We start from the raw sequence: 57671 nt of genomic DNA, 5'->3' as shown, positions 1-57671 counted from the left end.
ACGTCCAATTCAATGCTGGAAAGTTTGGCAGTTTTGTTCGGTTATCCGCTGGCCCCGAGGTAAAAAACGGATTGCAAGCGAAAGATTCCTTCTATAAATTATCGACAGGATTTTCATTTTAATCGACAGTAATAGATACTGCTCACTAAATTTAACTAAAGAAGGTGTCCAAAAAGGATACCTTCTTGTTTTTTCGATAGGCCCGTGTTGTTTGCTGGTGTTGTATTGGGGGTTGTAAACTGCACGCGGTCGTAGATGATGTATTGACAACTGTCAATGAATTGCCCATTACCGAAAATGGTTTACAGACAATCACTTCTTATACTTTTCGTAATCAAGTCACGAAACTTAACTAGGACTTCTTCATCAAAATAGGACATCTTATGTATATTTCCCTTCGCAAAAGCTTCTTCATAAGACACAAAATCGCAGCCATCGTTGATTTTAGTTTGAAGCAGATGCGGAATCACGTCACTTACGATCGGACAACGTTTATCAGCAAGTTTTCCAGTTATTAGTTCCTGGTACAATATCTGGAAGCAAAAATAATCCACCAATTTATCCTGTGTTTGCCAATAATACAACATCAAATCCAGCAATACAGCGATCATTTGACTATTTTTTTGGGCAAACATAATACTACTGAGCATGTTGACCTTGAAATCCGGATGCCAGCCCCAATAATAAGCATAGGTGCTTTCCCAATATTGTTTGTGCTGTTCATTGGAATCACGCTGATACAGAAAATATTCGTATCGTTCTAAATAAGCGGGTAAAGATCCGGTGAGTAAAACAGTAGCATCCAGCCAAACACCGCCGTAAGCATTCAATAACGCCACACGTAACAAATCAGAAAAAAAAGTTCTGTTAAAGCCCTCGATGTTATCAAACTTCTCCCACACAAAGGTGGGTATATCCAAATATTCTTTAATAGAAGAATCGTCCAAGCGAATAACTTTGTAATCAGCTTTATGTCGGTCTACAGACGCCGCACAAATGGATACGACCTCCGGAAGGTTCTCGTCTTGAAATCCCTGTCCCCAATATTGCCATATAATTTTATGTGTATTTAGTGTTTTCTTTGGCAAAACTTCATACTTCGGCAATTTTTCGTTATCGTAATCATCAATAATAATCTGCCAAAATGCAGCCACTTCTTTATGTTTAGCCAGGATTTTACGTTTGCGCAGATAACTCCACATAGCTTTTACCAAAGGTATTTGAGATACACCCATTACTTCTGCCCTTTCATCGCTTCTTTTTCTGCTACGATTTTTCGTAATCCCGAGCTGGAAAAACGATGATCTCTTGAATTATAATACAGCTCAATGTCTTTTTCTTCACAATACTTCTTACCCGTGAAGCTCTTGTGTCTGTATTCCTCCCCGACTACCCGTACATCCAGTTTAAAAGAGCGCAAAATATCCTCAAGATCTTGTTCGGTAGAATAGGGAACAATTTCATCTACATACATGCATCCACGCAACTGTATGTAGCGTTCCACGACGGTTTGCGTTGGTCTATTTTTTTCCGGTCTATCCAACGATGGATCCATTTGCAATCCACAAATCAAATAATCGCATTGTCTTTTTGCCTCCGCCAACATCATGATATGCCCGGCGTGCAACAAATCAAAGGTAGAAAATGTAATGCCAATCCGCTTTCCAGGATTATAATCGTTTCGCGTATTTATTTTATCTTCTGCTTCCATTTTATTGAATGTTTAATTTTTCTTAAACAAACCACGTAATCCCTTCTTTTCTTCTCCATAGCCATAACCGTAGCCATACCCACCATAGCCGTAGCTTCCGTATCCGCTTCCTCCCGGTTTGATCCCGTTTAATACAACGGCCAGATTGTTAACTTTTTTCTCGGTGTATATACGTTCGATATCCGGCAGCTGTCTGCGATCCATTTTACCTGTACGAATAATAAACAAGGTGAGGTCAGAAATTCTGTCCATAATAGCGGCATCGGCAACGACGCCCATCGGCACACCGTCAACGATGATATAATCATATTGGCTCCGCAGTTCGTGCATCAGCGTATCCAATCTTTGGCCCATTAGCAGGACCACCGGATTGGGTGCAATGGCACCGAAGGAGAAGAAATCCAAGTTTTCCATACCATCGATTGTCTGACGGATATCTTCCATTTGTATATCTGACTTGGACAAATAGTGGCTCAATCCCTTTCCTTCGTTCAGCCCTACTCTTGAGCTCAGCGTACCTTTTCGCAAATCTAAATCCAGCACGGCAACTTTTTTTCCCATATTGGCCAATGTCGCGGCTAAGTTCAAGGAAGAAAACGTTTTCCCTGCTCCAATAGTAAAGGAGGTCAACAGAATCACCTGCGCCTCTTTTCCATCTCTAGACATAAAACTGATATTCGTACGCAAAATACGGAAAGCTTCGGTCAGCGGGTCACGCCCCGTATCCGTTACTAAGATACTGTGATCCTTTGTCTTCCTGCGAGAAAGTGGTATTTCTCCTAAAAACGGCACCGACAAAGCGCCTTCAATATCCTGACGGCTACGAACCTTCGTATCCAACATCAGCATGATCAGTAAAATAGCAGCCGGAAGCACAATACCGATTGCTACCCCTGTTGTTAGTTTCCCGTACTTACTGGGGGCAATAGGTGCATTTGAACGAGTTGCAGCATCCACAATCCGGATACTCTCGTCCGTCATCGCCCGGTTAATTGCGTTTTCTTCTCGTTTGTTCAAAAGGTACAGGTACAATTCCTCCTTCACTTTTTGCTGCCGCTCTACAGAAAGCATCATCCGCTGTTTCCTTGGTGCCTGTGTCGCTTTTCCCCGTGCGGTCTGTTCCTCCCGTATCACATTGTTCAGCTTGATATCCAGACCACGCATCGCATTGTCCATCGCTTCATATATGTTATCACGTATCGAGGCCAGATTTCTATCCAAATCTGCCACTACCGGATTTGCAGTGCTACTCCCTTCTACCAGACGGTTTCGGCGCAAAAGCATAGCGTTGTACTCATTAAGCTGATTTTCCACATTTGCATCCACCAGTCCGGTATTATTTGGCATCAGTTCATATTGTCCATCTTTCTCGGTAAGGTATTCCCGCATCATATTCGCGAGGTTAATATCCGTTTCTATCTTCGTTCGCTCCGACTGGAACTGGCGGCTATCGGATAAGTACATTTGCCCTTCAGTCTTCGCGTCCATACCCTGATTGGCTGTCTGGAGGCGTTCAAGATCCGATTCTACAGATCCCAATTCGGCTTCGATAATCGCCAGGCGGTCGCGTATAAATTCTTCCGTATTGACCGCTATTTGATTTTTATCGCGCAACGCCACTTCATTGTACACCGCTATCAGCTCGGTAATCACGGCCGCCGCCCGCTGCGGATTAACGTCTTCCAGAGAGATCTGCAATAAGCCTGCTTCGCCATCGAGCTGTCTGATATCCAGTTTTGACAAGAAATACACTGCCGCTGCACCGACCGATCGTTTGTTTATCCAAATAGTTCTCCCGTAAGATTTTTCATTATAAAAAGGCGTAGGTTTTACCGTAAGGGTACCGAATACGGTTTTTGTCGCTTTATTGAGCTCCACCTTCACCTTCTCTCCTTCCCCTAGCTTATCTGTTACCTCCACATGGGTTTTATCCAACGGAGTCACCGACAGCTCATAATTACTGTTCGCTGACTCCCTTTCCATAATGACCTCCACAGGAGTCGTTGTATACAATTCGTTGTAACGTAAGCCGGAACGTTCTAAATAATTTGTTCCCGCTCCAATGCGTTCTACCGTCGTCTGCATGAGCTCTTTGGAACGTAACTGCAGGATTTCGCTTTTTACATTGACCGTGTTGGCGACATTTGTCCGTGTAAGACGTGCCGTAGTCGGTGTGTTTTGGGGTGTTTTAATCATGACCGTTTGGGTGCTTTGATAAATATAAGGCGATTTACTATACTGATAATAGTAAACTGCACCAAATATCAGAACAGAGAGGAAAAACCATATCCATTTGGAGAACAAATATTTCACGATATCGACCACGTTGATAGATTGTTCTTTTTTTTCGTTGACGGTCATACCGCCATATTGACTAACACGCATTTCTTTTTTTGTTATTATTTTAAAGTTAGCTATAAGCTTTACACCATTCTTTATTTGAACAAAGCAAACATGGATATCGCCAAAGACAACATACCTATACCAAATGAAATATATTGTCGGTTTATCTGCTCGCGAGGTGTCATGACAGCCGTCCGAGGCTCTACATATACGATGTCGTTCTGCTGCAGATAATAGGTCGGCGAATCGAAGATCGATTTGGATTCTATGTCGTTCACATATTTCTTTCGGATACCATTTTCTTCCCGGATGACGAGCACAGCCTGCGGATCCGCAACCACATCCAATCCCCCTGATCGGGCGATTGCATCCAGCAAGGTTATCTGTCCCTCCGGAACTTGCAATACCTGATTTCCAACAGCGCCCATCATGGTGACTTTCAAGTTCAACAGCTCTACTTTCACGGTCGGGTTGGTAATATATTCTTTAGCAATCAGCGAACTGCGAACCAAATCCTTTACCTCATCTACAGTCAACCCTTCTACGTGCAGTGTACCCAGTATCGGGAAATCAATATTTCCATTGTAATCGATCATATAGCCGCCATTCGTGCGGTCAACTACCGTTGATACACTTCCATCATCCTGCACTTTATAGCTACCTACACCGCCATTAAATGGAGCTGCAAGTTCAGGCGCACTGGCGCTGACCACAATCTGGATCCGGTCGTTCTTTTGTAAACGCAACGGCAGTGCTTCCATCGCCATATATGCCGTATCGGGCATCATATCTTTTACATATACCACTTTTTTTGGCACGATGCAACCGTTTAGCAGTACCAGGCCTAATACCCACGTTAATAAAGTAATCTTATTCATATTCATAGTTTTCTATTTTTCGTAATCTATCATACACTTCTAAACTCTTCTCCACCATTTTATGTCTTGTAAAATATGCCTCGTACCGTTTCCGGCTACCTTCCGATAATTGTCGTTTTAACACTGGATCAGCTGTTATTTTGTTTATCGCATGAGCCAAAACTTCCGGATTCTCCCGTTCCACCACCAAACCAGATACCCCATCTTTATTCACCCAACTCACACCAGAACCAGGTATGTGAGTAGAGATAATCGGCTTCCCAAAAGACATCGCTTCGATCTGCACAATGGCAAAAGCTTCCGTCTTCCGTATCGAGCTTAAGCAGAATATGTCCGTAGCATCGTAATAGTTGGCAATTTCCTCATCCGGTATAAACCCCAGTAGCGTCACTCTATCTTTAACACCTAATTTCTGTATCAAAGCCTCCAAAGATGTTTTTAATGGACCTTTACCTCCAATAAGCAGATGAAAGCCATCCTCCAAGTCCGCTACTGCCCGAATTAAGTATTCATACCCCTTATATTCGACCAAACGTCCTAATGAAAAAATTAAATGTTTATGTCCATACCGCTCCCGAATATGGGCTACTTCCTCCTTGTCACTCTTCAATGGCGAAACACCAATCGGAATATAACTTATCTTGTGTTTTACATTTTGTAAAAAAGGGGATTCCGCCACATATACCGGTGTGGTGCCCACAATGCTATCTGCTCGTCTAATCAGCCACGTTTGCAGCGGTGCATAAAGTTTCAATAGGGTCTTTTGTTTCAGAATATCCGAGTGCCAATGCAGTACAACCTTCCCCTTGTATCCGGAAAGAAACAGTGCCAAACAAGCCATGGGATCCGGATGGTGGATGTGGATGATATCGTAATATTTTGCGATCCTCCGCAATTTCAAAATCATTTTAGGTGCTAACATCGTAGCGGCAAGCTTCAATCGCGTTGGCAACACCATCACCTCCCCATAGGCATTTAGCTTGATCGTTTCCGCAGGATAATCTTCCGTGGAAGCGCACAGCATATCACAGTGTACTTTTCGCTCGGACAAACCTAACGTCAGGTCGTACATGACTTTCTCCACACCTCCCCTTATGGGATAAAATTTTCCTAGCTGTAGTATATTCATTTGGTTAAAATAGAAAATAGTTCATCCCATGAATTGGTTACCTGTTCATCATACGCCTGTTGTCGCACTGTATGAAGAAAAGAACCATCGCCTTGTATTAATTTTTGCATCTGCTCCGCTAGTGCCAAGGGATTATCAGCATCAAAAAATGCTACCTGCTTATTTCCGGCAGCCGTTTCTTTTGCGTAGGGCATATCCGCTAATAACATAGGCTTATTCCATGCTGAAAATTCTGAAATCGGCAACCCCCACGTTTCGGCTTTTGACGGAAAAACCAAGCAATGGCTTTCTGTATAATAGCGAAACAGCGTTTCTCTAGATTGGAAGCCTATCCACTGTATTGCAGGAGTAGATTTTCCCCATTTTCTATATAACCAACGTGCATATTTATTCTCGGTTCCCTTTACGGTAATAAAAACCTTAAATCCTCGTATCCCTTTTCTTTTGAGTATATCTGCCGCTTGGCATAGGCATTCAAAATTTTTATGCGTATTAGGCGATGCGGCATATACGAAGTGGTATTCATCATTTAGCTGTTCTCCTCCGGCAAATTCCTTTTGTTCCGGAACGTTGGGAAGACTAACAACCAACTTATCTTTCGATAAACCAAAAAGCCGGTAGAATTCATTTTTCAGCCATTGCTGTTGCACAATAACTTTATAGTTCTTGTCAATATTCTTTTGATAGTAGTACTTTGAAAACAGTGCGAACATAACAAATTGCGGTGCTAAGCATACGTCCCGCCACCCCCAATTATAAAAAGGGAAGGGGTTATGGCAGTACACCGCTCTTCGCTCCGCCATAACATTGGGCGTGGTATCATGTAAAGAAAACCAAAGATATACAGGTCCAATATCTTTCGATATCTTTTTCATACTTACATATTCATACCATAAGCGGTTTAGCCAATTCTTTTTCGGCCATTGGGTTTCGATATACTCAATATTCGGATAGAAAGCCAGTTCTTTTTTATACACCAATGCCACAACACGATAATCTCCTTGCCCGGCGTATTCGGAAAGATAGGCTAAACAATCCCGTAAAATGGTCAACGTACCTCCCACGTTTAGATTGACTGCCGATACAACAATCGTCTTCATCCGACCAACTGATTAAAAAGGTCCAACCATTGCTTCATGACTTTTTCTTCCGAAAATTTAGCAGACATTTCTTTTGCTCTTGTCCCCATTGCACGGCGCATGTCCTCATCTTCGATGAGCCGCACTATCTGGTTTACCATGTACTCTTTGTTTCCTTCTGCCACGATAAATCCATTTTGACCATCCACTATAATATCCCGGGGTCCGCATTTGCAGGCATAAGTTACCATGGGCAGACCACAAGCCTGTGCCTCTAAAAGCGTCATCGGAAATCCCTCATAACGGGAAGTCATCACCAATAACCCACTTTGGCAATATTCTTTTTCAATATTCCTGACAGGTGGACGCAAGCGTATACTACTTTCCAGTTTCAATTTTTGAATTTGTGCCTGTAGCTGGTCTTTCAGGGGTCCGTGTCCAAAAATGTCCAGCCTCCACTCCGGGCATCGTTCGTGCACCATTTCCCAAATGCCGATCAATTCATCAAAACCTTTCTGATAGTCATATCGACCCACAGCGATAACCCGCTTACAGGTCACATCCGCTTTTGTCTCCGGAACAAAACTATTCGCATTCGGAATCAAAACAATATTTGAGAGATATCCCCAATACCCACAATCCTCTTCTGTCAGGACGACAAAACGATCGTATTGACTTGCCAATTGCAAATCCTGCCTGCTACGCCACACATCAGCAAGCCTCCATAGCCCCTTCCGTCCATATTGTCGACGCTTATAACGGGAAAAATGAATCTCCAATATCTTTTTGCTTCCGTCTTTTATTTTATAGAGGAAAGGCGTATCATGGTCAAACATCGAAATAACGATATCTGCCTTTAGCTTTTTTAAAAGTTCGCGTAATCTTCTTCTGTGCAGTCTTTGCTTCTGGAAATATTGTCTTGTTTTTACGAACAACCCCCGTGATGCATTGGCAGTATAGTTAATATCCAGATCGTACAAGCGGATGTTGTCGTTTAACGGAAAGTAAGGCAATCTACCCTGTTGGTCGGTCGTAATAATAGACACGTTGTGCCCCTTCGCTACAAGGTAGTTCGCCTTATTGGCTACAACGCGCTCCATACCGCCGGAGTTATATGTTCCTTTTATACAATAGATGATGTTCACAACTTCTAATTCTTGCTTGTTAATTCTACAAATAGATCAGTCCATTTTTTCATGATGGTTTTTTCGGAAAACTTCGCCGAATACCTTTTGGCTTTCTTACCCATTTCCTTGCGCAACTGCTCATCTTTTGCCAGCCGAACGATAGCATCCGCTAGCGCCTCCTCATCTCCTGCTTTCACCAAAAAGCCGTTTTCACCATCCTCAATAATATCGCGTGGTCCACACTTGCAGTCGTAAGACACTAACGGAACGCCAAAAGCCTGTGCTTCCAGTAGTACCATTCCTAAGCCCTCATACCTAGAGCTGAGGATATACATAGATGAATCCAGATATTCCCGAAAAATATCACGTGTAGATTCGTTCAAGATTACCACATCGGTTAGCCCCATCTCATCGACTAGGTTTTGAAGTGCAGCCGAGGTTACACCTCCACCGAAGATACGCAACGTCCAATCCGGACAAACCGGATATATATACTTCCAGGCCCGTATCAAGCTTTCAAAATTCTTTTGATAACCAAACCTTCCGGCGGAAATGGCGACTTTATTATCAAGCGCCGCCATCTCCTTCAGTTCAATGGTGTTCGCATTCGGAATCACCATGATATTGGAAAGTTTCCCCCAGTCTGGTTTATCTTCTTCTGTCAATACAATAAACTTATCAAACCGGCGTATCATACGCGCATCCAGCCAGGTATGAAACTTGCCAAAAAGCCCTTTATGCTTCCTCGAATCGATCCAGATAAAATGGGAAGAATGGGTTTCCAATATTTTTTTGCTTCCGTCCTTTATAAAGGGTAAAACAAAGGTTTCTCTGCCAAAAGTAGAGACTACAATATCCGGTCGGTATTCTTTTAAGAACTTGCGCAATCTTTTATAGTGCCACACCACACGCTTTGGCACCTCGCGCAATTTGTCCAAAGTAGATTTATCGTCAAATCCTACGTAATTAATCCGCAGGTCGACAAAATTGATCTTGTCCGACATTTCGTAAAAATGTCCTTTCCCTAATTGATCGGTTGTCACGACAGTTACCTCATACCCTACCTCTGCCAAATAATTCGCTTTATTGGCAATGACCCGCGTCAATCCTCCGGAATACCAGGTATTAAGAATACAATAGACGATCTTCATGCGGCAAAAGTTTTGTAAGTCAAGGGCTCGGGAGCTTTTTCGTTTATAAACTCGTCCAAGCAATAGAAAAGGGCGTAAATAAAAAAGATATCGGTGGCTACTTTAATCCAAAATACAAATGTCATCACGATGAATACCAAAAACACCATCGCATATTTTGGCCATCGATGCATAAAAAACAGACCGTTATACACGAAAAATGCTGCAAAAACAGAAAAGCCGATAAGCCCACAATAGAGGATGAAGCGGCAATAACCAATATCTGTTCCATATATAAAGCTGTCAAAAAGACCGGATCCGATAATCCATGTTTTTGTGTCTTGGGGCCAAATCCACATTTCACGGTTTAATTTATCCGTGGAGCCCGTAGACCACTCCCCTTTCTCTACGAGATTGAAAAATCCTTCAAAGGCAAAACGCATATGGTTATGAAATTCATCATTCGTATAGTACAGAAATGTCGAAAGCCCAACAGCGACAAATAAGGTTATGCCAAACCAGATACCCAATCTTAAAGCACTAAAGCGGATATTCAAACGGAACAGCCCGGAGAAAAAGATAAAATACAACATCGCCGACACCACACCAATAATAGTCGTTCGAGAGATTGCATTTCCCACAATAGCAATCGTAAAGAATGCCAATAACAAAAGCACGATGCTGCCCGTGCTTTTACGCACTGATTGTTCGTGGCATATAAGTGCAACAATCAACAACAGGACAACAGCAAAACGTATACCGGCAGAATCCAATGCGGCGCCTATACCATACAGCCGGTCTACTTCGTTATAAAATTCCTGCCCTTGATTGACATAGCTATCCACCAGGATTTTAAAACTCTCGATATTGTCGATCAACAATGCCAGCACACACTGTGTAAAACAAACTCCTGCCAGATACAGAACCAATAGTCGGAAGGAGGTTTCACCATGCATGACCTTTATCAGCACACATATAGCATAAGCACTGGCCAGCCAAGTAAAAAAACTACCGACATAACCGACATAAGCATAATCCGAGGTGTGATTGATATCCGTGGCAACAAAGCATATCAAGGAAAAAAAGACGGCAAAACCAATCGCTCCCAATATTCCCCTTGAGACGGAAAAATTCCTTCTTTGGATCGTATTATATCCAAAAATAGCTCCTCCCAGAAGGGCCAATAACATCTTTGTATTGATGGATGAGGGCAAAAACGTAAAACCAACCGGGAACAGGTAAAAACTAACCATAATTCCTATCAAAAAATAGAACAATATCCGCATTATACTTATCTGTTATCTATAAATTACACCGTACAAAAGACGTATAACGCCATGATAGTGGAGTTTAACTATCCAAAACTGTCTTTTCCATGCAGCCCATTGTATCAAACGGATCCGTAGCGATTGTACCCGATTCTTCCAAGCGTATCTATTGGATTCGGGAAACCAATATCTCCACTTCTGATATCGATCTCTTTCATCGGAAATCAATAACGGCAGCTTGATATTCAGTTTTAGCAAATCCAACTTCGTCCGTACCAGATCGGCATATCTGCCAACTGTCAGAAAACGTTCTACTTCGTTCATATTCTGGGTTACCTCTTGTATATGCTTGTCTGCGTATACTTTTGTTAGCGATTCTTCATTCGATTGCCCATAATGATACAAAGCCTGTGGAAGGTGACTGACTTTCTCTGCTAAAGAAAATAATTTAAACATCACCATCATGTCCTCGCCCATATTCATCTGTGGTGTAAACCGGATAATATGCGCTTCATACAATGATCTTCTAACCAAGAAAATCCAAAGGTTCCAGCGCATTCTGCCTTCCAGCATTTTCACGATTGCTTCTTTAGGAGATGAAAAACCAGGCTGTTGCATCAGGCGTTCTTTTTTTGCAAACGACAAATACCAATCAAACCCTACAATATCTGCTGCTGTACGTTCCGCCTCTGCCACAGCTATCTGGATGGCATTTTCATCAATCCAGTCATCCGCATCTATATAGTAGATATATTCACCAGCTGCGTGCTCCAATCCTGTATTCCGAGCAACGGCCACGCCTTGATTAACATCATGACTGATGACCTTAACAACTACCGTCTCGCTTTCTTTTAAGGAAGCTGCAAAGTCTATAAGTGCCATTAAACTACCGTCCTCACTATTATCGTTGATAAAAATCAACTCCAGATAAGGGTAGGTCTGCTTGCCTAACGATTCCAAGCAACCGTGCAAGGTGTCTACCGCGTTGTACACGGGAATAATGACGGAAACATATATATCTTTTAACATCTCTCTCATCGCTTTACCGTTCTAAGCACTTTGTGATACGCTCTTTTTATAAAATTATCGAGCTTATAAAGCCTGGTCTTATACATCAATAAGCTTTTCTTCGGAAAAGCAAAGTTCTTTTTCTTTGCCAGCATAGCGATATCCATCATCAGCACATCATCACTGGTTAGAACCTTTACGAAATAAGCATTCCGATGTTTCTTATAGACGTCCAGGTTAAAAATACCGGCATACAGATGAAGTTTACCGGCAATCTCCAATGTGGCCAATGTCCGCAAACACTTCCAACAAGAAGAACAATTGATCTCTCCTGTCCGATTATCCGAATTGATACACACGTCCAAGGAAGTATATGATTCGGGAATAGTAGCTACGCGAATCGTTTTACCCGATCTAGTATACGCACTGCCTACCGACCTCGCTTCCAAATTTCTTGTTGATAACATCGGCAGTATAACCAAGTCAGCATAGGCAATATCTTCTGTAGGTCCTATAAAAACATCAGCAAAACTGTATGCGGATGCGTATAGATATGTTCCGATTCCCTTTTGCAACAATAAGGCAACAGATGTATTTCTTAGCGTGTGTGTGGGCTGGAACCAGGTTCTATGACTATAAAATGAATCCACATTGGAATCCACCTGAACAAAAGGAAGCTTTAAATCCCTGGTAGTAGAAGTCAATCGGCTATACCGCTTATTGAACAACTCACTCCCCTTATCACCATGAGATCCCACATTATTAAACAAAAGATGGGTAAGCTTATAACTCTCCGGAACTTTGGGATCAAAATAATGATCAGCAAGCACACAATAAGAGTCGATCCCGCCCGAAAATCCTGTCAACACCCCTCTTTTTGTGGTATAAACTTCGTCCGTCAAATTTGTGACAGAAACAGTTATATTTTTTAAAAAAGGAAACATCAACCGTAACAAATCCTGCAAAGGTCCACTTACACTATAAAATAAGCTTTCCGAGATTTGTCCTTCAATGTACATGTCCTCTCCTTTTTCCATCGCCGGGATTAAAAGCGCAACCAGGGCCGCGTCACTTCGATCTGACACCATGTCTTTATGAGTGCTATTCAGGCTATACCATAGCGATTGGACAGTATTGTCCAGTTCTATATCTACCTGATATATAAGCTGGTCTCCTTTTTCAAAAAATTTCGGCGCACCTATTTTCATGAAAATTATTTTAAGCCATTTATTATTTTGTGCACCACTTCAATATGTTTGCTGTTAAACTTTCGCGCAAACAACGCTGTCGATTGTATAAGTTCTTCATAATTATCTTCTGTCCAGTCAGACAATTGTCCGTCAGTCCAACCTATTTTGCGCATACAGCCTATCCCCTCATTTTCCAGGTCATAAATATGTTCCCGAAATGCTGAATGCCAGCAGAGTGTTTGTTTATAAATCTCATCGCTGCAAAAGGTATGTTGATAGATCAGCATCACGGCTGCTTTTTTTAGCAACAAGTATTGCAAAAAACCATGTGTTACACTGACCCATTGCGTTCCCTTTTTAAAGTCCATTTTTTTATACCGTTTATACCCCAACAAATCCTGCAAACAGATGAACAAAAAACGCATGGTTTTCTTGAACAAGCCCGATATTCCCGCTTGTTGTTTAAAGTATTTCGGAAACAAGTGGTATCTACGGACTTTCCGTTCTATTTCTTTAGTATAATCGTATTGCGAAAAACCAATAAACTCTTTTCCTTGATACGCATCAAAAAAACGGTGTATTTCATCCTGTCCTTTTAAGGGCATATCTACGCCCGAGAGCAGATGATAATAGTGGTAAGAACCCTGATTTACAGCCTCGGCAAATAGCGCGTACTCAGCCTCAACAACTGAAATATCTCCCCATCGCACATCTATCCGTTCTTTGGTGAGGAACAACCCGGCTTTTTTGACCGTAAGCTGTGGTATATCCAGTACCTTTTTATCAAAATGGATAAAAATATCGTTGCGCTCATCGTCCAATGTCTTAACAAGACATTGGAGCAATGCAAATTCACGGTGAGCGATAATCAGATAAGCGTGCTTCATCCGTTTCTTTTACTATGTTCTACCATCTTTTTAACGATATCCCAATCTGCAGCACTAAATTTTCGCACAAACAAACAGCCTGATACCACCAGTTTCGCGTAATCTGCCATCGTGTAAACCCTTGCATTGGCGTTCCCTATCTCATGCTTTAACAAACGATCGCTATATTTTATGGAAAAGCCCAAGCCTGATGACGCCAGTTCGGTCGGAACAAAAAACTCATCTCCACATAAGGTATATCTATATCGCTTTAACACCTGTTTACGAATAGAAAGCAAATAGTAAACGGCTTCACGGGTTATGCTTACCCAGTTTGAGCCATACTGATAACCTAATCGGTTATACCGACGGATATGAAAAAAACGCTGGACATTTTGTGCCAGGCGCCAGCCGATCTGAGCTATGCGGCTGACGGATCTGTTTCTGTGCGCAAAATAAGGTATAAACAAGTTGTACCTGTTCATCTTCAAGTCCATCTGAAAATTATTTGTTTGCATTGCCGGAATAAGTTGCTTTCCGTTTTGGGATTGAAAAAAAGTGTGGATATAATCTTGTCCATAAAGGGGCAAGTGTACTCCCGATATGATGTGGAAATACGCGTACCACGGATTGCAGCGATAGGCTTCGGCAAAAAGCTTATATTCGGCTTCTATCTGCGAAACATGGCCCCATTTTACATCTACCCGGTCGGCCAAGATATAGAGACCTGCGTGTATAGCGCGAAGCGTTGGAAGCGTTACGACTTTTTCATCAAAATGGATAAAGATATCATTACGCGGATCGTCCAAAGCATATATTAACTGCTCCAGTACCTCAAACTCATGGTGTGCTATGATCAGATAAGCGTGCTTCTTCATGATATTCCATATTTAAAGCGTCTAACCAATTGTTGAAGACCGTGCAAACAATACCTTCCTATCCTGGTATTACTTATTTTGTATAAACAATACATCCGTTTGTTCGGCTTCCACTTGTTTCTAATCACTTCAGGAAGTCGTTCGTAATATCGCCACCACACGTCAAACTGTACTGTAAAGATATCCCAGGGCTTTCCTCCAGTATAGTGTACCGTACCATGTTCTTTAACTGCCTGCCAGTCTGCCTCCGTATAATAACGCAGAAAAACAGGCTTATACTGCGGTAAATAGAATGTACGGATGCTGTTATAATAAGGTGGAAGTCCTAAAATTTTGCCTTGACAAAGCTGGTTCAGCACATCCTGATCTGGAAACTGCAGATAAGTTTTTTTTGCAGCATGCAGTAATTTCTGGACCATGCCATCCGCACGAAGTTTCACTAGGTTCATCAGTAAAAAGCCTGAATTGATATAGTTTCCCGCTTTTACGCCAAGATGATCCAAATAATCAAGCTGGCTGTCCAGCGAAGCTTCAAAAACCGCCGCCAGATAATAATCTGCTATATCTGTTTTGTAATACAGATTGGCTAGATCGTTGCGCACTACCATATCGCAGTCTACATAGATGACCTTATTGTATTCCGGCAACAGATCCGGCAACAGCAAACGGTAGGAAGCCGCCACGGTATAACGTTCGACCACGTAAATATCACCGAGTTTTCCCTGTAGGTTGATGTACCTCATAGTCAGCCTTCCGCTGTCCAATTGTTCTATTGCTGACTTCATATCATCCGACAATGCTTCGGTCAGCAGACAGATGACGTGAAAAGAGGCTGTGGGATCACTATGCTCCAATATAGAAAGCAAGCAGTTAGCCGCCGGAACAAAATAGTTCGGCGTGAATGCCACCACCAACGGTATACTTTCTTTTCCGTATTTTTGCATTGCTTCCATTTAATTTTCCCGTACCGTCTTATTGTAAAAATCAATTAACTTATCCGCTTCGATACGCACATCAAAATGATGTTTAGCAACTTCTTGTTCCATATTCACCCGCTCATAATCCATACATTGATCGAGGATTAAATCAGCCCAAACAGTCGCCGGCTTTTCAATAGCTTCATAATGGGCATAATCCGAAATGCTTGTTTCTTTGGAAACTCTATTTAAAGCCGCGATGCATTTCAACGCGGCCGCCTGTGCTTCTACCATAACCAATCCAAATCCTTCGCTAAACGACGGGAACAACAACACATCCATCGCCATCAACAGGTGGTTTACATCTATCCTGGTGTGCAAAAACTTTACATCAGGCACTATACCCAATTCCTTAACCTTAGCTTCTATTTCTCCCTGCATCTCACCATCTCCCACCAACAGTAGGACAACATCCTCCTTCTTCTCTTTCAATGTCTTGAAAACTTCCAGCAAATAGGGTATATTCTTTAGCTTTGTCAGCCTGCCGACAAAGCCCACCACGTATTTATCTTCTATCTGTAATTCTTGTTGCAACGCCTGTCGAACAGCCGAATCAAAGACATACTCCGAAGCGTTGATCGCATTGGCTATAACGGTAGCCCTATCGGTGTATTTCGGACCAAACAGCTTCGTAATAGCCATTTTGCTGCACCCTACACGATGTGTCGCCACCTTATTGAGCAATAGTTGTAAAATCTTATTCTTCCAGCCTTTATTGTCCACTGCAAGGTGTGTGTGCGCGACACGCACTTTGTTACCAGCAAGCATGGCTACCCACAGATAAATAGCAGAAACCAGCTCCACGTGTGAATGCACAACATCGTACCTTTCCTTTCGGATCAACGTCCACAGATAGGCTAAACGTCTGGTAATCTTTTCCGGCATAAAAAAGACCCGCATACCTAAATCTTCAAAGATTTTTTGATACCGCTGTGTATAAGCGGTTCCAATGGCAACGACATGAAACACAACATTGCCTTGCGACATATTGGTAAAATAATTATACAACAAGCTGGTGATACCTCCTACATCAGCCCTAGTTATCACATGCAATACCTTTATTGTCTCCACATTCGCCATACCTCAGCTTTCCAGTTGATAATAATCGTTATTCTCGGACAGCAGATGCTGCCTTTGATCCGGCTGTATAAACGGACACACTTCTATTAAAGGAGCCAAATCTATTTGTATAGATTCATGATCATACGGCAATTCTTCTATCAGAATCTCCTGTTCAAAGAGGTTTATTCTTTCTTTAGGCGTCTTTCCTACAGACAGCAAATAGTCTGTAAACTTAAACTCGCCCCCCATTACACTCTCTGAGAATTTAACAGCACAAACGGGTATGCCATAGGCTTGTGCTAATATCAATCCATGCAAGGAGCTGGTTATAATGTTTCGGCAAGATTTCAGCTGTTTTACAAAAAGCTCATGGTTGTCTCCGATCATAATATTGACCACCAGCACATTTTTTTGAGCACGGTATCGGTTGACCCACGGCGACTCCCAGTCGACATAATGTGGAATAATGCCGTATTCGTAAATAGGCTCTATTGTCGGATTATAAATCAAAGGCAGTAAAAGCGCCGGATCTCCGTAACACGCCGGACAGTCTATACCGTTTGCTTGATAAATCGCTCTTGATAAAGGACCTCTAACGGCTAATACCTGACTTGGTTTAACAAAATCCTTTGTTTTAAACGCGTCGCTTATAAACCCTGCTCCCCAAATTATAGTTTGCGGGCGCGACCACTGGCATATACTACCGATAACAGCATAAGAAGTATCTTCCTTGTACGCTGTTTGCTTCAAAAACCGGGATGGGAACGTATCTCTTCTTGACAGATATTTGACTAGTGTCATGTTCAGTGCATCACCAAAGTTCCGACCCTCCGGAAAACCATCGACAAATACAGGATCTACAAGCGACCGGAGTTGCTTGTAGATCCTATATTTGTCTACAAATGGTCTTAGTATATTTTTGATTTTTTGCAGCATACCGCTAAGTCCTATTTATTTACCGTTTTTGAATTAATTACACGTGCCGGAATACCAACAACCGTGACCCCGGGTTCTAAAACAGATTTAGTAACAATAGCTCCCGCTCCAATCTTCACCCCGTCTGCTATAGTAATATCGCCCAATATTTGTGCGCCTTGGCCGATATCTACGTTGTCTCCTATTTGCGGCGGTATATCCGGAAAACCACCTTTGCTCCCGATGCAACAGTTGCCGTGTAGCGTGCAGTTTTTACCAATCTTGGCTTTTGGGTGCACGATTACCGATCCGTAATGGTATATCTTCAACCCTGAACCAAAATTCCCGGCATGTATGAAAAAACCCAATCGGCTACCCCATATATTTTTCTTTCGCTGGTAATAGTATTTCAATAGCTTATAAGGCTTGATGGATGTATAGTATTCCTCTTTACGAAGGTTAACGACAAATTTGCGAATCCAATATTGTTCCGTCTTCAACCAACGATCCACCCAATAGTTTTTTGAAAACATGGATAAGTATGTTATCCCGTCCACATATGCATATTCACGCAATGTCCATTTGTCTTTTTGCTTCAGGTGATCCATCATGCAATATTTTGTGTATTTGTAAAAAAACCGATCAAGCTATTCTTCTTTACGAGCCCCAATTTCTGAAATACATGGACAAACATCCTGTCACCCGAGCACAATTTGATGATGGGAAGATGATGCATTGGATTTTTCATCCTGCAAATAGCATAATTCATCATGTAATTATTGCGGTAGCACTCCTGAAGAAAAAGAGCGGAGTCTTCTGCTTTTTTCAAATAAATATGATAATCCGGGTATTCGCGGCAGGCAGCCTGCCCCGCAAGATATACCAACAAATAAGAAGGGTTGGGAATATGTTGACGGATTTCTTCAAAGTCGGGTCTTTTAAGCAAGCTCTTATAAAACCTTTCACTGCCCATTTCCGTTATACCGCCGAACAGCTCAATCCAATGCTTCACAAATAAGCTTTTCATCGGAGCCGCCATAAAATAAGTTTCAACAACCGGATAGGTATAATCGACGGTATCGTTATCCCGATAGAAACCGATCAATTCGTTCTGGTTATCTTTATTGGTTTCATGTATCCAATCCAAACTATCCCGTAAAATAATGGTCGCATCCATCCAGATGCCTCCATATCGATACAATAATTCCAAACGGATGACATCGGTTTTATTTGCAACGGGCATATTGTCTTCAAAGACAATGTCGGGTAGATAACTACGATAAGTATCTTTATTCAGCAATCTGAATTCATATTCCGGATTTACCTTCTTATTATGCTCCATAATCTGACCGATATAAATCGGCATTTGCTCATTTTCCCAATAGACCCATACCAGTTTCGGAATGGGATGATGAGATTTAGCCTGCCCTCGCGTAATATGCATGACCTCTTCTGCCTTCGGATAATACCGTGGTTCAAATTGGCGGGCCTTCATCCCGACTAAAAGACATTTTACCTCTTGAAAAAAGGATAAGGCCAATTTATTTTTTCGTATAAAACTACCTATCATATCCTCTTATTTATTACCCGTTCGTTTTAACGGACCAAACCATCTGTTTTTGAGGATTTTCAATCCGGCTAACACATTATAATGCACTGGGAAACAGGTATTATAGCACGAAAATGATGAAAATCTAAAATATTTATCTACCCATTCGTCGATGATCCAGATATGTTTTTTAACATCCCAAGATAATCTGTACCTAGATCTGCAATAATTCAACACTTTGAAATACTCTTCGAACCGGGATTTTTCAATCACGGCAGGTTTCATCGTTCGCGTGGTAAAGCGATGTTCCCGAAACTGGTTTAAGAACTGCGCGGAGAAAAAAACTTTTCCCTTTTCGAGCAATTTTATCCAGAAATACCAATCTCCAGCGAAACGCATTCTGCTGATCTCATCAAATATAGCCATGTTCACGGCTGATTTTTTAAACAATACCGCACTAGCATTCGGAATGGTATTTTTATAAAACAACTGTTGTGTGATTTCTGCTATTCCTACATTACAAAAATCACGGCTCCAATCTCGATTACTTACCGTTTCGGCCCAATCAACTTTATCAAAAATGTGTCCATGCTCATTAATCTTATGGCTTGCACAGTAGGCCAACACAATATCTTCATCCTGTTTGATTCCCTGCAGAAGCGTCGATAGGAAGCGAGGATCCGTGACATCATCACTTTCAGCAATCCATATCCAGGATCCGCGGGCGAACTCCAATCCTTGTTTCCATTGCCTGAATGTAGAGCCCGAGTTCTCACTATTATAAACAATATGCTTAACCTTACGATGATCACTATAACGCGCTATCACCTTCGCACTTTCATCGGTAGATTTATCATCTAACAATATAATTTCAAAATCCTGAAATGTCTGATTCAATACGGCATCAATACGCTGTTCCAGGAATGCCTCATGGTTATAATTAGGAATGATAACAGATATCAAAGGAAATACATCACCCATATTCATCGATCAACAAATTCAACATATTTTTTCCTTACCGGAAAAGGGGCCACGCGAAGCAGGTCTTTCTGTATCTCATACAGATCATTGTTGATCAATGATTTGTCTGTATTTTTTTCAAACAGGGATTTCCATTTATCGGAGGATACTAACAGGTCATCTATATCTTCGAATCCATCATACAATGGTATATCAACCGATGAGAAATAATCATGAAATTTAAACCCATCCGTTTCGATATATCCTTTCTTGATCCAGAGTGCCGGAATCTGGTAAGCATGTGCCACGATTATTCCATGTAGGGACGTTGAGAGGATGTGGTCACATTGATTGATCTCGTTAACGATTTTAGGTATATCCTTCGTCCGGAGATCAATAATAACGTATTGCTCGCCATAGTTTCTTTTAAACGCATCGACTTCGCTCCAATGCGGTGCAATGCCCAATTGATGTTTTTTTGCTATATTTACTCCTGGCAACCACAACGGTAGCAGCAGAGCGGCATCTCCATATACGCCACAAGGCTTTATGCCTTGACTTACTAGCTTGGCATCGGTCAGTTTCCCCCTGACGGCCACCACTTTCCCGCCTCTATATCGATTGTCTCGATTCATAAAACCTGCTCCCCAAATAACCGACTTTTTATGTGCCCAATGGATAATAGATCCAATAGCTACCACCGTTTTCTGCCAAGGAAGTATAACCCGCTCAGCATCATTAAATCGGAAAGTCAGTATACTTTTCAGCAACAGCAAAATTCTCGATTTCAACGACAATTCGATATCCTTATGCTGTGCAGGAAGACCGGATAGCTCTTCAATCAGCAATGGATTCAGCGCATCGCCAAAGTTATCTTTATCCCAATAAATTAAATTTACTTTCTTCATAGGTGTCCGTTGTTCACGAATCACATTCCTTGCAATTCCGTTAATTTCTTAAAATAGGGAGAGATCTGCCGTAGTTCGTCGAAAGTTCCTTCGGCTACGACCTGCCCTCTCTCCATAAGGTATATCTTGTCGGCGTGCCGGATAGTCGACAGCCGGTGTGCAATAGCGATAATCGTGACTTTTCCCTGTAAAGACTCAATGCTATCTTTTATCTCCTGTTCGGTCTCCGAATCCAGCGCCGATGTTGCTTCATCCATAATGAGCAATTCCACGTCGCGATAAAGCTCCCTCGCAATCGATATACGCTGTTTTTGCCCACCAGATATATTAACCCCATTATTCCCTAATAAGGTATTTTCTCCATTTGGCAATTCTGTCAAGAAAGCACGAAGGCTGCACATATCAACAACGCGTTGGAACTTGGCTAAGTTAGCCGCCGTTTTCTCCTCCCAAAACGTGATATTATCGAACACACTAGCGTTAAAAATGGTCGGCTCCTGGCTGATATAACCGATTTTCTGCTTATACTGCTGATTGACGCATGACGCTATTTCCTGTCCATTTACTAAAAACACACCGCTAGACATCGGTATCAAGGTGCAAATGACATTGATCAAAGAAGTCTTTCCTGATCCCGACTCGCCCACGAAAGCAACCGATTCATTTTTCCGGATCTTTAAGTTGATTTGCTTCAATACGTTAACGTCATTATAATACAGCGAAACGTTCTCTAATTCAATAGATTCAATCTGCTCCAATTGACGGTGACCCGAAAAAACTTCTTTATGTTCATCTAAATATTTCTGGTAGCTGACGATATTCTCTACCGTACCAGTTCGTGCCAGATAATTGTTCCAGTTCATTTGTAGATCGATGACCTTTTGCATGGCACGATAAAAGAACAGCAGGATAACCATAACTCCGGATAACGGCGATTGAAAGACCAATACATGCGTAGCAATAACAGCCGCTATCACCATAACCGTTAACGGTTCACGCAACGCGCCTAACCTTGCGCCGATAGTGACAACCGATATACCATTATTGACAAGGCTAATCAGCTCTTTATGTAGTCGGTTAAAGAGAAAGTAATTTCTTCCTGTAGCCTTCAGGTATTTAAAATGATTGACGATCTCAATCACGATACCACCATAGCGATGATTGTTCTTTGTAATGTTCCGGGAAAGTTCTTGGGTTCGTTTGTAAAACGCCTTGTAAATAAAATTAGACAATCCGCCACCAATAGCGACCAAAATAGAAAACTTCCAATCCAAAAAGAAGGCAAAACCCAGATAACCTGCAACAAACAGTACGTTCTTAATCGTGTCCAAATATTGACCACAGGCATCAATCACGCGTTCCACTTCGCCTGTCAGGGAATTTTGTAATCGGCCAACATCCGTTGAAACAAATTCCTTATAGCTTAAATCCCGCAGGCCAACACCCAATCGCTCCCGTAAGATTTTAGAAAAGACAATTTTCGTGACACCAACATATTTTGTAGTGTAAAAAAAGAACACGCCTTTTAAGATAAAGAGCAACACAATCATCAGCAGCACATTCACGACGGTCAGATCGAGATGCAACGTATTAAAGAAGTCGCGTACAAACTGTATGCTGCTATCATTAGCAACAACACCTGCTGCACGCTGATCGGCTACCTGTAATAAGGGGATGAACATGGCCAGCCCTAGGCTATCCATCAGCACCAATAAAAAACTAAATACCAATAGCAAAGCTATCCGGTATCCCAGGTACTGATAAAAAAAATACAGCGTACTAAACCGTCTCTTTAAAAATTGTTTCACCCTATCAAATTCGTAACTTGTAATTCGTGATTCGTAATTAGAGCAATCCTATAAGATTGCACTTACGTTAAAATTCATTTTCCAACATGTTCCGTAATCCTTCCTCCATTGTATACGGCGGTACAAAGCCCGATGCCATGGCCTTACTCGATGAAAACTGTGTTACCGCACAAAATTTCTTCACCCGAACCGAACTGATGTTCAGTTTTTTGCGTGTAATAGATGCCAGCACATCAAAACCATAGCCGCCTAGCATTCCCAGCCAATAGGGAATACGAACGGTTGGGATTTTCTTCCCTAAAATCTGTCCCGTGTGGTGTACCAGATCATTCGTCGTAAAATCAGGCTTATCAACATAATTGTATACTTGATATCCCGTTTTCCCCCGCACTATCAGAAACCAGATAAACGCCACGACATTCCCGATGTATGACATGGATTTCTTGTTATTTCCCTTTCCGATCATCATAAACTTGCCACTGGCAATCTGTTTCAACAGATTATACACGTTGCCCCGGTTTCCCTCTCCGAAAATGACCGTTGGGCGTATAATATTGATATCCCAATCGGGATGGTTTCGATGCCAAACGTGCAAGACCTGCTCCGCCTGCCACTTACTTTTGCCATAGTCATTAAAAGGGGCGATCGCGGCATCCTCATTAGGATTATCCTTATCCAATCCATATACGGCTACGGAACTGGTAAAAACCAATCTCTTAATATTATTAGCTTCCATCGCTTTCAACGTATTTCGCATTCCTTCCACATTGATATCATAATACAGGGAAACCGGGCTTATATCGTCCCGATGTTCCGCTGCCAATAGTACCACTACATCTCCCCCTTTGGAATGATGAGCTAACGTCTGCCAGTCCATCACGTTTCCTATGCGAGTCAACTGCGGATATTTCTCGCTCTTTTTTTTATCAATGTTCAATACTTCGACATCCGGAATCTTCAACAGCTTATCTATTAAACGTGTACCTACAAAACCGGAACCACCGATAAGTATAATTTTCATCTAATATAAATTGTCATTAAAAGGCAATAACACGTTGCCTGTTCTTTTCCCCTCGCTTCTGTACATCTTTACGGACGACGTCTCTTGTATATTCACGACTTGCTTTTTTATATTCCGTTGCTCTATCTTTTCAAATACCCAATGCATTCCCAACCATACTCCCCCATCGCAGAGGATGACGATGTTATTGCTGATCAATTCCACCATTAGCATATTAAACACACTGAAAAACAATACTAGCCCCAGTATCGATACCATAGCTATTCGATGAGACATACCCATTCGCAGAAATTTATGGTGTAAATGATTACGGTCGGGTTTGAAAACAGGTTTGCCCGTACGCCAACGCAAAAACATGACGCGTGCCACATCCATAACAGGAATAATCAGAGCAGAAAACGCCACGACAATAGCCCCATCGGAAAAAGGCTTGATATATGCATTATTCATCGCAAAGCTAATCGCCAAAAATGCCATCGAATAGCCAAGAGTCATACTGCCCGTGTCTCCCATAAAAATCCGTCGCCGCCGACCAGTAGCACCAAATACATTAAAATAGAAAAAAGGGATCAGCACGCCCACGGTGATAAAAGCAAATAAAGCATGCCACCACGCACCGTAATACATAAATAAAACGCCCAAAACCAAGCATCCCATAGCCACCACACCCGAACAGAGCCCGTCCAGCCCGTCGATGAGATTAATCGCGTTGATAATCAGAACCACCAAAAATACTGTCAGCGGCATACCTATCCATGCTGGTAACGAGATAACAAGCCCCAAACCGTATAGATCGTTGATCCATAGTCCCGAAACTGGAAAGAAGCTAGCAACAAGAATTTGCATGACAAATTTCCATCTATAGCTCACTCCGATTAGATCGTCTACCAAGCCAACCATAAATAACATTCCCAAACCACACAACAACAACATGAAATGAGGTAATAGTGCCCACGACTCCACTTGTGTATCCATGTTAGCAATTTTGATCACAACAACCAATGCTACAATAAACAGCAGACACTGTATCGGCGCAAAAGCAACACCGCCCAAACGAGGAATGATATGTTGATGCACTTTGCGAGCATTAATTGGGTCGAAAAGCCGCTTTTTGTAAGTTACAAGCATAATCACAGGAAGCATACCTCTACTCAATAACAACGCTAGCAAGAAACAACTGATTAGGATAAAAATATACATGACAGATTGGAATCAAGTCTTTTCCAGAAACAATATGCAACACCTCCCATACTTGCATGAGCACACGGAGGTGAGCATAATGCTATCTATGAAAACAAAAAAATCAATTACTCTCCGATAACAATTACTGCACGGCTCACGCGTGGATCATCGTAATACATATTCTCAACGCCTCCTTTATGTTCAGTACGAAGTCGAGCCGGATCAACACCAAACTCTTCTACCAATACTTTTTTAATTGCTGCCGCGCGGTTACGGCTCAGCAACTCGTTGCGAGCAACAGAGCCCGTCCCTTTATCAGCATAACCAGTAATGGTATATATTACATCCGGACTGCCTCTCTTTATAGTTTCTGCAAAGAATCCAAGATTCACACGAGCTTCATTACGTACTTCCCATGTGTCTATCTTGAAGGTCACGAGAATAGGAGCTGCCAAAATCCGGTCTTGAAACTTCACTTCTGTGATAACTTTTCCTTTCGCATCCGCTAATTGGCGTTTCAACGCCTCATTATCTGCTGCTAATTTTGCAACGCGATCCCGTAGTTCGTTTAGCAAGGTCTCATCATAGCTACTTTCGATAACCGTCGTTGTCGGTTTATCCCAATTACGTTTATTGAAGTTATATTTCAACGCAAGTATAGCCGACAACGGACCTTCTTGTCTTTCGTTTTCCACTTTATTAGTGCCGTCTTCACCGTCAAAACGATCGTCAACCATGGCACCACGTATATCTAACGTCAAATCCAAGGACCGGTTTAGCCTGAAAACGTTTTCAACGCCTACGTTCGCACTGACGTCACGTAATTTCCTTTTTAGAGGCTCTCCACTTGTTACGTCGCTGGCGTTAACCATCCATCCAAGACCTCCATAGAAGTTCAATGTGTAAAAACGGTCTTCTTTATAACCGCCAAATAGATTAGATAAGTTAAACAACGCATCCGCGTGGTAATGGCGATAATCAAATTTTTCTTTTACTAATGGGCGGTAGTCCGTATTGTTATATTTTTCACCGGTACTAAATTTACCAAGTTCCTGCGTAACGCCTTTTACTGTTCCGTGCGTAAAGTTGGCACGCACACCGATACCCGGCGTGAACCATTTACCTAACTGGACGGAAAGTACCGGTGCCGCAATACGGTCTGCAAACTTCATCTGTCTGTCGTGATCGCCGAAGTAAATATTAGCGCCCCCACCGACACCTAAAAACCAGTTGTTAAAAAAACGATTGGTAACCACTTTGTATCGATCCGAAGATACTGTTACCGTAGTGTCACGCTGTACAGGCAGTGATTGTGCATTTACTGCGCTTACACCGCCCAAAGCGAAAAGAGAGAGGATTATAAAGTTCTTCATTTATAGTTGATTCTTATTTATTGCTTTGTGTTAGTTAATACTTTATTGTGGAGAGATAACCTGACCCGTGGTACAATCGACCAGTCTTCTTCCGTAAACTAAAAAATTCAATTCCGTCAGCCCTTGTCTATACTGTTTGATCTCCACGGCGTTGTCAGCTCCGGCATGCCATATAATATTTGGATTCCACCGTATACCGTTGATCAGTTCCATTTCATATAGTACCGGATCACCTTGATTTCTTCTGCCCCACATCCTAACATCACCATTATGGTCAATGGCAACCCGAACAACTGGTATCGCGGCATTGACTCCGCCGTGAACTTCCCAGATATTGTCCCAATCGCTCTCGGCGTGATCATCTAAAAACCTCACCGTACGCTGTATACCGTTATCAACGTTCTCAAAGTTGACCTCTCCCACGGTTCCACCGGCGTTACCGGAGTTTGGAGGTACTGGAATGGCCAACGTCTGCCCGTTGATGGTCATATTAAACGAGTTATCCAATTGCAGGATATCGAGTACCAATCCAAAATTCGGATTGTTCGCCCCAAAAACCGTGTATGCTGTCGTAACGGTACCCTTGTTGCTAGATGGGGTACTACCATTACCTGTTATCGTTCTCCTATTAGCTGGCTCATTGGAATAAGTAGTATTATTTGCATAAGAATAATCATCTTCCCTCAAATCCACCCGCACGATACAATTACCTTTACTGAGCCGCAAGCGTAAATCGTACTTCACACCCGGCGTAATCGCTAGATCATCAAATTCAATTCGAGGATGAACCGTCACCGTCCTGGAAGGAACCGCATTCGGATCATCCGGATCATAGTTGTCACCCGGTGATTCAGACTCAATAGCGAGATGGTCGATGATCAGATGGCCGTCCGTCCTCGCATCGTGAACCAACACCGTTGGCTCCGTGCTGATAGCGAGAGTCGTACCCGCAGAACCGATAGGGGCAAACGGGATCGGCATGTCTACCGCCGTGCCTAAATATGTTAAATCTCCATCGGAGAGCTTTAAGCGAGCACGGTTACCATTCTGGTGAGATGCCGATACAAAACGAGGGTTTGAGATTTCCTTTAAGGCAGGTGTACCGAAACTCGTTAAATCAATATAGGTTGTGATCTCGTTAAGCTGATTCCAAAGCACTAGGTCTAGTTCATGCGGTCCTTCATGCGGAGAATCAGACAGACTCACCGTCTGTAAATCGTACATCAGTTTATTGTGTGCGTCTGTAACAGTTAATTCCACATCGTTCAATGTTGAGTTTACCGGCAAATCCGGAAGAGGTGCTTGGCCAAAAGAATACACCACAAACGTAAAGGTAGATGTGTTGCTACCATCTTCTATTGCATCTAGGACAATATTTGCGTAGGTCGAAGAAGCCGCTGTTACCGTTACATCCTGACGATGTACTTCAGCTCCAGTGCTCGTATCGTAAACCAAAAGCCTGTAATTTGTCCCTTCGGGTAAATCTGTTCGCACAGGTGTTGCATTAGCTTTTAATCCACTACCCCCAGACTGTTTTGCGCGAGACGCCACGGGCGCCTGCTCTGGAACCAATTCTGCAACCAAGGTAAGATCGTTGCCCAGATCCACCGTCCGTCGTTGTATCCCATCCGCAACTGTTCGTACACCCGACGTAGACGAACGCTGTTGGAGCAGGTTGGGGTTATTCTTAATACCCTCCCGTACATTGATACGCACTTGGATACCATCCCCGTCAAAGTCACCGAACCCCGTGTCTTTCTTACAAGAAACTGTAATCAATAATGCCGCGAATAAGCACCATACGATATTATTTGTAAACGTTGTTTTCATTGTCTTCATTTTCTTCGTTTTTTCTTTTCCCGTTTAGTAAAGGTCTATGACAATATCTCTCTCCAAATCATCTTCCATCCAGCCTTCTTCAACCTTATCATCCGTTTGCTTAACGGTTATTGAACCCGCCGCAATGTTGTTTTCCAACTCCACTAGAATCGATCCCATCGCAGGTGCGAGATAAATAAGTTTCCCTTTGTCTGTTCTACTCACGCGCTCCAACCCTGTAATGCTGGGCGGCAGCGTGCTATTTGGCTCTTCCATTTGTTGTCTTGGTTTTGCTGATTTTAATTAATAATATTTCTTGACTACGATTAATAGTTTGGCTCGCTTGAGCCTGATTAATATGCGACAAAATTAGTGTCGTTGGAGCGCTGTAGAAAGTTTTAGTATAACCCCAATACCGAAAAGGCACAATTTCATTTTGTTCGTTTTACCGAAAACGAACAATACACAAAAACACCACAAAGAACTAATAAACAATAAGATAACCAAACATAGAACCGACTTAGTGTAGCTATCCAGCTACACAACATAAGAGCGTTAGAATTCCAGGAGTTGTATATTTGTGATAGCCGACATTGTATTTACGCTGTATCTCATTTTTTGCGTAAAACATCTGATACACCCATTTTTGTGCGATGATTTTGTTTTTGTATAGTACCAACCTCGGTATAATTTTTCATAGGTAGATTGTATCCGGTATTATCACCCCGATAATATCGGATCTTTTTATTATATATTTAAAAAACACAATACGGAATGATACGCTATCAAAAAGAAATACAGGAAGGTGTTGTCCAAGCCATCATAAAAGGCGAGCTGTTGCTGGAAGAAGCCATGGAAAAATATGGTATTATGAGCAAGAAAACCGTTGTCCGCTGGCTGAAAAGACATCAATATGAAATTTTAAACGGAGGACGACAAGAGTCAACGACTTAAATATGAGGGCTAAATATGATTATCCATTTTGATTTTAATAAAAAATGCCTTATTATTAATTTATCACTATGAAGAATTACAATAAAGGGACAACCTCTTTTTATATTTTTTGGTTACTAGTATGTAACATTGGTTTACGTGCACAGGATTTAGAGGCATATAACGAATTGTACGTAAAAACATATTTGGAAACATCCCAAAAGGATTTTCCAAAAGCCCTTCAGATTGCCGACTCATTATACTCCATATCACGAACCCCTTTATTACAGATTCGAAGCTTGATGCTTACCGCTTCCCTGTACCAACAACGAGCAGAAACGATAAAGTCCATTGAATACGCGCTGAAAGCAGAAAAAATAGTTAATGATACCGATGAGGTGAACTGGAAAGCCCGGATTTATGGATTCTTAGCTACTCAATATAGGATCGCGCGGCTGTTTACGCCAGCAAAAGAGTATATAGTAAAAGCATCCGCTATTGCTGCACAAATAAAAAGCCCACAAATAGCCAACACAATCAGAGGACTGATCAATCAAGAGATGGCTCATAACGAAATGGCAAATAAACGATATACACAAGCGATAGCCTACATCCAACAGTCAGAACAATATTTCGAAAGCACCACAGAAAACCGGGACTTCTTTACGATGGAAAATGAGCAGTTATTAGGGCTTAATTACTACTTATTAGAGCATTATGACAAGTCGATAGAACACTATCAAAATGCTCTGCGTATAAGCCTTAATGCTCCCGAAAATTATGTCACCGCTTTAATTCATAACGGCCTAGCGAATATATACCTTAATAGAGACAATATTTTGAAGGCCGAAAAACATTTAGACAGCGCACAACGCATCGCAGATAAATCTTATTATCTGCAACTGAAGAAAGAAATAAACGAAACAGCATACCGATATTATGTAACAACGAACAATATAAATAAGGCATTGGCTATTAAAAAATTACAAGATTCTATTGTCGCCGAGATTTATAAGAAATCGGCTGATTTCGTAAATAATTCTTATACGAATTTAGGCCTTGAAAGAGAAGATCAGCAACGACGGTCGAAAAGTAAAACGTCCTTTCTCATTATGGGGCTATTGGTAGTGCTCCCCATTACGCTCTACTTTATCTTACCTTGGTTTAGACAAAAGCAGAAACTAATCAGCAAAAATGTAGTACACGAAAAAGTCCAAAAGCCGCAGTTTCCTTTACCAGATAACGCCGAAGAGGAAAGCGATAAAGATGAGCCGTCAGGAATGGAAAATGAAACTTCCTCTATCCCTGTTGTAATTTCAGATCAAATTGTCAACAAGATTATGAGCCGATTGGAAGAGTTTGAAAGTAAAAACCTTTATGTTAAAAGGGACATCTCTCTTTCCTACCTAGCTATTTATTGTGATACCAATACGAAGTACCTTTCCTTTGTGATCAACTCGCAAAAGAAAAAGGACTTCTACAATTATATTAACGAGCTTCGGATTAATTACATTGCAAAAAGATTGATAAACGATCCCTATTATCGACGACTGAAAATAGCGGCTCTAACCAACGAAGCTGGCTTTTCATCACAAAGCAAATTTGCACAAAACTTCAAAAAGGTAACAGGAATGTCTCCTTCAGAGTTTATAAAATCTATACCCGAAGAGCCGGAGAAGTAATTTTCGAGCTATCAAAACCGATCAATCCACTTATAAATGTCTTCATCGGGAGGAATACTAAACGATTTCCTAAGCCGGCTTTTCTTCGTCTGCACACTGCGCACAGCCATATGGTTATAATTGGCTATGTCTTTCGTGGTAAATCCTAATTTCAACAGGGCGCAAAATTTAAATTCTTCTCTCGTCATTTCGGGATTCTTCTCGCGCAACTTCTCATAAAAATCTGGAAAGACCTGCTTGAACATCGGTAAAAAAGCCATATCATCATCTTTTGCCAACTTCACTACATATGCCGGAGACGTCAACGTAGCAGATTTCGGTTGTTCTGAATACCGGTCATTCGACAATCCCATACCACCACGTAATGCTTGATGATACAAATTTTGTATTTTTTTGTTCTTCTGCATAATAAAATAACCATTAACAGCTAATAGCAGTACCGCCTGTACAAAAGTAGTTTGCTGATTCTTATGAAGATACACCTGACTTTCCTCAACTCCATCAAACCATTCCAGATGAAACAACTGCACGATATAGAACAGCACAAAAATCCAAAGAAAAACAAAAATATTATACAGGCTATTTTTTTCGTTAAAAATGAATAAAGCAGCAAATAGAATAGCGAAGTAATACGGAGCAATTCCGTTGTGAAAACCCGCGGTAGAACAAAAGTAGAATACCATCAATGTGGCCCCTACTAGCGTCGATGCTGCAATTTTTGTACTAAAATACACCCTTGTATACCACGATAACAAAAATAATGCACAGCCTACGGTAAACAAAATCGAAAAATTAACGTGGCGTCCAAAACATAAATTCCGGAAAGCATCTGTAATAAAAATCAATGAAATTAAAAAAGCATACTGATTCATCAAACGAACCCGAACGGCTTGCAATTTATCCATATCCTCATTAATATGCCTGTTGGATATAGCACGCCAACATGTCTTAAGTAACATTGCATTCATAATCTCTACTAAAAATTAGTTTTTATTTCTTCCCGAGATCATTTCGGTAATGATCCGTGAAGCGAATTTAGATAATATCGCCGGATACTCAGGTATGGATTCAAGTGAAGTAAAAAACATGTAGCCAAACTACTACATTCGTAACTACTTCCTTCTCGTTGCGCGTACTTGCCCCTAACTCTGGAAAAACACAACTACAGCAGAACACATCCCGAAGCCGCTATATCAGAACAATCTCAGTTGTGGGTTATTTAGCTTCTCCAGCTCAGTATCGTAAAAATTAGAGATCGTTACCCCCAGGAGCCTTACCCGTTTATCTTTCATGTTCGCCTTGCTGAAGAGGTCGGTTATCTGCTGGAAAATATCCTCCGCGGTATTCAAGTAGAACACACTTGTTTTACTTCTTGTTATCTGCGTAAAGTTTGCAAACTTTATTTTTAGAGTAACCGTCCGTCCCTGTTTTGCCTTCCCTTCTAATCTTTTTTCTAGCTTCTCACACAGCACCCTCAGCTCCTTAAGCATTTCCTGTTCCTCTTTGAGATCTGTTTCAAACGTATCTTCTATACCAATTGATTTGACGATGCGATTGGGTTTTACAGGTCTGTTATCCTCTCCGCGAACCATGTGGTAGAAAAATTTACCTGATTTTCCGAATCGCCGAATCAACTCATTCTCCGTAAACTCCTTCAATTCCTTTCCCGTATGTATTCCCATACTTTTCATTTTTTGAGCCGTTACCTTACCAACGCCAAAAAACTTATCTATGGGAAGCTGTTCTAAAAAAGGAACAATTTTGGAAGGTCCGATAAATGTCAATCCATCCGGTTTTTGATAATCCGATGCAATTTTGGCGATAAACTTGTTGGTAGACACTCCTGCCGACGCAGTCAGCCCCAATTCATCACGAATGGCAGCTTTGATCGCCTTCGCGATTTCAATAGCCGACCCTATCCCCTGTTTATCTTCTGTCACGTCCAGATAAGCCTCGTCCAGCGAAAGCGGCTCTATTAAATCAGTATACCGCTTAAAAATTGCCCGGATCTGATGCGAAACTTCTCGATAGACGTCAAATCGAGGGCGAGTAAATAGTAAGTGCAGGCAAAGCTGTAAAGCTTGTCGGGAAGACATCGCCGAGCGTACGCCAAACTTCCGAGCTTCGTAACTCGCTGTAGCCACCACTCCCCTACCATCCGGCGAACCGCCCACTGCAAGCGCTTTGCCTCGCAGCTCTGGAAAATCACGCTGCTCCACCGACGCATAAAATGCGTCCATGTCAATATGGATTATTTTTCGCGCCTTTTCGCTCACCATTTTCTCCAATTATCTTATCTGTACTAGAATTGTACTGCCCCTTCCTTAACAGTAAAGGTCGCATCCAAATGTTTTACAACTGCATAAACTCATTCTTGTACTATCCTCCATGTAAAACATTTGAAGCTACGATTTATGAATTCATGTTTATTTTAGCATTCATGAGCTCCCGTTGCTCGGTTTTGCGCGTCTTTTTCTAAAAAAGACGCAAATAGAAAATTCCTATTTCTTTCCAAAATTAAAATGAAATTTCGTATCTGGAAACAGTGCAAAGTAAAACCAAGAAATATTATCTTTGGCATTTTGCGACACGTAATAGAAATACTTTATACAGCCATACGCATGAATATCAAAATTGGATTACTGCTGGTGACCGTAGGTTGCCTCTTACTTTCCCTTCAAAGTCAGGCTCAAGAACGGGACGATCGAGCCACCATCTTAAATTTCAAAGGGATACAATATATGAGCGACGATTCCCTGTTCTATACAAATTTTAGATTTCGTATGCAAAACAGACTCGGTTATAGTGATGTACTGGATAACGAAGATAATGGTAAGTTCGATGCGCGCATCCGTCGCCTACGGCTACGTATGGACGGTTATATTTATACTCCTAAGATTTCCTACTCCATCCAATTGGCATTTACCCGGGGCGATCAAGATTTTGATGATACGGGCATTGCTAATATTGTACGTGACGCAGTAGTTTTCTATAACTTTAGCGACGACTTTTATATTTCCTTTGGACAGAATAAATTGCCTGGTAATCGGCAGCGCGTCAATTCTTCCGGTCAATTGCAGTTTGCTGACCGATCGTTGGTTAACGGTAACTACACGTTGGATCGCGATTTTGGGGTTTCGTTTAACCTAAGCAAAAAAATAGGCAACATGCCCATCAACGCAAAAGCAGCGATCTCGACCGGCGAAGGACGTCCAGTTTTGGGTACCGACGACGGACTAGCTTATACCGGACGCGTAGAGTTTTTACCTTTAGGCAATTTCACGAACGATGGTGACTATTCGGAGGGAGACATTGAGCGCGAGGAAACGCCAAAACTCTCCATTGGAGGGGGGTATAGTTACAACGATCGCACGACGAGGGAAGGCGGACAGCTCGGCAGGTTTGTGAAAAACCCTTTCACGCTCAAAACTTCGTTTGCAGACGCTATCTTTAAATATCAGGGCTTTGCTTATCAAGCAGAATACATGCGGCGTGATGTCGATAACCCGTTCAACATCGTCGATGACCAATTCAACCAAGTGGACGGTCCAGAAGAAGAATTAGCCTACGCACAAAAGGGATGGGGACTGAATCAGCAAGCTTCCTATTTACTCGACAAGGGATACGAAATAGCCACCCGTTATACCTATATCAAACCGCATCAGCAGTTACGGAATTATGAGGATCAGTTAGACGTGATTGAATTAGGACTAACGAAATACGTGAAAGCACACCGGCTGAAGTTTCAACTTAACGCCAATTATACCGTTCCAAACGGAGATTTTGGAAATAATAACAGTAAGAACTCATGGGGTGGAACTTTCCAAATTGAATTGGGGATATAAATAACGTATCTTTGATATGGTGAAATATAACGCAGTGTACGAATGAAATATTACCTTATTGCTGGCGAGACTTCGGGAGATCTACATGGCGCTAATCTGATCAACGCGTTAAAAAAAGAAGATACAGAGGCCAGTTTCCGTATCGTAGGTGGAGGTCAAATGCGTGAGGCGTCTGGACAAACACCGTTGATACATACATCTGAAATGGCGTTCATGGGATTTGTGGAGGTGATCAAAAATCTCGGAAAAATCCAGAAGAATTTAAAACTGGTGAAAGAGGATATCACTAAAGAAAATCCGGACACTTTAATTTTGGTAGACTTTCCCGGATTTAACCTCAAGATTGCAGAATTTGCTAAAAAGCGTGGTATTCGTGTTTGCTATTATATTTCCCCTAAAATCTGGGCATGGAATCAAAGTCGGGTACATAAGATCAAAAAAGTTGTCGACCACATGTTCTGTATCCTTCCTTTTGAGGTTGATTTTTACAAAAAATACAATTATACTGTCGATTACGTTGGCAATCCTTTATTAGATGCGATCAGCCAATATACATTCAATCCCACTTTCAAAGACGATAATGGGCTCAACGAGCGTCCTATTATTGCCCTGCTTCCGGGCAGCAGGAAAATGGAAATCGAAAAGCTGTTGCCGATTATGGTTGATTTATATTATCTCTTCCCGGCACATCAGCTCGTCATCGCGGGCGCACCCAATTTTGATGTAGATTACTACCGGCAATATACTGGTGAGTTACCAATAAAAATCGTGTTCCAACAAACATATGATCTCCTCAAACATGCGGAAGCCGCTGTAGTGACAAGTGGTACCGCTACTCTGGAAGCCGGCATCCTAAAAGTGCCACAGGTCGTCGTCTACAAAGCCAATAAACTTACGGTATTTTTAGCTCGCCGCTTGGTGAAAGTTGAATTCATTTCTTTAGTAAATTTGATTAACGGATTTTTATCTATTCGGGAGTTCATTCAGGAAGAATGCGATACCCGTACGATTGCCGACGAACTTGGTGAGCTGATCACAAATAAAGAACACCGCGCGAGCGTAATGGAAAATTATGACGTATTAGCAGAGAAACTCGGTTCTCCGGGAGCATCGGAAAAAACAGCAAAACTCATTCTTCAATATTCCGCTGGTTAGCGTAATTAAACTATTTATCCTATTGTTATTCTAATATAACGTAGATAAATAGTAACAGTCATGAAGTTAACGCACATATTAAGTATAATATTCCTGTTCGTAGGCGTTTCTTTCCTATCCACAGGATATGCGCAAGAGGAACATATTGGTCGACTAGAATTGGGCAGGAAGAAAAAGAAAACCTTTAATAGCCGGGATTCCTCGGCAATCATCTATATCGATACACTGATCATGAAAGATCGATCGTCGCTACAGTTTTATGGAAAAAAAGACGTCAAACTCGTTGTAAAACACGCGGAGATAGGGAAAGGTGCGTTTATTAGCGGTATCGGCGGACGGAACAATGCTTCGAACTTCGATATCGATATCAACCTTAAAAAATTGGGTTCGTTGTATGTCATCGCCCGTGGACAGGATGCGATGAACGGCACGAAGACAGACCCAAACGGTGACGGCGGAAATGTGAATTTTGAATACGACCCCAGTGGGATTACGCCACAGACAGAAGATAAAAAACAAGTCAATTACGTATACATCGATGTCTCTGCCGGCGGTCGAGCAATCAATCCTGTTTCCGACCTAAACCAGATTTACTCACGTATAGCCATGTCTGCTCCCGGTCTTCGTGGCATGCCACAAGGACAAGTTTACTCTGGCTCACCGGGTAAAGAAGGGAAAGCTGTTATTACAGAAAGGAAATAACATTTTGTCGCTCAAGCCGCGACTTGGCTTTTCCACTTTTGACCGCAAAAGTGGAGCAAAACTCGTCACTTCGGAAATTTGACAGGAAGGGATGGTACTAAGGATGAGTTTGTGCAGTTGTCAAATTTCCGGATGTGACCTTTTCGTGTTAAGGAGGGTACATGCAATTGTATTATCCCCTATTACCCTCTTAATGCCACATCAAAAATTTTGAAATATGTGGGGATATTATGAATGCATTATCCAATTATTCAAAATTTTTCAGTGGCGATTTTTATGAACTAGTGTTTATTTTGGTGTTCATGAACTCACTCCGTTCGGTTTGCGCAGCTTTTTTCTAAAAAAAGTTGCTAGAAGACTTCCCTACAACAATTTTTAATAAATTATTGTAATCAAAATACGTATTAGCAATGCGTTGCACGTCAGCAGCTGTCATGTTGCGGATGATTTCATTATAACGTGTATAATAGGATAAATCGAGCCCATAGAAATACACGGCTTTAAACTTATCGGCATGCGAAAAGATCGATTCGATCGTGCCTAAAATAGAACCCAAGATATAGTTTTTCACTAAGGCTATTTCCTGCTCGGTAGCTTGTGTATTCCGTAAAATATCAAATTCCTTTTCTATCTCTGCTAGCGTCGCCCCAGTACTATCAACGCCAACTTCTGTAGCGATGGTAAAAAATCCTGTATGCTGTAAACTCGCAAACGCGGATCCGATACTATAGGTGAACCCTTTCTCTTCCCGGATGTTCCGCATCAAACGTGAACCAAAATATCCTCCAAAAAGTGTATTAACAAACTGTACGGCCGGAAAGTCCGGATGCACTCTATTGACTGTAGGCATGCCTAGACGAATAGCCGACTGAAGCGCATCCGCACGTTCTTCCACTACAGTTTTCGGCGTAAAATCCGGAAATATAGGAGATCCGATCCGACTTGCTTCGCTGGTATTTCGCCACCGGATATCAAAAAGCTCTCGTACCTGTGTTAATACATCCTCGGTAATATTTCCCGATAAAATCAATGTGCAGTTTTGGGGATGCACCTGCTTCCGATACAGCTCGATCAAATCTTCCCTGTTCAACCTATCATAAGCATCTTCCGTCGGAATCCGTCCATATCTACTTTCTCCAAACAAATTCTTGAAAAACAACCGACGTGCTAGATATTCATTTTTTTGCAGTGAGATTTGTAATGTCTGCTTATTATTGCGGATATAGGTTTCCAGTTCTGCATCCGGAAAAGTGGCATTATTCAGTATGTCATGTACAACAGGCAAAACCGAGCTCAAATGCTTATTTAGCGAATACAGCGTTAATGATGTCTGATCAAAGGAATATTCTGGCATGAGATAAGCACCATAAAAATCTATTTCTTCGGCTATCTGTGTACTCGTCCGCGTTTTCGTGCCCTCTTTTAGCATGTGACTGGCACAGGTATGAAGAAGGGAATTCTCCGAGCCATCGAATATATTCTGAAAGATGAACTCCGCCTTTATTAATTCTTGTGTCGGTGCTCTAAAAATAAAAACCCTTAGACCGTTGTCAAAAACAACTTCATCAGGCTGTACAAAAGCAATATCTTGTATGTCATGACGTGAAGGCGCTACGGTTCTATTCAGCATGTTCCTGTTCTTTAGCATAATAAATGAGGGTTGACGAATTTTCGGGCATAAAAATTTCTTGTGCTACCCGTTGAATATCAGACGGCGTTACAGCAAGGTATTTAGCTACTTCCTGGTTATATAAGCCGGCATCACCAAGTACTTCAAAAAAAGCCAGATTCATCGCTCTATCCAAAATGGAAAGCTCTGCAAATACCATCGTTGATTCTATCTTATTTTTTACTTTCTGCAGCTCTGTCTCTTTCATCATTTCGGATTTTAAAATGTAGAGCTGATTCCATAACAATTTCTCCGCTTCTGCCATATCCACATGAGGCAACGGTTTCCCCTCGATAACAATCAGATTAGGATCGATAGAACCGCACACATAGGCGTTAACCTCACTAAATAAGGGTTTATCTTTTACCAATGCTCTATATATACGGGACGAGCTTCCACGCGATAGTATATCGGATAATAAATCCATTACCGGATAGTCGGGATCTATACGTCCTGGTCCATGAAAAGCAATGTAAATACTATTCACCGGGACATCGGCATACACCTCCTCTCGTCTCGGAGCTAATTGCTTCGGTTCCCGAGGCAATTTTCTTTCCTGTTTTGGGCGTGCAGGGATATTAGCAAACCATTTTTCTGCCAACAGTTTTACCTGATCAAATGTTACATCGCCCGCGACTACCATAACCGCATTATTCGGCGCATAATGCTTAAAGAAAAACGCCTTTACATCCTCCATCGTTGCTTCTTCGATATGGCGAAGTTCCTTACCAATCGTCGCCCAGCGATACGGATGTTCCTTGTAGGCAAGTGGACGCAGGCGTAACCACACATCGCCGTAAGGTTGGTTGAGGTAACGCTGTTTAAATTCCTCGCATACGACATTTCGTTGCACTTCCAAACTCTGTTCGCTAAAAGCCAAACTCAACATACGATCACTTTCCAACCAAAATGCAGTTTCCAAATTAGCAGACGGAAGCGTAATGTAATAATTGGTAATGTCGTTACTCGTGAAGGCGTTATTTTCCCCTCCCACTTCCTGCAGAGGTGTATCATAGTTAGGAATGTTGACTGAACCGCCGAACATCAGATGTTCAAACAAATGAGCAAATCCGGTTTTGTCCGGAAATTCGTCTCGTGCTCCAACATCATATAATATATTTACACATGCCATCGCTGTGGTATGGTCTTCATGCACCAATACACGCAAGCCATTATCGAGTGTAAAACGCTGATAATTAATCATAAAAAAATATTATGGGTTAGACTACCCAGTCTGTCCCCTTTTTTAACAAAGACAATGTTTTTTCCTCTTGAGAGCCAACTTCGGGTTTAAAATCGTACGCCCAGTTGGCCTGCGCTGGTAAACTCATTAATATGGATTCAATCCGACCGTTCGTTTCGAGTCCGAAGCGGGTTCCTGCGTCATAAACCAAGTTAAACTCCACATAGCGGCCTCGACGCAACAGTTGCCACTCCTTCTCCTGCGGAGAAAATTTCTGATGTCTATTCCGGTTTACCAATTCGGTATAGGTGGGCACGAACGTCCGTCCCAGATCGCAGGAGAAGTTAAAAAGCTGCTCATCTGTCAAACCGGTTTTTTCGGGCGTCAGCTTGTCATAAAACACGCCGCCCACGCCACGTGTTTCCTGTCGGTGCTTGATATAGAAGTAATTGTCTGCCCATGTCTTAAATTCCGGGTAGAAAGATTGATGATGCCTGTCGCAGACATTCTTCATCATATGATGAAAAAAACGTGCGTCTTCTTCTATCACATAGTGTGGTGTCAGGTCAATTCCGCCCCCAAACCAGCGAATATTCTCACCCAATTCAAAATAGCGGATATTCATGTGAATAATAGGCACCCACGGATTATTAGGATGAATAACAATAGAAACACCGGTTGCGAAAAACTCATCTTCTTCAACCTTGAAAGATTTTCTGATAGGCTCAGGCAATATACCGTGAACAGCAGAAAAATTAACACCGCCTTTCTCTAATATATTGCCATTTTGTATAATGCGGGTACGACCGCCACCACCTCCTTCACGCTGCCATACTTCCTCGGCAAAAGCAGATTCTCCGTCTAAAGCCTCCAGTCCCGATGTGATTTCATCTTGAATTGTTTTGTATGTTTCTGCAATTTGCTCTTTTGTTAAACTCATTACGTTAATTTTGCTACTAATTTTTTGACTTCAGCGTTTGCGGGCTGACGGTGATATAGAATTTCATATACCATATGGCAGATAGGCATATCCAATTGATATCGCTGAATAATGTTTTGAATACACGCCGAAGCATAATAACCCTCTGCCACCATATTCATCTCCAACTGCGCTGATTGCACAGTGTAGCCCTTCCCTATCATGTGACCAAAAGTGCGGTTTCTGCTAAACTGTGAATAAGCCGTTACCAAAAGATCGCCCAGATACGCTGATGCATTGATATCCCGCTCAGTCTCTGGATCGATCGCAGATAAACAAGTTTCCATTTCCTGGATAGCATTAGAAATCAGCACGGCAATGAAATTATCGCCTAGTCCCAATCCGTGACATATCCCTGCAGCCAATGCATATATATTCTTAAGCACGGCACCGTATTCTACACCAAAAATATCGTTGGAAAGAACAGTATTGATATATCGACCACGTATAAATGTAGCAACACGTTCAACGGTTTCCTCGTCTTTCCCTGCTAAGGTTAAATAAGATAACTTTTCCGAAGACACTTCCTCCGCATGGCAGGGGCCTCCGATGACCACAATATTTTTTAGCGGAACCTGATATGCCTCGGTCAGATACGCTCCCACAATGAGGTTGTCATGCGGAATGATCCCTTTGATGGCAGATACGACAATCTTATTGGAAAAATCCTCGGATTTCACATCGTTTAATGCCTGTTTTAAATATGCAGATGGTGTGTTTAATACAACAATATCCGATTGTTGAATAACCGATTTCGCATCCAGAAATAAATTATCTGGCTTTACGGAAACCTGTACAGCACTTAAATAATTGGGGTTATGTCCATAAGATTTTATATACGCTAAATCTTCTTCCTTTCTAACCCACCATAGAATATCTTTCTCTCTAGCATTATCTCCAAACATCTTGATCATGGCTGTCGCCCAACTTCCACTCCCGACGATGCCTATCTTTTGCACAGATTCATCCATATACAGCTTCTTCCTTGTAAAGGTTACAAATATACGCTTTTGTAGCCGATTCTTCGAATAGCAAGAAATCGCCGACCGGTTGATATATCAATAGCGAGGTAGCAAATGACAATAGCCGTTAGATGATAAACACGCAATCCTTATAATGAAATCTATTTTCCAACAACGATCGCGGCTCCGTTCGGTCGCAGAGTTAATTTGATCTTCTCGCCTTTCACCACCGTCAAATTGTCTCGCTGCGGGTTTCCTTGCGTATCATCCGAATATCGAGTCGCCTCCCCTTCAGCGAGCATGGGCAGGGTGACGAGCATATCTTTCGTTTCTTTCTCTGCATTGACTCCAACAATATACCAGGTATCCCCATTTCGACGCGCCAAGATAACGTATTTACCCGGGTAGCCATCGATAAACACGGTCTCGTCCCAAATCGTGGGCACATTCTTCATGAAATCAACAACAAATTCGGGATATTCTTCCAGATTATTTGGTGTAATGCCAAAGTTTTGCACCGGCGTCTGAAACAAAACAGCCGTAGCCAGTTGAAAAATCTCGCTGGTCTTACGGATTGTTCCACCATTATTCTCTCTATTATGACGTTTGTTCAATAATACAGGTCCAAAATCCATTGATCCCACCGTATTGCGTATGAACGGGTGCAAGGTGGCGTTGTAAGCCTCGGTATCATTGGCGTGTTGCGTAAAAATCAAGTTTTCCGATGCGAGTACCGCTTCACTTCCCACAAAATTCGGATACATCCTTTCCCACCCTCTGGGTAATGTACAACCATGAAAAATTACCACTAAACCATGATCGTTAGCATCCGAAAGAATATCCTCATAAAGCCGCATCGTTTCCTGTTTATCTCCACCGAAGAAATCTACTTTGATTCCCTTAACGCCTATACGTTGCATCCAGGCCATTTCCTTCTTCCGAGCCACCGAGGTATTCATACGGTTTTTAGGACCTTGTGGCGCATCATTCCAAAAACCATTCGAGTTATACCACAAGCAAATTCCTACGCCTTTCGTTTTGCCATACGCCACCAGTTCCTCGATCTTATGGCGCCCTATCTTCGTATCCCACCAGTTATCTACCAAAGCAAATTCATACCCCATGTCTGCAGAGAGATCGATAAACGTCTTCTGATCCTCAAAATTGATACTACCATCTTGCCACTCGAGCCAGCTCCATGTCGAACGTCCGAACTGATAATCCTGCGAAGGCTGGTATAGTGGTTTTACCAAATCAAAAGCGATGGTCGTTTCAACTATCGGTTTTAAATCCTTTCCAACGGTGATCGTTCTCCACGGTGTATATCCGGGCAACGCCAAACTCGGCTCCGCACTTCCCCGTCCATTGTTTTCTCCTTCCTCTGGAAAAGAAATCTGATAAAGTCCATTTGCTGTACCCTCACTCAATTTCGATCCACAGTAGAGGCTACCCACGCCGGTCTCCGATACGAGCGCCCAGCCCCTATCTCCTATACGAAATAACGCAGGAAATGTATAACCCAAGCCATATTTGGAAGGCGTGCCAATAGGTTCATCCGGGACATATTCCTCTTCGTAGCTTGGCTTCGTTTTCTTCCACCCGATCATCGGCGTAGCTTGTGGCGTTAAAAATGTTGTTGTGAATTGCGGAAAGTCAAACCCGCTCAACTCCTTCTCAATAATAGCATTGGCGGGCTCACCCGTTTGGGGTAAACCATAACGGAACGCTACGTTGTTATTGCTCACTCTAAAATAGATTTCCAATAAAACGCTGTCTTTATTCGTAAACACAAATCGATACGCATTCGCCTGATAATGTACCCATCTTCTCTTTATCTTACGTTCCTCATAACGTTCATCTATCCGTCCTGTTTCCTGATCGACCAGCTTAAGTTCACGAGAAAGATCCCCTAAATGCGTTTGTAAACCTAAGGGTGATTTTTCGAGCATTTCTTGTCCATCAAAAACTACCGTGTAATATAGCTGCCCTTCATCTAAACCCATTAGCACCGATAACCGGTTATCCGGGCTAACCATGTTCATTTGCTGTCCTTTCACACCACATAAAAAGAGAAAAAACAGCACACCGGTCATAAATTTTTTCTTCATATCAGGCTTTATTAATTTTTTTTAAAATCACGATTAAACGGCATTTCCTTTATTTACATAAAGTCCGGTTGCCATTCAATTACTTTCACTTCCGTAGGAAGAGCGTCCAACAAGCCTTCTCCATCTTTTTGATCTGTCTGCTGAACGTAGAGTGCTAAGCGCCTTTTATTCCGCCACAGTTCCGTATCAAACGTTGGTTCCCAGGCGCCCAACGATGTGTGCCATAGGTCCAATATCTCAAAATCATTTCCACGAATATCGTCCAGCTGCAATACAGAAGCCTTATTTCCTCTCTCGCTATCTCGGAATAGCAACAAGAGCGACATACCCTTCCCCCTACCTTTTACCAATAACTGTGGTCTCGAAATGGGTATCTCTTTCGTCCCATGTCCACTCAAAGAGAACGGAGATTTCCTAAAGTCCAATGATTTTACCGTCCATCCACCATCCCTATAGTGAATGACCTTGTATTGTGGAATTTTTGAGTCTGCAGCGCGCCAGTAAGTGGCAATAAAAGGGTTCCCGTCTTCATCTGTCGCCATCGCAGTTTGGTTGATCAACTCGCTTTGTTCCGGAATTCGTGCCGCATATTCCGCATTGTCAGCCCTAATAGGCAAACGATAGATTGTGCCATCGGTTTTTAGCCAGGTCACCCCACCATCTTTGGAACACGCATACGCCATATCGTGATTACTTGCTACATCAGGAGACTCCCGCCATACCCAGGAAACATGAATTGTCCCTTTATCATCCACATAGGCTTGCCAATATGCATTTCGTTTTCCTTCTCCATCTATCAAATCCGTATGAAGCCTTTGCCAACTACCTTTGTGTATCTCGTATTTATTGATTATTAAGTTTCCGGCGCCCGAACCACCGTCCCGATAGAAGAACAGAAGATCACCATTCGGCAACGCAAAAAATTCCGGATAAGTCACCCGGTTTTCTTCTCTTCCAACCATGGCCTGCTCCTTCCCAAGCTCCAATCCGTTAGGTATCGTACTTCTCGCATAACGTAAACGGCTATTATGATGATCCCAAGCTACATGTAAATACCCATCTCCATCTACCATCATGCTGATAATATTATGCGCATCAGCCGCGTTGCCCCTATACTGTGTACGCTGCACAGCCCACTGCGTACTATTGAGCTGTCGCTTTGCCAAGGTTACAAAGCCATCGCCGTCGTAATACGCTATAAACTGAACCGAGTCACTACTCACGAGGGAGTTTTTCCTAAACACTGCCGTATTCACCGTATTTCTAGCCCAACCAGAGCCGACGTTCATTATACGGGCATCATGGGGTTTCGCTTCTAAATAGCGATACATCTCAACTCCGGCTAATAAAAATGCGCCAACACCGAAATTGGCGGTTGAATTTGCATCGACGATTTGTCCTGGAATAGCTTTTTCTCCAATCGGCTGCACATAACCCACCCGACCATCTTCCTGCAAGGCCGTTTCGCTTAAAAATTTCCATCCCAACTCTGCTGTCCTACTATATTTTTCTTCAGGTAAGAAACCATTGTTTATTCCCCATAAAAATCCGTACGTAAAAAAGGCCGTACCACTAGCTTCCGGTCCGGGAGCATGTTGAGCGTCTAACATGCTACGCGTCCAATACCCTTCTTTTTGTTGACTTTTGGCAATCGCTTCTGCCATATCTTGATAACGTTGTACATAATAATCATAGTGCCGATTATCTTTCGGTAGATCCTGCAAGATTTTTGCGAAAGCGGCAAATACCCATCCGTCCCCACGAGCCCAAAAATCTTTCTTTCCATTTGCCGACTTATGGCGTGGATAAACATATTTTGCATCTCGATAATATAATGCCTCCTCCTCATCGTACATAATGCTATCCGCATAGCGCAAGTATGTATACATCTTCTCTAAATACAGGTCATTGCCGGTCACCTTGTACATCTTGGTCATCACGGGCATCACCATATACAAACCGTCAGCCCACCACCAATAATCGGTTTTATCGGTACGCATTTGATATTCCATCACTTCTCTAGCTCTGGCAATCTTGTGAGGCTCCGGGTCTAAGTTATAGAGGTCTATATACGTCTGAAAACAAATCTGCCAATCCCCAAAAAGTACATAGTCATCCTTCTCTCCATACGAATATTTCCAATTTGCTTTATCATCCGATTTAGCACCTTTCCATTCATTATGTTCCGCCCATGCTTCGGAATAAGCGCAATACGCTTTGTTTCGGGTAAGCTTATAAAGCTCCATATTTCCAGTGTGGTAAGCCGCTACATCCCAAAAGGCCCACGCAGTAGGTTCATGATGTTCTTGCCAATAGCTGTTCGCTCGATTCAATTTCGATAAGACGTCGTCTTTCGTCAATCGATAACCACCGGAAGCTGATGAAAACAGAAATAGAAAATAAATGATAAGGTTTATACGCATTTCTTCTTTGGTTAAAATTTATAGATTAAACATTTTTGCACACGAGTACTTCACAAAGATACTTCTCATTTACTGTTATCATGTTTAATTTCAACCTATTTACCCACTAAATTTGATTCAAAAGCCTTTCTAGCATGAAATCCTGCATAGACCTCCACACGCAAGTCCTATCGACTTTTACCTGATTTGAACCATGCTTCAACCTCTTTGGCACAAATCTTAACAAGGCGAACGCAATTGCTGGCTAGCTTTGCTTTCGCAAGAGCGGCCCATCTAAAAATAAATGTAAAAAAACACTTAAATTAAGTGTACATTTTTTATTTTTATCATTATACGAAAAGGCACACGCAGCTAGCCAGATGTGTATACGTTTGGATATGATACAGACATTACGCTTACACCATCTTGTTCAATAGACTATACAAATATTTTAACATAATCATGAGAAAGAAATTATTTACATTCTGTTTATTAGTCTGCAGCACTATATTTGTCTACGGACAATATCGCACACCCGTAGAAAAGGATTACGTTGCGTATCTTTTTGCCTATTTCACTGGTAACGCTGTAGAAGAAGAACAGGTGCACTACGCTATTAGTAACGATGGATATAATTATTTTGCGTTAAACGGGAATAAGCCTGTATTAGCGTCCAAAGATATTAGTTCGACGGGCGGCGTACGCGATCCACACATACTTCGTCGCCATGATGATCAAGCATTTTATATGGTATTGACCGATATGACCTCCTCCAAAGGATGGGATTCTAACCGTGCGTTAATCCTTTTGAAGTCAGATAACTTGACCGACTGGACATCCAACGTTATCAATATACAGCAAAAATACCCCAATCAAGAAAATTTGAAACGTGTCTGGGCACCCCAAACAGTTTTCGACGAAAAAGCAAGAAAATATATGGTGTATTGGTCTATGCAGCATGGAGATGGTCCCGACATTATTTACTACGCATACGCTAATAAAGATTTCACCGACTTGGAAGGGGAACCAAAACCTTTATTTATCCCTAAGAACAAAAAATCCTGTATTGATGGGGATATTATATATAAAAACGGGATATACCATCTCTTCTATAAAACGGAAGGTGATGGCAACGGCTTAAAAAAAGCGATGACCGATGATCTCACATCAGGACTTTGGATTGAACAACCAGACTATAAACAGCAAACCAAAGAAGCCGTTGAAGGGTCTAGCATCTTCAAGCTGACAAATACCGATAAATATATACTGATGTATGATGTCTATATGAAAGGCAGTTATCAATTCTGTGAAAGCTGTGATCTGGATCAATTCTATGTCATCGACCAACAAATCAGTATGGATTTTCAACCTCGTCATGGCAGCATCATTCCCGTTACCCGGAAAGAACTCCAACATCTCCTGGCCACTTATAGCACGCCAAAAAATTATACACTCGTTTCACAAAACAATCCTGTACTAGAGGGCTATCATGCCGACCCGGAAATACTCTATGCCGAAAAAACAGGTAAGTATTACCTCTACCCTACCAGCGACGGTTATATAGGTTGGGCGGGCGATTATTTCAAAGTATTTTCTTCAGAAAACCTGAAAGATTGGAAAGCAGAAGGTACTATAGTAGATCTAAAAAAAGACGTTTCATGGGCAGATAGGAACGCATGGGCTCCCGCTATCATTGAAAAAAAGGTCGGTAAGAATAAATACAAGTATTATTACTATTATACCGCCGCCCAAAAAATTGGCGTCGCCGTGGCAGATCACCCTACCGGACCATTCACGGATTCAGGTAAGCCACTTGTGGCAACAAAACCTGCGGGTGTCAAGGGCGGACAAGAAATCGATCCGGACGTATTCCATGACCCGGTGAGTGGCAAATATTACCTCTATTGGGGAAATGGTTACGGTGCTGTGGCGGAGTTAAACGACGATATGGTATCATTAAAAGGAAACACAACGAAAGTCATTACACCCGATGCCACATTCCGTGAAGGTTTCTATGTGTTTTATCGCAATGGAACATACTATTTCCTTTGGTCGGAGAACGACACAAGGAGTGAAGATTACCGTGTGCGGTACGGTACCTCTAAATCGCCAACAGGTCCCATTGAAATCCCTGAAAACAATTTAATTTTAACAAAAAATCCCGAACTGGGTATTTATGGTCCCGGGCACAATTCCGTTTTACAAGTTCCAGGAAAAGACGAATGGTACATTGTATACCATCGCTTCAGCCGGCCTAACGGTATTAGAATGGGCGAAGCTGCCGGATATCATCGAGAAGTATGTATCGATAAAATGGAATTTAACACAGATGGAAGTATAAAGCCTGTCGTTCCCACACTTTAAAATAGGTGGTTCGTTATTGAACATTATTTGTATGAAGTTAAAACAGCTTATCACTATATGTTTGCTGTCCACCACGATGGGGACAGTAACACAGGCGCAGACGCACACGCAGATCGAATATTTTCACCTGCGTGATGTCCGCTTGCTACCGGGCCTCTTTAAACATGCCGAAGAGCTGGATCTAAACTACTTATTAACATTAGATGCTGACCGTCTCCTAGCCCCTTTTCTTGAGGAGGCAAATCTCCCCTCGCCCGCAGAGCGTTACGGCAATTGGGAGAATACTGGGCTAGATGGCCATATTGGGGGGCATTACGTTTCAGCACTATCGTATATGTACGCATCCACGGGCCACGCGGGGATAAAGGAACGCCTTGATTACATGCTCGGTACGCTTAAACGCTGTCAAGACGCCCATGGTGATGGCTACATTGGAGGTGTACCGGAAGGGAAAGCGCTCTGGGAAGAAGTAAAGCAGGGAAAAATCAACGCCGGTGGATTCAGCTTGAATGAACGTTGGGTACCACTATACAATATCCATAAGACGTATGCCGGATTACGCGATGCGTATTTACTGACGGGCAATGAGACAGCCAAAGACGTGTTGATCAAGATGACAGACTGGGCAATAGCATTAGTAGCGGGTCTGAGCGAAGAACAAATCCAGGATATGCTGCGCAGCGAACACGGTGGACTTAACGAAACATTCGCTGATGTCGCCGCCATCACGCAAGATTCTAAATACCTGGCACTCGCCAGGCAGTTCAGCCAGAAGGCAGTTCTAAACCCATTGTTAGCGCATGAAGATTATCTTACCGGCAAACATGCCAACACACAGATCCCGAAAGTATTGGGATTCAAGCGTATCGCCGATCTTTCACAAGACAAGCAATGGGCCGATGCCGCCCGTTATTTTTGGGAGAATGTCGTTGAAAGGCGCTCTGTATCAATTGGTGGGAATAGCGTGAGCGAACACTTTAATCCAGTTGACGATTTTTCTAAAATGATCCAGAGTATAGAAGGTCCCGAAACCTGCAATACGTATAATATGCTGCGATTGACGCGCATGCTGTATCAAACCGACCCCAAAAGTAAATACCTCGAGTACTACGAGCGCGCCCTTTACAACCATATCTTATCAACACAAAATCCAGAAACAGGCGGACTTGTTTATTTTACACAAATGCGACCGGGGCATTATCGCGTCTATTCACAACCTCATACCAGTATGTGGTGTTGTGTAGGATCCGGTATCGAAAACCACGCGAAGTATGGCGAGATGATCTATGCACATCGAGACGACGAGCTGTTTGTCAATCTGTTTATTCCGTCCATTTTAAACTGGCAGGAGAAAAATGTCAAACTTGTCCAAGAACATGATTTTCCGACACAAAATAAGATACAGTTCACGGTGCATCCCGAGTCTGCCAGACATTTCGCCCTGCATATCCGTAAACCTAGGTGGCTAGCAGCTCCCCCAGTTGTTCATCTCAACGGCCAACCTTATAGCGCTATCTCTTCCGAAGAGACCTGGGTAACCATCGAACGACATTGGGAAGAGGGCGACGCGGTTTCGGTTGAGCTTCCAATGCACATTTATACGGAACAGCTTCCAGACCGCTCTAATTACTACAGCATACTGTATGGTCCTCTTGTATTAGCGGCCAAAACAGGTACAGATGACCTTACTGGACTATTTGCTGACGACAGCCGGATGGGCCATGTGGCACGTGGCAGGCAAATTCCATTGCGCGATATGCCCATCTTAACAACTGCTCCAGATAAGATTCCTAACCTGGTAAAACCGATAAAAAATGCTCCTCTACGCTTCGAACTGTCCGGTCTTCGCCGAGGGGAAGAACAGCTGAGCATGGAACTCGAACCGTTTTACAAAACCCACGAGGCGCGATATATCCTATATTGGCCGCAGGCAACGGAAGAAGAGCTTGCTGCCCTTCAAGAAAGAACGGAACACGAAGAAAGGGAATCGCTGCGTTTAGCCGGTATCACGATCGATCGGGTCGTTAGCGGTGAACAACAACCGGAGTCAGATCATTTCATCAAAGAACAAGACACGCATGCGGGCAGTATAGCCGACGTACGCTGGCGGGAGGCAAAAGGTTGGTTTAGCTATACTGTTAAAACCGATTCCAAGGAAAACGTACAATTATATATCAAATATCTAGCGGAGGAAAACCGAAAAACGAACATTTTCATCAACGATAAGGAGATCGGAAAGCTACCCCAAACTAATTCCCGCTCTGGTGAGGTCAAAACGGAAGTGATTACGATTCCGTCAACTAGCAATAAAGGCGAAACTCTTCAGGTCAAAATCGCCGCCGATGCGCCATCAACCAGTCATAAAATACTTGAAATAAGAGTCATTAAAGTAGATTAGCACAACTTATTGAAGGTCAAGGCAATGCTTTGCCACCGCACGGTTTCGGACAAATTTAACGTATATCTCCGTTCGATTACCGATGTTCAGTTCGGGGCATTTTTCGTAACTTTAACCGACAGATAAACATAAACCGTGACCAAAGCATTCATATATCATTTTGTACTCATTTTCGTCTACATAGGAGCATATCCCAGCTTTTCCCAGCAAATCGGGATCACGCCTGTAAAAATTGAGCAGGAACTTCCATCCTTATCCGTCAACAAGACATTCCAGGATAGCGAGGGCTACATTTGGTTTGCAACCGCCTACGGTCTTAGTCGTTTCGATGCGTTCAATCTGCTTACCTTTAAATTAAAGGATGAAAAAGGTGATACGGTTGCCAATCAGAATATACTCGCCGTGTCCGAACTGGACGATAAGCTACTGTTAGGCGCCGAAAACGGCATATATGTTCTAGAAAAAGAAACATATCGTATTTCACCTTTTCCTGATGAGCGTCTAGAAGGACGACGCGTTGCCGCCATTTTGGTCGACCGCCAGTCCAAAATTTGGATTGGAACCCAAGATGCTATCTATGTGTACAACCGAGACTTCAGTCTACATGCTGCATTTGAACAGCATCCCGACAATGGAAAGTCCATCCCGGACGGAAGCATCAACTTTATTTTCCAAGATAAAAAAGGAGAAATATGGGCGGGCATATGGGATGCGGGACTTCACAAATTGGACAAAGAGAAGGGGCAATTCCTTGCACTTCCCCCCATCGGAAGACGGAATAATCCCTTTAAAATAATACAGGATGACCGGGGACAACTTTGGATAAGTACCTGGGGCGACGGACTTTTTCTCTTCAATCCTGAAGGAGGAGAAAACATGTATCGCGAAATCATCATCAAAAACAAAAGACGGGGTGTTGGGAAGGAAGACCTCGTATATAACATCGTACAAGATCGCTTGCAAAAATACATTTGGGTGCTTTCTTATTCGGGTATCTCTACCTTTCATTACACCGACGAAGGCCGTATTGCTGAGCTGAATCTCTCACACCTGTTTCAGTATACATCCAATTTTTTCCAAGACATCTATCAAGATCGTTCCGGCACACTGTGGCTCGCTATCAGTGGCAAAGGCGTTTCGACGATTAGCTTTGACAAACCCGTTATGCGTGCCTTTGCGTTACCTCAGGTCCAAGAAAAATATAATATATCACCCAACCTCAACATGCTTTACCAAGACCGTGAAAATCAATTGTGGTTCAATCTGGAACGCATCGGTTTAGGTAAATTTGTACCACAAACAAATCAATTAGCGACCTACAGCAATCTCCGTTTTAAGGATTTGGTGTCGCTCAGGGCAGTCAATTGCGCGCTGGAAATAGACGATGAATTATGGGTAGGTGGCGCATACGAAACAATAATGCACGTTTTCAGAAAAGAAAACGGTAGCCTGGCGCTGTCGCGTACCATTGATCTCGCCCAATATGCTAGCGAGATTGGCGTTCCTCTCCACCTTTTTCAGGATACAAGAAAAAATTTGTGGATCGGAACCAACCGGGGGCTGATGTATAAAAAATCAGGACAGGAGCAACTACATCAGGTGGACGATGTAAACGGCCATATCATGGCTATATGTCAAGACGTACGGGGCAGTATATGGGTCGCCACCAAGGATCACGGTATTTACCAGATAGACAATCATTCGAGTCCGAAATCTAAACGTCACGTGGGAAAAGCTACGGCTGGATTACAGACCAACCAGATTGAAACCATGGATACAGATAGCCGTGGACACCTGTGGATAGGGACAAAAGACAATAGGCTACTTTCGTTTCATACCGAAAATGGTCAGGTGCGCGAGTACGCAAATGCACACCTGCTAGCTCCCAATCAAATCTTACATGTTGTTTGTCTTGACAGTACGGTATGGTTTTCCACCACCAGAGCCGTTTATAAATTATTTCCGGGAAGTAACCGGATCTTTGAATATAGCAGCAGCGACGGCATCCCGATAAATATGTTCACAAAGGGCGCGTATACGGCCGATAAGGCACAACAAACCGTGTATTTCGGTGGCCATAACGGCATCGTCCAATTTTGGGAGTCTTCTTTTGCACCGACGCATAAATCAGCTGTGGTCATCTCCGATATAAAAATCAACAACCAATCGACAGTATCATTGGGCTTGCATGAAAAATATGATTCTCGTAAACAATCGCTTGTGCTCGAGCCGGAAGATCAAAGTTTGGAGATTCTATTTTCATCTTTCGAATATACACACCCGGGCAAAATTAGATATGCTTATAAATTGGAAGGAGTTGATAAGGATTGGGTATACGCTCCAAGAGAACGAATATTTGCCACCTACAATAACCTGGGAAAAGGACGATATACGTTCCTGATCAAAGCAACAGATCTAGACAACCGGTGGAGCTCAGAAGTCACACGTCTACACATCCACAAGAAACCCGCGTTCTATGAAAGTAACGTGGCCTATATGCTTTATGCGATATTGATATTAGGCCTTGCCTACGCCATTATCAGATTTTATGTTAATCGACTTAAATTACAAAGTGATCTTCGAATTGCACAAATCGAAAAAGAAAATGCCAACAAGCTTGTCCAGACCAAGTTGAGCTATTTCACCAATATATCGCACGAATTATTGACACCGCTTACCATTATCTCCTGTCTGATCGACGACGCCCAGATGATTACAAAAAAGAACCTTTCCCAATTTGACAAGATGCGATTTAATCTGGACAGACTGAAGAGGCTTCTTCAACAAATATTAGATTTTAAACGGGTGGAAAATAGGCAGATGGCCCTCCGCGTAGGACGCGAAGATCTCATCACTTTTATGAGCAATATCTGCACGATCTATTTCAGTCCGCTGGCGAAGCGCAAAAACATCAACTTCGAGGTTTCCCCAGGAGATTGTCTGCCTGAAACGTATTTTGACGCTGATAAGCTTGACAAAATTATTTTTAATATCCTATCAAATGCTTTTAAGTATACAGCAAGTGGAGGAAGTGTAAAACTGGTATTTCATACCGAACCTGTACAAGAATTTGCTCATTTAGTTGTCCAAGTTCAAGATACCGGTATGGGCATCGCACAGACAGAACTGGACAAAATATTCATCCCATTCTATAATAACAAACAGGCGAAGCAGCAAGAAACCAATGGAATTGGCCTCGCGCTAACGAAAGAGCTTGTCGAACTTCACCACGGTTCCATTAAAGTAGATAGTATATTAGGTCAGGGTTCCACTTTTACCGTATGCCTTCCCGTTGAAAAAGCCGCCTATACCGCGGAAGAATTACGTGAGCTACACGATAGCTTTATCGATTCGGCTAATTTATTCGAAGAAGTATCAGACGCTTCGGTTACACTTCCTACGCCAGTAGAAGGCAGAACCGATATCAAGATTTTACTCGTCGAAGACAATGTCGATTTATTACAAACCGTGCATAATGTCCTCTCCCGAACCTACAGCGTGGTGACCGCCCAGCAGGGGGAAGAAGCATTGGCGATTTTACAGAAACAGGAAATCGACGTTGTCATTAGTGATATCATGATGCCGGTTATGGATGGTTTAACCTTGTGCCGTCGCATTAAGCAAGATCCTGAAATAAATCACATCCCCGTTATCTTATTGACGGCCAAGAACAGTATCGACGACCGTATAGCGTGTTACCAAGCTGGGGGCGACAGTTATATCAGCAAGCCTTTTGACCTCAAAGTCCTAGAAGCACGTATACATAATTTTCTAACCCATAAACGTACAAAACAGGAAGATTTTAAGGCAAGTCCGCAAATCAATATTTCCACGTTGGATTATACGCCACAAGACGAACAATTTGTCGAAAAAATGATCGGTGTTGTAGAAGAGAATCTAACCGATGATCAATTTGATGTCGTGGCGCTTGGTAATGCACTCGGATTATCCAAGTCTACCCTTTATAGAAAGACCAAGGCCCTGTTGGATCTCTCTCCAAGCGAATTTGTTAAAAATATCAGATTGAAACACGCCTGCCAAATGATGGAAAAGGATAAATCCATTTCTGTCAGCGAAGTGGCATTCGCCACCGGTTTTTCCGATCCCCGTTATTTCTCCACTTGCTTCAAGGCAGAATTTGGCGTAACACCATCGGAGTATCAAAAACGGAAAACGCATCGTATTGAATAGAAATCAATCAACTGAAACCAGATTAAACAATTTTGACACAAAATTTCCACACTAAAAATAAATGTTATTTTTACATTTGTGATAAGTTAACCCACGTTTCGCAAAGCGAGCTGTATTTATAAACTGAAATGAACATCATGAATACCGAATATCTTACGAAAAAAACCGTTGTTTCCTTCTTTGTGTTGGTCCTATTTCTTTCAGGACAAAGTTTCCTCTTAGCAAACGAACCAGATTCCGCGTATATTTTTGTCTACGGAGCAGCAAAAAATAATCATCATAACGGGCTACACGTAGCCTGGAGCTTGGATAAACAGACCTGGCATCCTGTTGGTACAGAGCATAGTTTTGTAAAATCAGACTATGGTCCCTGGGGAGCGGAGAAAAAAATGATCGATCCTTTTTTATTTCGCGCGCCCGACGGGATTTGGCATTGTGTATGGAGCTTAAATAATGAAGACGGCGCCTTTGGTTATGCCAGTTCAACCGATCTCCTCACGTGGAACAGGCAATCCTATCCCCTTGTTTTATCGACCGGAAATTGTTTGAAACCAATGATTGCATACGATGATACAAACGATGTGTATACGATTAGCTGGACAAGTGACAAAGAACATAATCAAGCCTATTTTGTAACGACCAAAGACTTTAAGCACTATTCTCCTGCCAAAAAGGCGACTGTTTTTTTACCCAGAACAGAGAAGGTCGCTCTCCCCGATGGCCAGCAATCCGGAACACTTCACAAAGTCGCCTGGCATACTGTAGATAACGTCATCAAAGCTCAACAACTAGCTGCATACAAAACGAAATTGAACAGTGAAAGAATGACAGACGATGATCAACGGTTTAGCACGTTAAAAGACGTAAAAGCAACCATTAACGTAAATCAAAATACCACGCGACAAATAAGTGATCTGTTGGTTGGTATCTTCTTTGAAGATATAAACTATGCTGCCGATGGCGGCCTATATGCCGAGCTCATTCAAAACCGTGGGTTTGAATACTCCCCGAATATCCGAAAAGAATGGGATAACCTGACGGCCTGGAACGTCTACGATGCCCATAGCAAATTATCTATCGACACCGTCTCGCCTATCCATATCAACAACAAACACTACGTTACAGTAGAAGCAAGCGCTGGTGGCGGGCTCTATAACGAAGGTTTTGGTGGCATCGCTGTCCGAGCAAACGAAAAATACAACCTTTCGTTATTTGCACGTGCTCCGGAGGCCAACATAGCCAACCTCCTAATACGACTCGAAGACGCCAATGGAAAAACAATAGGTCAAGCCACGATCAAACGATTAACAAAGGCTTGGAAAAAGCACGAACTGACCGTAATACCCACTGTTACAGCTGAAAACGCAAAATTGGTCATCCAACTGCAAGAAGCGGGTAAAGTAAATCTTGATATGGTTTCCCTATTTCCCCAAAACACATTTCGCAATCGTAGAAATGGACTCCGTGCAGATCTGGCGCAAGCCATTGCCGATATGAAACCTCGTTTTGTCCGTTTTCCGGGTGGCTGTGTTGCACATGGGAACGGCATCGAGAATATCTACCACTGGAAACATACCATCGGACCGCTCGAGACCCGTAAACCCCAACGAAATTTATGGGGCTATCACCAGTCCTACGGTCTAGGTTATTTCGAATACTTCCAGTTTTGCGAAGATCTTGGTGCAGAACCGATCCCCGTTGTCGCTGCCGGCGTCCCTTGTCAGAATTCCGCGCACAATGGTCACCCGCTTGCTGGGCAGCAATGTGGTATTCCAATGGAGGAAATGGGCGATTATGTACAAGACATCCTTGATCTAATCGAATATGCCAATGGTGATGTACATACCGTGTGGGGAAAGAAGAGAGCGGAAGCCGGCCACCCTGAGCCCTTCAATCTGAAGTATATCGGCGTTGGGAATGAGGACCTTATCACGGATATTTTCGAAGAACGCTTCACCATGATATACGACGCGATTAAAGAGAAATACCCTGAAATCCACGTTATCGGGACAGCGGGACCTTTTTACGAAGGGACCGACTATGTCGAAGGATGGAAACTAGCCACGAAACTACACGTACCTTATATGGACGAACACTACTATAATCCACCAGGTTGGTATATCCACAATCAGGATTTTTACGACAAATATGACCGCTCCAAAGCCAAAGTATATCTCGGCGAGTACGCCGCCCATATCCCTGGCCGGGCCAGTACCATCGAAACAGCATTGGCAGAAGCGCTCCATCTTTGCAATATCGAGCGTAATGGCGATATCGTCGCCATGACATCCTATGCCCCTCTTTTGGCCAAAATAGGTAACACGCAATGGAACCCAGACCTCATTTACTTTGACAATACCGAGGTGAAACCAACCGTGGGATACTACGTACAGCAATTATTCGGACAACATGCGGGCAATGCATACATTTTTAGCGATCTCCAATTAAATAACAGCGATGACAATGTGCGGAAGCGCATAGGAAAATCGATCGTACGCGATGAGGTTTCAGGCGATATTATCATGAAGCTGGTCAACTTACTACCAGTAGAAGTTGATGTGGAATCGAATATCTCCGAACTAGCTGTTGATAGCGAAAACATCGACGCTACCATACTTTCTGGAACACCCGCGGATAAAGACGCAAAACCGATCCACGCCACAGTCAATTTAGATGACTTCAAACTAAAACCATACTCGTTGACAGTCATCCGTTTTAAAGAGAAAACCTAAAATACGATGAAAACGAAAGGATATTTTCTGTCGATAATCTGTCTGGTTTTATATATAGCGGCGCACGGACAAGATGCGATACAGACAAACACGCTCACCGAAGAAGGAGCTTGGTGTTGGTTCGCTGATCCCCGTGCTATTTCGTATGAAAACAGAAACGGAACGATCAATGCAACCTATGTCGGT

The 57671-nt window shown here is 42.4% G+C and carries 45 protein-coding genes (2 of these 45 running past the window's edge); 11 read left to right on the top strand and 34 right to left on the bottom strand.

The features are described from left to right. Window positions 1–122, top strand: partial view of a DUF6733 family protein gene (locus C5745_RS06885; RefSeq protein WP_105716336.1) — the 3' portion only. The gene continues 607 nt to the left of window position 1, outside the view; 122 of the gene's 729 nt are visible here — the last part of the coding sequence; its start codon lies off the left edge, out of view; it ends in the stop codon at window positions 120–122. 180 nt (window positions 123–302) lie between these two features. On the opposite strand, the gene C5745_RS06880 is transcribed toward C5745_RS06885, so the two are convergent. From C5745_RS06880 to C5745_RS06755, 26 genes are all read right to left on the bottom strand, one after another. After that, window positions 303–1235, bottom strand: a complete 933-nt coding sequence (locus C5745_RS06880; protein ID WP_105716249.1) for a capsular polysaccharide synthesis protein — start codon at window positions 1233–1235, stop codon at window positions 303–305. Then, window positions 1235–1711: an adenylyltransferase/cytidyltransferase family protein gene (locus C5745_RS06875; RefSeq protein ID WP_105716248.1), complete on the bottom strand. Its 477-nt coding sequence runs from the start codon at window positions 1709–1711 to the stop codon at window positions 1235–1237. The genes C5745_RS06880 and C5745_RS06875 overlap by 1 nt, the downstream gene beginning before the upstream one ends. A 12-nt stretch (window positions 1712–1723) precedes the next feature. Then, window positions 1724–4096, bottom strand: coding sequence for a GumC family protein (locus C5745_RS06870; protein ID WP_105716247.1), 2373 nt, complete (start codon window positions 4094–4096; stop codon window positions 1724–1726). A 50-nt stretch (window positions 4097–4146) separates the two neighbouring features. Beyond that, complete coding sequence (locus C5745_RS06865) at window positions 4147–4938, bottom strand: polysaccharide biosynthesis/export family protein (protein WP_243403273.1); 792 nt, start codon at window positions 4936–4938, stop codon at window positions 4147–4149. Next, complete coding sequence (locus C5745_RS06860) at window positions 4925–6061, bottom strand: glycosyltransferase (RefSeq protein WP_105716246.1); 1137 nt, start codon at window positions 6059–6061, stop codon at window positions 4925–4927. Before C5745_RS06860 ends, C5745_RS06865 begins: the two co-directional genes overlap by 14 nt. Continuing rightward, window positions 6058–7161 (bottom strand): glycosyltransferase, encoded by a 1104-nt coding sequence (locus tag C5745_RS06855; RefSeq protein ID WP_105716245.1) that lies wholly within the window; start codon window positions 7159–7161, stop codon window positions 6058–6060. Before C5745_RS06855 ends, C5745_RS06860 begins: the two co-directional genes overlap by 4 nt. Further along, window positions 7158–8285 carry a glycosyltransferase family 4 protein gene (locus C5745_RS06850; protein WP_105716244.1) on the bottom strand — a complete coding sequence of 376 codons (1128 nt, stop codon included), beginning with the start codon at window positions 8283–8285 and terminating at the stop codon, window positions 7158–7160. The genes C5745_RS06855 and C5745_RS06850 overlap by 4 nt, the downstream gene beginning before the upstream one ends. Before the next feature lie 5 nt (window positions 8286–8290). After that, window positions 8291–9418: a glycosyltransferase family 4 protein gene (locus C5745_RS06845; RefSeq protein WP_105716243.1), complete on the bottom strand. Its 1128-nt coding sequence runs from the start codon at window positions 9416–9418 to the stop codon at window positions 8291–8293. Further along, window positions 9415–10650 carry a hypothetical protein gene (locus tag C5745_RS06840; protein ID WP_207795734.1) on the bottom strand — a complete coding sequence of 412 codons (1236 nt, stop codon included), beginning with the start codon at window positions 10648–10650 and terminating at the stop codon, window positions 9415–9417. The genes C5745_RS06845 and C5745_RS06840 overlap by 4 nt, the downstream gene beginning before the upstream one ends. 45 nt (window positions 10651–10695) lie before the next feature. Further along, window positions 10696–11694 carry a glycosyltransferase family 2 protein gene (locus C5745_RS06835; protein ID WP_207795733.1) on the bottom strand — a complete coding sequence of 333 codons (999 nt, stop codon included), beginning with the start codon at window positions 11692–11694 and terminating at the stop codon, window positions 10696–10698. Between the two features lie 5 nt (window positions 11695–11699). Further along, a complete protein-coding gene (locus C5745_RS06830; protein ID WP_105716240.1) occupies window positions 11700–12881 on the bottom strand; it encodes a hypothetical protein in 1182 nt (393 codons plus the stop codon). 5 nt (window positions 12882–12886) lie between these two features. Continuing rightward, the gene (locus C5745_RS06825; protein ID WP_105716239.1) at window positions 12887–13750 is read right to left on the bottom strand and encodes a beta-1,6-N-acetylglucosaminyltransferase; all 864 of its coding nucleotides are present in this window, start codon (window positions 13748–13750) and stop codon (window positions 12887–12889) included. Further along, window positions 13747–14607, bottom strand: a complete 861-nt coding sequence (locus C5745_RS06820) for a beta-1,6-N-acetylglucosaminyltransferase (RefSeq protein WP_105716238.1) — start codon at window positions 14605–14607, stop codon at window positions 13747–13749. The genes C5745_RS06825 and C5745_RS06820 overlap by 4 nt, the downstream gene beginning before the upstream one ends. Next, window positions 14604–15551, bottom strand: coding sequence for a glycosyltransferase family 8 protein (locus C5745_RS06815; RefSeq protein WP_105716334.1), 948 nt, complete (start codon window positions 15549–15551; stop codon window positions 14604–14606). Before C5745_RS06815 ends, C5745_RS06820 begins: the two co-directional genes overlap by 4 nt. A gap of 9 nt (window positions 15552–15560) precedes the next feature. After that, window positions 15561–16631 carry a glycosyltransferase gene (locus C5745_RS06810; protein WP_207795732.1) on the bottom strand — a complete coding sequence of 357 codons (1071 nt, stop codon included), beginning with the start codon at window positions 16629–16631 and terminating at the stop codon, window positions 15561–15563. Window positions 16632–16667: 36 nt separating this feature from the next. After that, a complete protein-coding gene (locus C5745_RS06805; RefSeq protein WP_105716236.1) occupies window positions 16668–17582 on the bottom strand; it encodes a polysaccharide pyruvyl transferase family protein in 915 nt (304 codons plus the stop codon). Between the two features lie 11 nt (window positions 17583–17593). Further along, on the bottom strand, window positions 17594–18172 hold the full coding sequence (locus tag C5745_RS06800) for a serine O-acetyltransferase (protein WP_207795731.1): 579 nt from the start codon (window positions 18170–18172) through the stop codon (window positions 17594–17596). Continuing rightward, on the bottom strand, window positions 18169–19056 hold the full coding sequence (locus C5745_RS06795; RefSeq protein WP_165793036.1) for a glycosyltransferase family 32 protein: 888 nt from the start codon (window positions 19054–19056) through the stop codon (window positions 18169–18171). Before C5745_RS06795 ends, C5745_RS06800 begins: the two co-directional genes overlap by 4 nt. Window positions 19057–19137: 81 nt before the next feature. Next, a complete protein-coding gene (locus C5745_RS06790; protein ID WP_105716234.1) occupies window positions 19138–20097 on the bottom strand; it encodes a glycosyltransferase family 2 protein in 960 nt (319 codons plus the stop codon). Further along, window positions 20094–20978: a polysaccharide pyruvyl transferase family protein gene (locus C5745_RS06785; protein ID WP_105716233.1), complete on the bottom strand. Its 885-nt coding sequence runs from the start codon at window positions 20976–20978 to the stop codon at window positions 20094–20096. Before C5745_RS06785 ends, C5745_RS06790 begins: the two co-directional genes overlap by 4 nt. A 20-nt stretch (window positions 20979–20998) precedes the next feature. Continuing rightward, window positions 20999–22786 carry an ABC transporter ATP-binding protein gene (locus tag C5745_RS06780; protein ID WP_105716232.1) on the bottom strand — a complete coding sequence of 596 codons (1788 nt, stop codon included), beginning with the start codon at window positions 22784–22786 and terminating at the stop codon, window positions 20999–21001. 67 nt (window positions 22787–22853) lie between these two features. Further along, window positions 22854–23807, bottom strand: coding sequence for an NAD-dependent epimerase/dehydratase family protein (locus C5745_RS06775; RefSeq protein WP_105716231.1), 954 nt, complete (start codon window positions 23805–23807; stop codon window positions 22854–22856). Beyond that, window positions 23808–24935, bottom strand: coding sequence for an MraY family glycosyltransferase (locus tag C5745_RS06770; protein WP_243403272.1), 1128 nt, complete (start codon window positions 24933–24935; stop codon window positions 23808–23810). A gap of 179 nt (window positions 24936–25114) precedes the next feature. Next, the gene (locus C5745_RS06765; RefSeq protein ID WP_105716229.1) at window positions 25115–26362 is read right to left on the bottom strand and encodes an OmpA family protein; all 1248 of its coding nucleotides are present in this window, start codon (window positions 26360–26362) and stop codon (window positions 25115–25117) included. Window positions 26363–26404: 42 nt separating this feature from the next. After that, entirely contained in the window at window positions 26405–28201 is a 1797-nt protein-coding gene (locus C5745_RS06760; RefSeq protein WP_105716228.1) for a hypothetical protein, read from the bottom strand. 24 nt (window positions 28202–28225) lie between these two features. Beyond that, window positions 28226–28456 carry a hypothetical protein gene (locus C5745_RS06755; RefSeq protein WP_105716227.1) on the bottom strand — a complete coding sequence of 77 codons (231 nt, stop codon included), beginning with the start codon at window positions 28454–28456 and terminating at the stop codon, window positions 28226–28228. Window positions 28457–28954: 498 nt separating this feature from the next. Between C5745_RS06755 and C5745_RS06750 the strand changes: the two genes are divergently transcribed. Together C5745_RS06750 and C5745_RS06745 are read left to right on the top strand one after the other, a co-directional pair. Continuing rightward, window positions 28955–29134, top strand: coding sequence for a hypothetical protein (locus C5745_RS06750; protein ID WP_105716226.1), 180 nt, complete (start codon window positions 28955–28957; stop codon window positions 29132–29134). A gap of 68 nt (window positions 29135–29202) precedes the next feature. Continuing rightward, the gene (locus C5745_RS06745; protein WP_105716225.1) at window positions 29203–30795 is read left to right on the top strand and encodes an AraC family transcriptional regulator; all 1593 of its coding nucleotides are present in this window, start codon (window positions 29203–29205) and stop codon (window positions 30793–30795) included. Between the two features lie 11 nt (window positions 30796–30806). Here C5745_RS06745 and C5745_RS06740 read toward each other — a convergent pair whose 3' ends face one another. Together C5745_RS06740 and dinB are read right to left on the bottom strand one after the other, a co-directional pair. After that, complete coding sequence (locus C5745_RS06740) at window positions 30807–31700, bottom strand: helix-turn-helix transcriptional regulator (RefSeq protein ID WP_133166308.1); 894 nt, start codon at window positions 31698–31700, stop codon at window positions 30807–30809. A gap of 288 nt (window positions 31701–31988) precedes the next feature. After that, window positions 31989–33074, bottom strand: a complete 1086-nt coding sequence (gene dinB, locus C5745_RS06735) for a DNA polymerase IV (RefSeq protein ID WP_105716223.1) — start codon at window positions 33072–33074, stop codon at window positions 31989–31991. A gap of 342 nt (window positions 33075–33416) precedes the next feature. On the opposite strand from dinB, the gene C5745_RS06730 reads away from it, so the two are divergent. From C5745_RS06730 to C5745_RS06720, 3 genes are read left to right on the top strand one after another with little or no spacing between them, the layout of a single operon-like run. After that, a complete protein-coding gene (locus C5745_RS06730; RefSeq protein ID WP_105716332.1) occupies window positions 33417–34640 on the top strand; it encodes a porin in 1224 nt (407 codons plus the stop codon). Window positions 34641–34682: 42 nt separating this feature from the next. Beyond that, complete coding sequence (gene lpxB, locus C5745_RS06725; RefSeq protein WP_105716222.1) at window positions 34683–35795, top strand: lipid-A-disaccharide synthase; 1113 nt, start codon at window positions 34683–34685, stop codon at window positions 35793–35795. A gap of 60 nt (window positions 35796–35855) precedes the next feature. Next, on the top strand, window positions 35856–36497 hold the full coding sequence (locus C5745_RS06720; protein WP_105716221.1) for a hypothetical protein: 642 nt from the start codon (window positions 35856–35858) through the stop codon (window positions 36495–36497). Between the two features lie 337 nt (window positions 36498–36834). Here C5745_RS06720 and C5745_RS06715 read toward each other — a convergent pair whose 3' ends face one another. The 6 genes from C5745_RS06715 to C5745_RS20590 all read right to left on the bottom strand — a co-directional run bounded on the left by C5745_RS06715 (window position 36835) and on the right by C5745_RS20590 (window position 45821). Continuing rightward, on the bottom strand, window positions 36835–38127 hold the full coding sequence (locus C5745_RS06715) for a M16 family metallopeptidase (protein ID WP_105716220.1): 1293 nt from the start codon (window positions 38125–38127) through the stop codon (window positions 36835–36837). Beyond that, complete coding sequence (locus tag C5745_RS06710) at window positions 38117–39370, bottom strand: M16 family metallopeptidase (protein ID WP_105716219.1); 1254 nt, start codon at window positions 39368–39370, stop codon at window positions 38117–38119. The genes C5745_RS06715 and C5745_RS06710 overlap by 11 nt, the downstream gene beginning before the upstream one ends. A 16-nt stretch (window positions 39371–39386) precedes the next feature. Further along, window positions 39387–40289, bottom strand: coding sequence for an oxygen-dependent coproporphyrinogen oxidase (gene hemF, locus C5745_RS06705; protein WP_105716218.1), 903 nt, complete (start codon window positions 40287–40289; stop codon window positions 39387–39389). Next, on the bottom strand, window positions 40289–41299 hold the full coding sequence (locus tag C5745_RS06700) for an NAD(P)H-dependent glycerol-3-phosphate dehydrogenase (protein ID WP_105716217.1): 1011 nt from the start codon (window positions 41297–41299) through the stop codon (window positions 40289–40291). The genes hemF and C5745_RS06700 overlap by 1 nt, the downstream gene beginning before the upstream one ends. Window positions 41300–41451: 152 nt before the next feature. Then, window positions 41452–43398: a glycoside hydrolase family 97 protein gene (locus C5745_RS06695; protein ID WP_105716216.1), complete on the bottom strand. Its 1947-nt coding sequence runs from the start codon at window positions 43396–43398 to the stop codon at window positions 41452–41454. 53 nt (window positions 43399–43451) lie between these two features. Next, entirely contained in the window at window positions 43452–45821 is a 2370-nt protein-coding gene (locus tag C5745_RS20590; RefSeq protein ID WP_105716215.1) for a BNR-4 repeat-containing protein, read from the bottom strand. 441 nt (window positions 45822–46262) lie between these two features. On the opposite strand from C5745_RS20590, the gene C5745_RS06685 reads away from it, so the two are divergent. From C5745_RS06685 to C5745_RS06665, 5 genes are all read left to right on the top strand, one after another. After that, window positions 46263–48164 (top strand): family 43 glycosylhydrolase, encoded by a 1902-nt coding sequence (locus tag C5745_RS06685; RefSeq protein WP_105716214.1) that lies wholly within the window; start codon window positions 46263–46265, stop codon window positions 48162–48164. Window positions 48165–48195: 31 nt separating this feature from the next. Continuing rightward, window positions 48196–50562, top strand: a complete 2367-nt coding sequence (locus tag C5745_RS06680; protein WP_105716213.1) for a glycoside hydrolase family 127 protein — start codon at window positions 48196–48198, stop codon at window positions 50560–50562. A 135-nt stretch (window positions 50563–50697) separates the two neighbouring features. After that, on the top strand, window positions 50698–54753 hold the full coding sequence (locus tag C5745_RS06675) for a hybrid sensor histidine kinase/response regulator transcription factor (RefSeq protein WP_105716212.1): 4056 nt from the start codon (window positions 50698–50700) through the stop codon (window positions 54751–54753). Window positions 54754–54890: 137 nt separating this feature from the next. After that, the gene (locus C5745_RS06670; RefSeq protein WP_105716331.1) at window positions 54891–57485 is read left to right on the top strand and encodes an alpha-L-arabinofuranosidase C-terminal domain-containing protein; all 2595 of its coding nucleotides are present in this window, start codon (window positions 54891–54893) and stop codon (window positions 57483–57485) included. 6 nt (window positions 57486–57491) lie between these two features. Next, on the top strand, window positions 57492–57671 hold the beginning of the coding sequence (locus tag C5745_RS06665) for a BNR-4 repeat-containing protein (protein ID WP_105716211.1). Its footprint extends 1695 nt past the window's final position; the window shows 180 of its 1875 coding nt (coding positions 1–180); the start codon lies at window positions 57492–57494; its stop codon lies beyond the right edge, outside the window.

Source organism: Sphingobacterium haloxyli, assembly GCF_002980525.1.
Lineage (GTDB): Bacteria > Bacteroidota > Bacteroidia > Sphingobacteriales > Sphingobacteriaceae > Sphingobacterium > Sphingobacterium haloxyli.
This window is presented reverse-complemented; position numbering and strand designations above follow the sequence as displayed.

Coding starts and splice junctions, on each gene's coding strand:
- C5745_RS06880 (WP_105716249.1), bottom strand. CDS start 1,235: ATGGGTGTATCTCAAATACCTTTGGTAAAAGCTATGTGGAGTTATCTG.
- C5745_RS06875 (WP_105716248.1), bottom strand. CDS start 1,711: ATGGAAGCAGAAGATAAAATAAATACGCGAAACGATTATAATCCTGGA.
- C5745_RS06870 (WP_105716247.1), bottom strand. CDS start 4,096: ATGCGTGTTAGTCAATATGGCGGTATGACCGTCAACGAAAAAAAAGAA.
- C5745_RS06865 (WP_243403273.1), bottom strand. CDS start 4,938: ATGAATATGAATAAGATTACTTTATTAACGTGGGTATTAGGCCTGGTA.
- C5745_RS06860 (WP_105716246.1), bottom strand. CDS start 6,061: ATGAATATACTACAGCTAGGAAAATTTTATCCCATAAGGGGAGGTGTG.
- C5745_RS06855 (WP_105716245.1), bottom strand. CDS start 7,161: ATGAAGACGATTGTTGTATCGGCAGTCAATCTAAACGTGGGAGGTACG.
- C5745_RS06845 (WP_105716243.1), bottom strand. CDS start 9,418: ATGAAGATCGTCTATTGTATTCTTAATACCTGGTATTCCGGAGGATTG.
- C5745_RS06840 (WP_207795734.1), bottom strand. CDS start 10,650: ATGGTTAGTTTTTACCTGTTCCCGGTTGGTTTTACGTTTTTGCCCTCA.
- C5745_RS06835 (WP_207795733.1), bottom strand. CDS start 11,694: ATGTTAAAAGATATATATGTTTCCGTCATTATTCCCGTGTACAACGCG.
- C5745_RS06830 (WP_105716240.1), bottom strand. CDS start 12,881: ATGAAAATAGGTGCGCCGAAATTTTTTGAAAAAGGAGACCAGCTTATA.
- C5745_RS06825 (WP_105716239.1), bottom strand. CDS start 13,750: ATGAAGCACGCTTATCTGATTATCGCTCACCGTGAATTTGCATTGCTC.
- C5745_RS06820 (WP_105716238.1), bottom strand. CDS start 14,607: ATGAAGAAGCACGCTTATCTGATCATAGCACACCATGAGTTTGAGGTA.
- C5745_RS06815 (WP_105716334.1), bottom strand. CDS start 15,551: ATGCAAAAATACGGAAAAGAAAGTATACCGTTGGTGGTGGCATTCACG.
- C5745_RS06805 (WP_105716236.1), bottom strand. CDS start 17,582: ATGCTGCAAAAAATCAAAAATATACTAAGACCATTTGTAGACAAATAT.
- C5745_RS06800 (WP_207795731.1), bottom strand. CDS start 18,172: ATGATGGATCACCTGAAGCAAAAAGACAAATGGACATTGCGTGAATAT.
- C5745_RS06795 (WP_165793036.1), bottom strand. CDS start 19,056: ATGAAGGCCCGCCAATTTGAACCACGGTATTATCCGAAGGCAGAAGAG.
- C5745_RS06790 (WP_105716234.1), bottom strand. CDS start 20,097: ATGAATATGGGTGATGTATTTCCTTTGATATCTGTTATCATTCCTAAT.
- C5745_RS06785 (WP_105716233.1), bottom strand. CDS start 20,978: ATGAAGAAAGTAAATTTAATTTATTGGGATAAAGATAACTTTGGCGAT.
- C5745_RS06775 (WP_105716231.1), bottom strand. CDS start 23,807: ATGAAAATTATACTTATCGGTGGTTCCGGTTTTGTAGGTACACGTTTA.
- C5745_RS06770 (WP_243403272.1), bottom strand. CDS start 24,935: ATGCTTGTAACTTACAAAAAGCGGCTTTTCGACCCAATTAATGCTCGC.
- C5745_RS06765 (WP_105716229.1), bottom strand. CDS start 26,362: ATGAAGAACTTTATAATCCTCTCTCTTTTCGCTTTGGGCGGTGTAAGC.
- C5745_RS06760 (WP_105716228.1), bottom strand. CDS start 28,201: ATGAAGACAATGAAAACAACGTTTACAAATAATATCGTATGGTGCTTA.
- C5745_RS06755 (WP_105716227.1), bottom strand. CDS start 28,456: ATGGAAGAGCCAAATAGCACGCTGCCGCCCAGCATTACAGGGTTGGAG.
- C5745_RS06750 (WP_105716226.1), top strand. CDS start 28,955: ATGATACGCTATCAAAAAGAAATACAGGAAGGTGTTGTCCAAGCCATC.
- C5745_RS06745 (WP_105716225.1), top strand. CDS start 29,203: ATGAAGAATTACAATAAAGGGACAACCTCTTTTTATATTTTTTGGTTA.
- C5745_RS06740 (WP_133166308.1), bottom strand. CDS start 31,700: ATGGATAAATTGCAAGCCGTTCGGGTTCGTTTGATGAATCAGTATGCT.
- dinB (WP_105716223.1), bottom strand. CDS start 33,074: ATGGTGAGCGAAAAGGCGCGAAAAATAATCCATATTGACATGGACGCA.
- C5745_RS06730 (WP_105716332.1), top strand. CDS start 33,417: ATGAATATCAAAATTGGATTACTGCTGGTGACCGTAGGTTGCCTCTTA.
- lpxB (WP_105716222.1), top strand. CDS start 34,683: ATGAAATATTACCTTATTGCTGGCGAGACTTCGGGAGATCTACATGGC.
- C5745_RS06720 (WP_105716221.1), top strand. CDS start 35,856: ATGAAGTTAACGCACATATTAAGTATAATATTCCTGTTCGTAGGCGTT.
- C5745_RS06715 (WP_105716220.1), bottom strand. CDS start 38,127: ATGCTGAATAGAACCGTAGCGCCTTCACGTCATGACATACAAGATATT.
- C5745_RS06710 (WP_105716219.1), bottom strand. CDS start 39,370: ATGATTAATTATCAGCGTTTTACACTCGATAATGGCTTGCGTGTATTG.
- hemF (WP_105716218.1), bottom strand. CDS start 40,289: ATGAGTTTAACAAAAGAGCAAATTGCAGAAACATACAAAACAATTCAA.
- C5745_RS06700 (WP_105716217.1), bottom strand. CDS start 41,299: ATGGATGAATCTGTGCAAAAGATAGGCATCGTCGGGAGTGGAAGTTGG.
- C5745_RS06695 (WP_105716216.1), bottom strand. CDS start 43,398: ATGAAGAAAAAATTTATGACCGGTGTGCTGTTTTTTCTCTTTTTATGT.
- C5745_RS20590 (WP_105716215.1), bottom strand. CDS start 45,821: ATGCGTATAAACCTTATCATTTATTTTCTATTTCTGTTTTCATCAGCT.
- C5745_RS06685 (WP_105716214.1), top strand. CDS start 46,263: ATGAGAAAGAAATTATTTACATTCTGTTTATTAGTCTGCAGCACTATA.
- C5745_RS06680 (WP_105716213.1), top strand. CDS start 48,196: ATGAAGTTAAAACAGCTTATCACTATATGTTTGCTGTCCACCACGATG.
- C5745_RS06670 (WP_105716331.1), top strand. CDS start 54,891: ATGAATACCGAATATCTTACGAAAAAAACCGTTGTTTCCTTCTTTGTG.